43 protein-coding genes and 2 pseudogenes are annotated in these 44,946 nt (G+C 68.7%); 23 read left to right on the forward strand and 22 right to left on the reverse strand.

Going from position 1 to position 44,946, the window contains the following annotated elements; translation table 11 throughout:
- The 3 genes and pseudogenes from ADBZ5N_RS03590 to ADBZ5N_RS03600 all read right to left on the reverse strand — a co-directional run.
- A pseudogene (locus ADBZ5N_RS03590) lies at window positions 1-335 on the reverse strand (TobH protein); the annotation flags it as partial.
- Window positions 332-1,717: a phosphomannomutase/phosphoglucomutase gene (locus tag ADBZ5N_RS03595; protein WP_526256118.1), complete on the reverse strand. Its 1,386-nt coding sequence runs from the start codon at window positions 1,715-1,717 to the stop codon at window positions 332-334. The gene ADBZ5N_RS03595 and the pseudogene ADBZ5N_RS03590, both read right to left, overlap by 4 nt.
- A gap of 85 nt (window positions 1,718-1,802) precedes the next feature.
- On the reverse strand, window positions 1,803-2,228 hold the full coding sequence (locus tag ADBZ5N_RS03600; protein ID WP_526256119.1) for a DUF3499 family protein: 426 nt from the start codon (window positions 2,226-2,228) through the stop codon (window positions 1,803-1,805).
- A 157-nt stretch (window positions 2,229-2,385) separates the two neighbouring features.
- Here ADBZ5N_RS03600 and ADBZ5N_RS03605 point away from each other — a divergent pair, with 157 nt between their 5' ends.
- A complete protein-coding gene (locus ADBZ5N_RS03605; RefSeq protein WP_526256156.1) occupies window positions 2,386-2,811 on the forward strand; it encodes a metallopeptidase family protein in 426 nt (141 codons plus the stop codon).
- Window positions 2,812-2,821: 10 nt separating this feature from the next.
- Here ADBZ5N_RS03605 and ADBZ5N_RS03610 read toward each other — a convergent pair whose 3' ends face one another.
- Entirely contained in the window at window positions 2,822-3,079 is a 258-nt protein-coding gene (locus tag ADBZ5N_RS03610) for a WhiB family transcriptional regulator (RefSeq protein WP_526256157.1), read from the reverse strand.
- 369 nt (window positions 3,080-3,448) lie between these two features.
- Here ADBZ5N_RS03610 and cofD point away from each other — a divergent pair, with 369 nt between their 5' ends.
- From cofD to ADBZ5N_RS03625, 3 genes are read left to right on the forward strand one after another with little or no spacing between them, the layout of a single operon-like run.
- On the forward strand, window positions 3,449-4,507 hold the full coding sequence (gene cofD / locus ADBZ5N_RS03615; protein ID WP_526256120.1) for a 2-phospho-L-lactate transferase: 1,059 nt from the start codon (window positions 3,449-3,451) through the stop codon (window positions 4,505-4,507).
- Window positions 4,504-5,850: a coenzyme F420-0:L-glutamate ligase gene (locus ADBZ5N_RS03620; protein ID WP_526256121.1), complete on the forward strand. Its 1,347-nt coding sequence runs from the start codon at window positions 4,504-4,506 to the stop codon at window positions 5,848-5,850. The genes cofD and ADBZ5N_RS03620 overlap by 4 nt, the downstream gene beginning before the upstream one ends.
- Complete coding sequence (locus ADBZ5N_RS03625; protein WP_526256122.1) at window positions 5,847-6,401, forward strand: NUDIX hydrolase; 555 nt, start codon at window positions 5,847-5,849, stop codon at window positions 6,399-6,401. The genes ADBZ5N_RS03620 and ADBZ5N_RS03625 overlap by 4 nt, the downstream gene beginning before the upstream one ends.
- Here ADBZ5N_RS03625 and manB read toward each other — a convergent pair.
- The 3 genes and pseudogenes from manB to rfbD all read right to left on the reverse strand — a co-directional run bounded on the left by manB (window position 6,387) and on the right by rfbD (window position 9,211).
- Window positions 6,387-7,470: pseudogene (gene manB, locus ADBZ5N_RS03630) on the reverse strand (mannose-1-phosphate guanylyltransferase ManB). The gene ADBZ5N_RS03625 and the pseudogene manB overlap by 15 nt on opposite strands.
- Complete coding sequence (locus ADBZ5N_RS03635; protein ID WP_526256123.1) at window positions 7,467-8,348, reverse strand: glycosyltransferase family 2 protein; 882 nt, start codon at window positions 8,346-8,348, stop codon at window positions 7,467-7,469. Before ADBZ5N_RS03635 ends, manB begins: the two are co-directional and overlap by 4 nt.
- On the reverse strand, window positions 8,345-9,211 hold the full coding sequence (rfbD, locus tag ADBZ5N_RS03640) for a dTDP-4-dehydrorhamnose reductase (protein WP_526256158.1): 867 nt from the start codon (window positions 9,209-9,211) through the stop codon (window positions 8,345-8,347). Before rfbD ends, ADBZ5N_RS03635 begins: the two co-directional genes overlap by 4 nt.
- 130 nt (window positions 9,212-9,341) lie before the next feature.
- Between rfbD and ADBZ5N_RS03645 the strand changes: the two genes are divergently transcribed.
- Both ADBZ5N_RS03645 and ADBZ5N_RS03650 read left to right on the forward strand, forming a co-directional pair.
- Entirely contained in the window at window positions 9,342-10,799 is a 1,458-nt protein-coding gene (locus tag ADBZ5N_RS03645; protein ID WP_526256159.1) for an LCP family protein, read from the forward strand.
- 16 nt (window positions 10,800-10,815) lie between these two features.
- Window positions 10,816-11,529, forward strand: coding sequence for a TIGR03089 family protein (locus tag ADBZ5N_RS03650; protein ID WP_526256124.1), 714 nt, complete (start codon window positions 10,816-10,818; stop codon window positions 11,527-11,529).
- Window positions 11,530-11,550: 21 nt separating this feature from the next.
- Here the strand turns inward: ADBZ5N_RS03650 and ADBZ5N_RS03655 are convergent, their stop codons facing one another.
- Window positions 11,551-12,021, reverse strand: coding sequence for a DUF5078 domain-containing protein (locus ADBZ5N_RS03655; RefSeq protein WP_526256125.1), 471 nt, complete (start codon window positions 12,019-12,021; stop codon window positions 11,551-11,553).
- Between the two features lie 5 nt (window positions 12,022-12,026).
- Window positions 12,027-12,542: a DUF5078 domain-containing protein gene (locus tag ADBZ5N_RS03660; RefSeq protein WP_526256126.1), complete on the reverse strand. Its 516-nt coding sequence runs from the start codon at window positions 12,540-12,542 to the stop codon at window positions 12,027-12,029.
- Between the two features lie 63 nt (window positions 12,543-12,605).
- Here ADBZ5N_RS03660 and ADBZ5N_RS03665 point away from each other — a divergent pair, with 63 nt between their 5' ends.
- A complete protein-coding gene (locus ADBZ5N_RS03665; protein ID WP_526256127.1) occupies window positions 12,606-13,424 on the forward strand; it encodes a biotin--[acetyl-CoA-carboxylase] ligase in 819 nt (272 codons plus the stop codon).
- 10 nt (window positions 13,425-13,434) lie between these two features.
- On the opposite strand, the gene ADBZ5N_RS03670 is transcribed toward ADBZ5N_RS03665, so the two are convergent.
- The 3 genes from ADBZ5N_RS03670 to ADBZ5N_RS03680 form a co-directional block, all read right to left on the reverse strand.
- Entirely contained in the window at window positions 13,435-14,592 is a 1,158-nt protein-coding gene (locus ADBZ5N_RS03670; protein ID WP_526256128.1) for an acyl-CoA dehydrogenase, read from the reverse strand.
- A gap of 67 nt (window positions 14,593-14,659) precedes the next feature.
- On the reverse strand, window positions 14,660-15,166 hold the full coding sequence (gene purE / locus ADBZ5N_RS03675) for a 5-(carboxyamino)imidazole ribonucleotide mutase (protein WP_526256129.1): 507 nt from the start codon (window positions 15,164-15,166) through the stop codon (window positions 14,660-14,662).
- The gene (locus ADBZ5N_RS03680) at window positions 15,159-16,397 is read right to left on the reverse strand and encodes a 5-(carboxyamino)imidazole ribonucleotide synthase (RefSeq protein ID WP_526256130.1); all 1,239 of its coding nucleotides are present in this window, start codon (window positions 16,395-16,397) and stop codon (window positions 15,159-15,161) included. Before ADBZ5N_RS03680 ends, purE begins: the two co-directional genes overlap by 8 nt.
- 96 nt (window positions 16,398-16,493) lie before the next feature.
- Here ADBZ5N_RS03680 and ADBZ5N_RS03685 point away from each other — a divergent pair, with 96 nt between their 5' ends.
- Window positions 16,494-17,120, forward strand: a complete 627-nt coding sequence (locus ADBZ5N_RS03685; RefSeq protein ID WP_526256131.1) for a GtrA family protein — start codon at window positions 16,494-16,496, stop codon at window positions 17,118-17,120.
- Here the strand turns inward: ADBZ5N_RS03685 and ADBZ5N_RS03690 are convergent.
- Window positions 17,117-17,638 carry a PH domain-containing protein gene (locus ADBZ5N_RS03690; protein ID WP_526256132.1) on the reverse strand — a complete coding sequence of 174 codons (522 nt, stop codon included), beginning with the start codon at window positions 17,636-17,638 and terminating at the stop codon, window positions 17,117-17,119. The genes ADBZ5N_RS03685 and ADBZ5N_RS03690 overlap by 4 nt on opposite strands.
- A gap of 17 nt (window positions 17,639-17,655) precedes the next feature.
- Here ADBZ5N_RS03690 and ADBZ5N_RS03695 point away from each other — a divergent pair, with 17 nt between their 5' ends.
- From ADBZ5N_RS03695 to ADBZ5N_RS03735, 9 genes are read left to right on the forward strand one after another with little or no spacing between them, the layout of a single operon-like run.
- Window positions 17,656-19,080 carry an aminotransferase class I/II-fold pyridoxal phosphate-dependent enzyme gene (locus ADBZ5N_RS03695; RefSeq protein ID WP_526256133.1) on the forward strand — a complete coding sequence of 475 codons (1,425 nt, stop codon included), beginning with the start codon at window positions 17,656-17,658 and terminating at the stop codon, window positions 19,078-19,080.
- Window positions 19,081-19,116: 36 nt separating this feature from the next.
- Window positions 19,117-20,727: an acyl-CoA carboxylase subunit beta gene (locus ADBZ5N_RS03700; RefSeq protein ID WP_526256134.1), complete on the forward strand. Its 1,611-nt coding sequence runs from the start codon at window positions 19,117-19,119 to the stop codon at window positions 20,725-20,727.
- Between the two features lie 17 nt (window positions 20,728-20,744).
- A complete protein-coding gene (locus tag ADBZ5N_RS03705; RefSeq protein ID WP_526256135.1) occupies window positions 20,745-21,032 on the forward strand; it encodes an acyl-CoA carboxylase epsilon subunit in 288 nt (95 codons plus the stop codon).
- Window positions 21,029-21,685: a Maf family protein gene (locus ADBZ5N_RS03710; protein WP_526256136.1), complete on the forward strand. Its 657-nt coding sequence runs from the start codon at window positions 21,029-21,031 to the stop codon at window positions 21,683-21,685. Before ADBZ5N_RS03705 ends, ADBZ5N_RS03710 begins: the two co-directional genes overlap by 4 nt.
- A 1-nt stretch (window position 21,686) precedes the next feature.
- Window positions 21,687-22,604 carry a sulfurtransferase gene (locus tag ADBZ5N_RS03715; RefSeq protein WP_526256137.1) on the forward strand — a complete coding sequence of 306 codons (918 nt, stop codon included), beginning with the start codon at window positions 21,687-21,689 and terminating at the stop codon, window positions 22,602-22,604.
- Complete coding sequence (locus ADBZ5N_RS03720) at window positions 22,601-23,032, forward strand: SufE family protein (RefSeq protein WP_526256138.1); 432 nt, start codon at window positions 22,601-22,603, stop codon at window positions 23,030-23,032. The genes ADBZ5N_RS03715 and ADBZ5N_RS03720 overlap by 4 nt, the downstream gene beginning before the upstream one ends.
- Window positions 23,033-23,051: 19 nt before the next feature.
- Entirely contained in the window at window positions 23,052-24,749 is a 1,698-nt protein-coding gene (locus ADBZ5N_RS03725) for an O-linked N-acetylglucosamine transferase, SPINDLY family protein (RefSeq protein ID WP_526256139.1), read from the forward strand.
- Window positions 24,750-24,808: 59 nt separating this feature from the next.
- Window positions 24,809-26,593 (forward strand): acetyl/propionyl/methylcrotonyl-CoA carboxylase subunit alpha, encoded by a 1,785-nt coding sequence (locus ADBZ5N_RS03730; RefSeq protein WP_526256140.1) that lies wholly within the window; start codon window positions 24,809-24,811, stop codon window positions 26,591-26,593.
- A 3-nt stretch (window positions 26,594-26,596) separates the two neighbouring features.
- Window positions 26,597-26,809 (forward strand): hypothetical protein, encoded by a 213-nt coding sequence (locus tag ADBZ5N_RS03735; RefSeq protein ID WP_526256141.1) that lies wholly within the window; start codon window positions 26,597-26,599, stop codon window positions 26,807-26,809.
- Here the strand turns inward: ADBZ5N_RS03735 and ADBZ5N_RS03740 are convergent.
- From ADBZ5N_RS03740 to ADBZ5N_RS03750, 3 genes are all read right to left on the reverse strand, one after another.
- Complete coding sequence (locus tag ADBZ5N_RS03740) at window positions 26,765-27,565, reverse strand: RNA polymerase sigma factor SigF (protein ID WP_526256142.1); 801 nt, start codon at window positions 27,563-27,565, stop codon at window positions 26,765-26,767. The two genes, ADBZ5N_RS03735 and ADBZ5N_RS03740, sit on opposite strands and share 45 nt — an antisense overlap.
- Window positions 27,562-28,005, reverse strand: a complete 444-nt coding sequence (locus ADBZ5N_RS03745) for an ATP-binding protein (RefSeq protein WP_526256143.1) — start codon at window positions 28,003-28,005, stop codon at window positions 27,562-27,564. Before ADBZ5N_RS03745 ends, ADBZ5N_RS03740 begins: the two co-directional genes overlap by 4 nt.
- Before the next feature lie 620 nt (window positions 28,006-28,625).
- A complete protein-coding gene (locus ADBZ5N_RS03750; RefSeq protein ID WP_526256144.1) occupies window positions 28,626-29,735 on the reverse strand; it encodes an alpha/beta fold hydrolase in 1,110 nt (369 codons plus the stop codon).
- A gap of 42 nt (window positions 29,736-29,777) precedes the next feature.
- On the opposite strand from ADBZ5N_RS03750, the gene ADBZ5N_RS03755 reads away from it, so the two are divergent.
- From ADBZ5N_RS03755 to nei2, 5 genes are all read left to right on the forward strand, one after another.
- Window positions 29,778-29,993 (forward strand): ferredoxin, encoded by a 216-nt coding sequence (locus tag ADBZ5N_RS03755; RefSeq protein WP_526256145.1) that lies wholly within the window; start codon window positions 29,778-29,780, stop codon window positions 29,991-29,993.
- A gap of 17 nt (window positions 29,994-30,010) precedes the next feature.
- Window positions 30,011-31,405, forward strand: coding sequence for an NAD(P)/FAD-dependent oxidoreductase (locus tag ADBZ5N_RS03760; protein WP_526256160.1), 1,395 nt, complete (start codon window positions 30,011-30,013; stop codon window positions 31,403-31,405).
- Between the two features lie 19 nt (window positions 31,406-31,424).
- The gene (locus ADBZ5N_RS03765; RefSeq protein ID WP_526256146.1) at window positions 31,425-32,684 is read left to right on the forward strand and encodes a cytochrome P450; all 1,260 of its coding nucleotides are present in this window, start codon (window positions 31,425-31,427) and stop codon (window positions 32,682-32,684) included.
- A 125-nt stretch (window positions 32,685-32,809) separates the two neighbouring features.
- The gene (locus ADBZ5N_RS03770) at window positions 32,810-37,330 is read left to right on the forward strand and encodes an ATP-dependent helicase (RefSeq protein WP_526256147.1); all 4,521 of its coding nucleotides are present in this window, start codon (window positions 32,810-32,812) and stop codon (window positions 37,328-37,330) included.
- A gap of 5 nt (window positions 37,331-37,335) precedes the next feature.
- Window positions 37,336-38,106, forward strand: a complete 771-nt coding sequence (gene nei2, locus ADBZ5N_RS03775) for an endonuclease VIII Nei2 (RefSeq protein WP_526256148.1) — start codon at window positions 37,336-37,338, stop codon at window positions 38,104-38,106.
- Here the strand turns inward: nei2 and ADBZ5N_RS03780 are convergent.
- From ADBZ5N_RS03780 to ADBZ5N_RS03800, 5 genes are read right to left on the reverse strand one after another with little or no spacing between them, the layout of a single operon-like run.
- Window positions 38,075-38,623, reverse strand: coding sequence for a DUF1269 domain-containing protein (locus ADBZ5N_RS03780; RefSeq protein WP_526256149.1), 549 nt, complete (start codon window positions 38,621-38,623; stop codon window positions 38,075-38,077). The genes nei2 and ADBZ5N_RS03780 overlap by 32 nt on opposite strands.
- Window positions 38,623-39,501, reverse strand: a complete 879-nt coding sequence (locus ADBZ5N_RS03785) for an alpha/beta fold hydrolase (RefSeq protein ID WP_526256150.1) — start codon at window positions 39,499-39,501, stop codon at window positions 38,623-38,625. Before ADBZ5N_RS03785 ends, ADBZ5N_RS03780 begins: the two co-directional genes overlap by 1 nt.
- 58 nt (window positions 39,502-39,559) lie before the next feature.
- Entirely contained in the window at window positions 39,560-40,399 is an 840-nt protein-coding gene (locus tag ADBZ5N_RS03790) for a pseudouridine synthase (protein ID WP_526256151.1), read from the reverse strand.
- Window positions 40,400-40,431: 32 nt separating this feature from the next.
- A complete protein-coding gene (locus ADBZ5N_RS03795) occupies window positions 40,432-42,177 on the reverse strand; it encodes a glycerol-3-phosphate dehydrogenase/oxidase (RefSeq protein ID WP_526256152.1) in 1,746 nt (581 codons plus the stop codon).
- A gap of 38 nt (window positions 42,178-42,215) precedes the next feature.
- Window positions 42,216-43,646: an NAD(P)H-quinone dehydrogenase gene (locus ADBZ5N_RS03800; protein ID WP_526256153.1), complete on the reverse strand. Its 1,431-nt coding sequence runs from the start codon at window positions 43,644-43,646 to the stop codon at window positions 42,216-42,218.
- Between the two features lie 66 nt (window positions 43,647-43,712).
- Between ADBZ5N_RS03800 and ADBZ5N_RS03805 the strand changes: the two genes are divergently transcribed.
- Window positions 43,713-44,183 (forward strand): gamma-glutamylcyclotransferase family protein, encoded by a 471-nt coding sequence (locus ADBZ5N_RS03805; RefSeq protein ID WP_526256154.1) that lies wholly within the window; start codon window positions 43,713-43,715, stop codon window positions 44,181-44,183.
- 10 nt (window positions 44,184-44,193) lie between these two features.
- Here the strand turns inward: ADBZ5N_RS03805 and galE are convergent.
- Window positions 44,194-44,946 (reverse strand): UDP-glucose 4-epimerase GalE (gene galE / locus ADBZ5N_RS03810; RefSeq protein WP_526256155.1); only part of this gene is annotated, 753 nt, incomplete at its 5' end.

The raw sequence follows: 44,946 nt of genomic DNA on the forward strand, positions 1-44,946 counted from the left end.
TCGCCGGGATCGTCCCCGGCGACGATCAAGACATCCCGGGGGCCGATCCACGGCAGCGCTTCGGCGGCCTGCACCAGCGGCGAACCGGCGGTGGCACCGAGAGCGGCGGCGAGCATCGCCCCCGCGGAGGCTGCCGACCCCCGCCCGGCGAGCCAGATCACCGTTCTGGGCCGCTGCCCGCCGGTGATCTGCTGCAGGGCACCCTCCTGGACCGCGGCGGCCGTCGCGCGCACCTGGGCGCCGGCCATCGCCGCGGCGCGCAACAGTCCGTCGCGGTCGGCCTCCAGCAGTCCTTCGGTGTCGTCGAGATCGACTGTGGCGTGGGCGGCGCTCATGTCGCCGAGATCCGTTCGGCCGCCTGGGTGACTATTGCGTCAACCGCCGCCGCGGTGCGGGCCTCGACATTGAGCCGCAGCAGCGGCTCGGTGTTGGAGGTGCGCAGGTTGAACCACGCGCCGTCACCGAGGTCGACGGTGACACCATCGAGTCCGTCGGTTGCAACGGTCCGATCTGCAAACGAATCGAGCACCGCTGCAACGCATTTCGGTGCATCGTCAACCCGGAAGTTGATCTCCCCGGAAGCAGCGTAGCGCTGGTAGTCGGCCATCAATTGCGACAGCGACCGGTCTTGCCCGCCGAGGGCGGCCAGCACATGCAGGGCGGCAAGCATGCCGGAGTCGGCGCCCCAGAAGTCCCGGAAGTAGTAGTGCGCGGAGTGTTCACCGCCGAAGATCGCCCCGCTGTCGGCCATCAGGGCCTTGATGTAGGAGTGCCCGACCCGGGAGCGCATCGGAGTTCCGCCACTCTCGGTGATCACCTCCGGGACCACCCGGGAGGTGATCAGGTTGTGGATCACCGTGGCGCCGGGCTCACGGGCCAACTCCCGAGCCGCCACCAGGGCGGTGACCGCCGATGGCGTGACCGGTTGACCGAGTTCGTCGACGACGAAGCAGCGGTCGGCGTCACCGTCGAAGGCCAGGCCGATGTCGGCCCCGGTTCGGCGGACGAAGTCCTGCAGGTCCACCAGGTTGGCCGGTTCCAGTGGGTTTGCTTCGTGATTCGGGAATGAGCCGTCGAGTTCGAAGTACAACGGCAACAGCGTGACCGACCCGATGGCGCCCAGAACCGCCGGAGCGGTGTGCCCGGCCATTCCGTTGCCGGCATCGACGGCGACCCGCAACGGCCGCAGCGCACTGACGTCGACCAGCGACCGCAGGAACGCGCCGTAGTCACCCAGCACATCGGTGTCCTGCACGCTGCCGGTCGGTCCGTCCCACCCGTGGCCGACCGGCGTTCCGGCGATGACGTCGTCGCGGATCTCCGCCAGGCCGGTGTCCTCACCGACCGGCTTGGCCCGGGCCCGACACAGTTTGATGCCGTTGTAGGCCGCCGGGTTGTGGCTGGCGGTGAACATCGCGCCGGGGCAGTTCAACAGTCCGGAGGCGAAATACAGCTCATCGGTGGACGCCAGGCCGATGCGGATGACGTCGAGACCCTCGGTGGTGACCCCGTCGGCGAAAGCCGCCGCCAGGGCCGGCGAACTCTCCCGCATGTCATAGCCGATCACCACCTGCGAGCCGGCGCCCTCGCGGCGCATCAGCCGGGCGAACGCCCCCCCGACGTCGCGCACGAACGCCTCGTCGAGTTCACTGCCGACAAGGCCGCGCACGTCGTAGGCCTTGATCACGCGGCGCACGTCGGCGGCGGATCGTGGCATCGCGGGACTCCTCGGGGCTTCAGAAGTAATCTGGGAACCAACCTGGCCGTCCAGCCTAGCCGCAGGGCACTCGCCGATTGAGCGGTCAGTCCGCCGGATCGGGCAGCACCCGCAAGTGCCCTCGGCGGCGACCGGCCGAGCCGCTGCGTTGGACATGCGATGCGCCCGACGACGGCGGCACGGCGCTGAAACCACCGCCGACCGGGTCGGAGAACCCGGGCATCGGGGAACCGCCGGTGCCCTCCCGGACGCCTTCGCGGACCGCCTCGGCGAGCGCGATGAGGTCGTCCTCGTCGGGGTTGGTCGGCAATGGCGCGGCATGCCGGACGAGTTCCCAGCCGCGGGGCGCGGTGATCCGGCTGGCGTGCCCGAGACATAGATCCCAGGAGTGCGGCTCGCGGACGGTCGCCAGCGGACCCACGACAGCGGTGGAGTCGGAGTAGACGTAGGTCAGCGTCGCCACGGCGTAATGCGCGCACCCGGGCCTGCTGCAGCGACGGGGAACATTCACGCCGGTGAGGCTATCGCGGCGGAATGCGACGTGATGCCGGACACGCGCAGCGCCGGACCTGCCGATGTACAACCGTTACGATCTGCAGTCCATGGCCGACGCCCGCAGTTCCCGACGCGGCGGCGGATCCGGGGGCGGCTCCCGGCGCGGCCGCGAGATGCGCGGACCGCTCCTGCCCCCGACGGTTCCCGGGTGGCGCAGCCGCGCCGAACGTTTCGATATGGCGGTACTGGAGGCCTACGAACCGATAGAGCGACGCTGGCGCGACCGGCTGGCCGAACTAGATGTGGCCGTCGATGAGATTCCGCGGATCGCACCGCGGGATCCAGACAGCGTGCAATGGCCCCCGGAAGTGGTGGCCGACGGGCCGATTGCGCTAGCCCGGCTGATTCCGGCGGGGGTGGATGTCCGCGGCGACCCGACGCGGGCCCGAATTGTGTTGTTCCGCAAGCCGGTTGAGCGGCGAGCGAAGGACACGGTCGATCTGACCGACCTACTGCATGAGATTCTGGTGGCGCAGGTCGCCACGTATCTGGGCGTCGAACCCTCCGTCATCGACCCCAGCATGGACAGCGACGACTAGTTCGGACCGATCAGATGATGCCGCGCTTGAGTCGCCGGCGTTCACGCTCGGACAAACCCCCCCAGATACCGAAGCGCTCATCATTGGCCAGGGCGTAGTCAAGGCAGGCGTCGCGCACCTCGCAGCCCAGGCAGATCCGCTTGGCTTCGCGTGTGGAGCCACCCTTCTCCGGGAAGAAGGCTTCCGGATCGGTCTGCGCGCACAGTGCCTTCTCCTGCCACAGCGGATCATCCGGTGTCAGGGGTGCGTCGATCAGATCCGGGACCACACTGAGGTGTAACCGCGCCATCGAACCCATCGCCGTCGATCCGGTAGCGGTGTGCGGTTCGCCGAGCGCTCCCAGGAAAGTCTCGTAGGACATGTCCGCTCTCCTTAACCTGAATCCGTCATTCCAGCATCACTTCTATTCGAACATGTGGTCGAATCACGGTCTGCGACACTGAAACCGGCAGGTCGAGCGTGAAATGACACTGTTGTGATTAGACAGTGCCGATGATGCTGCGGTCAAGCCGTTGACCGGATTTCACTACCACTCTCGTGACCGAAACCGGCGTGTCGACACCTTGGCGTGTCTAGCGAGTTACGTCACTGTGACCGCGTGCAGTCCTCGAACGACAGCAGAATAGTGTCGGTCGGTGTGAAGATCACCGTTCTGGTCGGCGGCATCGGGGGCGCCCGTTTCCTGCTTGGGGTGCAGCGGCTTTTGGGCATGGGCCAGTTCGCCGGCCAGTTCGCCGGCCAGTTCGCCGGCCAGTTCGCCGGCCAGTTCGCCGGCCAGTCCGCCGGCCAGTCCGCCGGCCAGTCTGACAGCGCGCACGACTTGACCGCGGTGGTCAATATCGGCGATGACGCCTGGATGTTCGGCGTGCGTATCTGCCCGGACCTCGACACCTGCATGTACACCCTGGGCGGTGGCATTGACCCCGAGCGTGGCTGGGGGCATCGCGACGAAACCTGGCATGCCAAAGAGGAACTCGCCGCCTACGGAATTCAACCGGACTGGTTCGGACTCGGCGACCGGGACCTGGCCACCCATCTGGTGCGCAGCCAGATGCTGCGCGCGGGCTACCCACTCGGACAGGTGACCGAGGCGCTGTGCCACCGTTGGTCGCCGGGCGCCACCCTGCTACCCGCCAGCGATGATCGCTGCGAAACCCATGTTGTGGTCACCGATCCCGACACCGGCGAGAACAAGGCGATCCATTTCCAGGAATGGTGGGTCCGGTACCGGGCCTGCATCCGGACCCACAGCTTCGCCTTCGTCGGCGCCGACACCGCCACCGCCGCACCGGGTGTGGTGGAGGCGATCACCGGGGCCGACGTGGTGATGCTCGCCCCGTCCAACCCGGTGGTCAGCGTCGGGGCCATCCTGGCGATCGGCGGTATTCGGGGTGCGCTGCGGTCCACTCCGGCGCCGGTGATCGGCTACTCCCCCATCGTCAGCGGAAAACCGCTGCGCGGCATGGCCGACGAGTGTCTGAAAGTGATCGGCGTGCCGACCACCTCAGAGGCCGTCGGCCGGCACTACGGCGCCCGGTCGGCCACCGGACTGCTGGACTACTGGCTTGTGCACGACAGCGATGAGGCGGACGTACCGGGTGTGACGGTGAAGTCCTTCCCACTGCTGATGTCCGATCCGGCGGCCACCGCACAGATGGTGCGCGCCGGCCTGGATCTGGCCGGGGTGCGGCTGTGACCGGGCCGGACCACGGCACCGCCGCACCGGTGCAGATCCTTCCCGTCACCGGCCTTCCGGAGTTCCGGCCCGGCGACGACCTCGCTGCGGCGATCTGTACCGCGGCGCCGTGGCTGCGGGATGGTGATGTCGTCGTCGTGACCAGCAAGGTGGTGTCCAAATGCGAGGGTCGCATCGTGCCCGCGCCCCAAGACGCCGAGGAGCGAGACGCTCTGCGCCGCAGACTGATCGACGACGAGGCGGTGCGGGTGCTGGCCCGCAAGGGCCGCACACTGATCACCGCGAACCGGTACGGTCTGGTTCAGGCGGCCGCCGGGGTGGACGGATCAAACGTCGCCACAACGGAATTGGCGCTGCTGCCCGAGGATCCCGACGCCAGCGCCGCCCGGTTACGCACCGCGCTGCAGCAGCGCTGCGGAGCCGATGTCGCGGTGATCCTCACCGACACCATGGGCCGGGCCTGGCGCAACGGACAGACCGACGCGGCGATCGGTTCGGCGGGAATCCCGGTGCTGCACAGCTACGCCGGGTCACATGACCGCCACGGCAACGAACTGCTGGTGACCGAGGTCGCCGTCGCCGACGAGGTGGCCGCGGCCGCCGATCTGGTCAAGGGCAAGCTGACCGGAGTGCCGGTCGCGGTGGTGCGCGGACTGGCGATGCCCGACGACGGCTCGACCGCCGCGCGACTGCTGCGCGGCGGTGCGGATGACCTGTTCTGGCTCGGCACCGCCGAAGCGATCGAACTCGGGCGCCGGCAGGCTCAGCTGGTGCGCCGCTCGGTCCGCCGATTCGACGACCGGCCGGTGGAAGGCGGGCTCATCGAGGCCGCGGTCGCCGAAGCACTCACCGCCCCCGCCCCGCACCACACCCGGCCGGCCCGGTTCGTCTGGCTCACCGATCGGGTACGCCGGCTGGAGTTACTGGAGGCGATGCGCGAGGCCTGGCGCACCGATCTGGCCGGCGACGGCAGGCCGGCCGCTCAGATCGAACGGCGGCTGGCCCGCGGGCAGATTCTCTACGACGCCCCCGAGGTGGTGATCCCGTTCATGGTGCCCGATGGTGCACACCACTACCCCGATCCTGCCCGCACGGCCGCCGAACACACCATGTTCACCGTCGCGGTGGGTGCAGCCGTTCAGGGCCTGCTGGTCGGACTTGCGGTGCGCGGGGTGGGAAGCTGCTGGATCGGCTCGACCATCTTCGCCCCGGCGGTGGTGCGCAACATTCTGCAACTGCCGCAGGATTGGGAGCCGTTGGGCGCCATTGCGATCGGCTACCCCACCGAGGAGGTCGCGGCCCGCGAGCCCACGCCCGTCGATGACAGGCTGCTGCGCCGGTGAGCACCCCGGTGCATGAGTCGGCGATCACCACACTGACCGACTGGGCGACCACCAACCCCGGCCAGGACGCGCTGCGGCACGCGGTACTGGCCTTCCTGCTGGCCCGTCCGGATGGCTGCGATCGAGCCTGCGTACCAGGACACATCACCGCCTCCGCCCTCGTCGTCGACGACACCGGCACCCAGGCGTTGCTGACCCTGCATCCCCGGCTGGGCCGCTGGGTTCAGTTAGGCGGCCACTGCGAACCCGGCGACAGCGGAATCCTGGCCGCCGCACTGCGCGAGGCCACCGAAGAGTCGGGCATCACCGGCCTGCGGATCGACCCGCAACTGGCCGCCATCCACGTCCACCCGGTGACCTGCTCGCTGGGCGTACCGACCCGCCACCTCGACCTGCAGTTCCTGGTCCACGCACCGGCCGGGGCGCAACCGGTCATCAGCGAGGAGTCACTGGACCTGCGATGGTGGCCGCTGGACGAGGCGCCGTGCGAGTTCGACAACGGCCTGACTCAACTGATCACCACGGCCAGGAACCGCCTAGATATCGCTTGAGTACCTGATACCGCAGTCCGGGATGAGCACCCCGGGCCACACCCGCGCACCGCGCAGCAGTTCGCACCGGGCCCCGACGTCGGCGCCGTCACCGATCACCCCGTCGCGGATCAGTGCTCGAGGCCCGATCCGGGCGCCGAAGCCGATGATCGACCGTTCAACCACCGCACCGGGTTCGATGCGAGCGCCGTCGAAGATCACCGCACCGTCCAGGCGTACCCCGGCCCCGATCTCGGCACCCCGGCCGACGACGGTGCCGCCGTAGAGCAGGGCACCGGGGGCCACCGAGGCGCCGTCGTGCACCAGGCTCTCCCCGCGTTGGCCGGCCAGCGCCGGCGACGGGGCGATACCACGCACCAGATCAGCTGAGCCGCGGACGAAGTCCTCCGGGGTCCCCATATCCCGCCAGTAGCTGGCGTCGACGTAGCCACACACCTTGGCCCCGTCGGTGAGCAGCGTCGGGAACACCTCGCGCTCCACCGAGACCTCCCGGCCGCGCGGAATGAGGTCGATGATGCTGCGTTTGAAGATGTAGGTCCCGGCGTTGATCTGATCGGTGGGCGGGTCCTCGGTTTTCTCCAGGAACGCCAACACGTTTCCCTTGCCGTCGGTCGGCACCGAACCGAACGCGCGCGGGTCGGCGACCCGCACCAGGTGCAGGGTCAGATCGGCATCGCGCTCGGCGTGCACCGCGAGCATCGCGCCCAGATCCATCCCGGAGAGCACATCGCCGTTGAACACCATCACGGTGTCGTTGCGCAGTTTGGGGGCGACGTTGGCGATACCACCGCCGGTGCCCAGTGGGGTCTGTTCGGTGACGTAGTCGATCTGAAGTCCCAGTTTGGAGCCGTCGCCGAACTCGGCTTCGAAGGTCTCGGCCTTGTAGGACGTGCTCGATCCCGGTGGCGGCGATCCGGGACAGCAGATGGGTCAAAAACGGCACACCGGCGGTCGGCAGCATCGGCTTGGGTGCCGAGAGGGTCAGCGGCCGCAACCGGGTTCCCTTACCACCCACCAGGACCAGGGCATCGACCTTCGCCGGATCGACCGGCGGAACCTGTGAAATCATCGCGTCCCTCTCCGCAATTCCCGGCGCGACTTGCGCACCGCTGCGCCCGCCCGAATCCGGAGAGCCCCCTTCATCGTCCACCGCAACGGAGCCTGCTGCCAACCGGTGTGCCGATCGGCCAGGTAGATGTAGGTGCTGTCGTGATGCGCGCGCAGGTTGCGGGCCGGGTTGCGACCGGTCGAGTGCCCCTTATCGTGCAGAATCTCCGAACCGGGCACGTAGACATTGAGCCAGCCCGACCGGCCGAGTCGATCACCGAGGTCGACGTCCTCCATGTACATGAAATAGCGTTCGTCGAACCCGCCGACGGCATCAAATGCCTTGCGGCGCAAGAGAAGACACGATCCGGACAACCAACCGACGGGCCGCTCGCTGGGTTCTGCGCGTTCCTGGCGGTAGGACTTGGTCCACGGGTTGCCCTTCCAGACGAACCCCACCACCGCATGCATCCCGCCCCGAACCAAGCTCGGCAGGTGCCGGGCGGAGGGATACACCGCGCCATCGGGATCGCGGATCAACGGCCCCAGGGCACCGGCCTGCGGCCAACGCGCGGCGGCGTCGAGCAACGCGTCGATGCTGCCGGGCGACCACACCACGTCGGGGTTGGCGACCAGCACGAACTCCTGGCTGCCAGACACCGTCGCGACCGCACGGTTGGCCGCGGTCCCGTAACCGAGGTTGCCGCCGGTGGGCAGCAGCCGGGTTCCGGGGTAGCGCTGCACTGCCTCCTCGGGCGCACCGTCGACCGAACCGTTGTCGGCGATCACCACCTGCACGGGCAGGTCGGTGGCTACCGTCAGCGAGGACAGGAATCGTTCCAGATGCGAACCCGACGAGTAGGTCACCGTGACCACGGTCAGGGCGGGCTCGTCGCTCACGGCTGCGAGGTTATCTGGCCGTCGGCAACGGGCACCGCAAGCGCGGCGACAAGAGCCTCCCGCCACGGCCGCAGCGCGGTGAGTCCGGCCCGCGCCGACTCAGCCATCCCCAGCGCGGAGTACACCGGGCGGCGGGCCGGACGGGGCACCGCGTCGGTGCTGACCGGCCGCACCCGCTCGGGATCTGCTCTGAGCAGGGAGAAAACCGCCCGGGCCTGATCGAAGCGGCTGGCCGCGCCGGCGTTGGCGGCGTGCAGGGTCGGCGCCTCGATTCCCCCCGCGGCGATCTGCAGCAGCGCCTCGACCAGGTCCGAGACGTAGGTGGGCGATCCGGTCTGATCGGCCACCATGTCCACGGTCTGGTCGGTGGCCGCCAACCGGCGCATCGCCGCGACGAAATCCGTGCCGGATCCGCCGGTGTAGACCCACGACGTGCGCACCACATGCGCCTCCGGCAGTTCGGCGTGCACGGCGAGTTCACCTTCGAGCTTGCTGCGGCCGTACACGCTCAGCGGGCCGCAGGCGTCAGAGATCTCGTACGGCCGGCCCAGTTCGCCGCTGAAGACATAGTCGGTGGAGATGTGGATCAGCCGTGCTCCCAGGGCCGCGCAGGCCCGGGCCAGGTTGCCCGGTCCGATCGCGTTGACGGCGTGGGCGGTGTCCGGATCGGCCTCGGCGGCGTCGACGTTGGTGAGGGCCGCACAGTTGACCACCAGGTCACCGGCACCGATCCGGTGGCGGGCCGCCCGGGGGTCGGTGATATCGAAATCGCGGCGGGTCAGCGACACGACCTCATGGCCCTGCCGGCCGGCCTGGTCAGCCAGGAACCGCCCGACCTGGCCGCCGGCGCCGGTGATCACCATCCGCACACCGTGAGTCTGACATGCGGGCCTGGCACGCCGATGGCGGCTACCACGGATAAGGCGGGTTCACCAGTAGCCTGAGCGAGTGCCAGATGAGACGGAAGTGACGGCAGTGACACGCGTCCGACCGATGGCGCGCACCCTGATGGCGCTGCTCGCGGTAACGGTCCTGCTCGGCACCGGGGTGGCCTGGGGTTCGGTCCGCAACTTCGAGAGCGGGATCTTCCACTTCACCACCGCCCTGCTGGGCGGTCGGGCGGCCGGCGATGACGGCGCCACCGACATCCTGCTGGTCGGCATGGACAGCCGCGCCGACGCGCACGGCAATCCGCTCACCGAGCAGGAGTTGGCCCAGTTGCACGCCGGCGATGAGGCCGCGACCAACACCGACACCATCATCCTGGTCCGCATTCCGCACAACGGCCGCTCGGCCACCGCGATCTCCATCCCGCGCGACTCCTACGTGGCGGCTCCCGGGCTGGACAAGACCAAGATCAACGGCGTCTACGGGCAGGTCAAACTAGACCGGATGAAGGAACTCGTCGAAAACCAGGACGAGGATCCCGCAGTGGCCGAACCACAGGCGGTGGAGGCGGGCCGAAACGCCCTCATCAAGACGGTCACCGACCTGACCGGCGTGACGGTGGATCACTACGCCGAGATCGGCCTGCTCGGCTTCTCGCTCATCACCGACGCCCTCGGAGGCGTCGAGGTGTGCCTGGAAGCCCCTGTTCGCGAACCCCTTTCCGGCGCGGACTTCCCGGCCGGCTGGCAGCGGCTGGACGGACCGCAGGCGCTGAGCTTCGTACGGCAGCGCCACGATCTGCCGCGCGGTGACCTCGACCGGGTCGTCCGCCAGCAGGTTGTGATGGCTTCCCTTGCCCACCAGGTTATTTCGGGCAAGACGCTGAGCAGCCCCGCCACGATGGGCCGGCTTCAGGACGCCATTCAACGCTCGGTGGTGATCTCCTCGGGCTGGGATGTGATGGACTTTCTCAAGCAGTTGCAGCGACTCGCCGCGGGCAACGTCGCCTTCGCCACCATTCCGGTGCTGGCCGAGAACGGTTGGAGCGACGACGGCGCGCAGTCCGTGGTGACGGTCGACCCCGCCGCGGTCGGAGAGTGGGTGAAAGGGCTTCTGCAGGAACAGGATTCCGGCCAGACAGCCAAGGTCACCTACACGCGTGAGCAGACCGTCGTCGACGTCCTCAACGACACCGACATCAACGGCCTCGCCGGTGCGGTATCGGAGCGGCTGACCGCGGCCGGCTTCACCGGCGGCGCGGTCGGCAACAGCGACAAGGTCACCGAAAGTCAGGTTCTGGCCGCAGCCACCGACGACCTGGGCGCCGAGGCGGTGGCCAAGGAACTCGGCGGCCTGCCGGTCAAGGCGGACCCCGCGATCCCGGCAGGCACGGTTCAGGTGGTGCTCGCCGAGGACTACAAGGGCCCCGGTTCAGGTCTGGACGGAACGCTGCCCACCGCCGCCACGGTGCAGGACGCCGCCGCCGACGCCGCTCCCAGCGCCGCACCGCCGCCGTCACCGGTGATCACCGCCGGGCCGGATGACCCGCGGTGCGTTTACTGATACGGCACGTCAATAAATGACGACGCTGACCGACGCCCTGCTTGATCCGCTGCTGGCGCCCGCCGCGGGCCCGATGGGCCCCCGGATCACCTACTACGACGACGCCACCGGTGAACGCATCGAGGTGTCGACCGTGACACTGGCGAACTGGGCGGCCAAAACCGCCAACCTGCTGCGCGACGAACTGGGCGCGGGCCCGGCCAGTCGGGTCGCGGTGCTGCTGCCCGCACACTGGCAGAGCGCGGCGGTGCTGCTGGGGGTCTGGTGGATCGGCGCGGAGGCGGTGCTGAGCGGACCTGCCGACCTCGCGCTGTGCACCGCCGACCGGTTGGCCGAGGCCGACGACGCGGTAGCCGGCGGTGAGGTGGCGGTGCTGTCGCTGGACCCGTTCGGCAAGCCGGCCAAGGATCTGCCAATCGGGGTGACCGACTACGCGACCGCGGTCCCGGTGCACGGCGATCAGGCGATCCCCGAACGCACGCCCGGGCCGGCACTGGCGGGCCGGACCGTCGAGGAGGTACTCGAGGAGGCCCGGCGCAGCGCCGCGCGGCAGGGCCTGACCGCCGGTGACCGGGTGATCTCCGACCGGTCCTGGTCGACCCCGCAGGATCTCGTCGGCAACCTCCTGGCCCTACTCGCCGCGGGGGCCTCACTGGTGCAGGTCGCCAACCCGGACCCCGCCCTGCTGGAGCGGCGCCGGCAAACCGAAAAGGTCACCCGGACACTGTGACTGCGCGCCCCCGTCCCCCGGTTACGGTGCCGGCGGTGCCGGGGCAGCGACCGGAACCGGCGGCGGCGCGGCCGGGTTCCAGATCGCCGGATCCTCGGCCGGGAAGGTCGGGCACGTAGCCGCGATCTTGTTCGCGGCCGGCTCAGCGACGGTGAACAGCGCGACGAACTCGGGGAACCGGCCCGCCAGCTGATTGGCCTCGGCCTGCCGCTGCGGCGGCGGGGTCTGCAGCAGCGTGTTCAGGTGGTAGATGATGCCGCCCTGCACCCACCGTGGCTGCGAGTTGAACCTGCCCACCAGGTTGCCGTAGGCGACCGGGTCCTGCACCCGGGTGGCGGCCATGACCTGGTCCAGTGAGCAGGTGGTGGACACCATGGACGGCGCCAGGTTGGCATCGGCCGCAGCGACGGCCGGGACACCGAGGGCACCGAGGGCACCGACGGCGATCGCGCCGGCCGCAACCAGGCCGGGGAGCACGTGACGAGTAGCCACGACAGCTACGCGGCCGGTGCCGGAGCAGCCGGAGCGGCGGGCGCAGGCGCGGCCACCGGAGCCGGAGCGGCCGGCGCAGGCGCGGCCACCGGAGCCGGAGCAGGGGCGGAGGCGTTCCACACCGCCGGATCTTCAGCCGGGAAGGTGGGGCACTTGGCCGCAATCTCGTTGGCCTTGGGTTCGGCGGCGGTGAAGATCGAGACGTACTGCGGGAAGATCCCGACGAGCTCGTTCACCTCGGCCTGGCGCTCCTGCGGCGGCTTGGCCAGCAGCAGATTCATGTGGTAGACGATGCCGCCCTGCACCCACCGCGGTTCGGAGTTGTACTTGCCGATCAGTTCGCCGTAGGTGATCGGATCAACCACCTTGGTGGCGGCCATGATCTGGTCCAGTGAGCAGGTGGTGTTGAGCATGGACGGCGGAACGGTGTTGTCGGCGGCGGCGACCGCCGCGGTACCCAACGAGCCGAGGACGAAGGCGCCGGTCACTGCAGCGACGCCGAACAAACGGACAGAAGTCATGAAAGGGCAACCTAGCCGAGGTGACAGCGAAGTTAAAAATCGCGCGGTCTTTAAGCTGCCGATATGGCCGACCACCCCCGCCCGCCACTGCACCTCGACGGGATACGCCGCGACCTGGTGGGCCCGGATCGGGCCGTGCGCCGACTCGACGTTGTTCAGAGCACCGGTTCCACCAACGCCGATCTGCTGGCCCGGCACGCCGCCGGAGAGGATATCGACGGTGTGGTCCTGGTCGCCGAACACCAGAGCGCCGGGCGGGGCCGCCAAGGCCGAACCTGGATAACGCCGCCGCGTTCGCAGATCGCACTGTCCCTCGGGGTCGACGCGACCGGTCTGGCGCCCACGGCCTGGGGCTGGCTGCCGTTGCTGACCGGAGTGGCCGTCGTCGACGCGGTCCACGCGACAACCGGTCTGCAGCCGGGGTTGAAGTGGCCGAACGACATTCTCGTGCGGGACGTTCGCAGCGGCGAGGGCAAGCTTGGCGGGATCCTCGCCGAGATGGCCGCCCCGGTGATCGTGATCGGCCTGGGCCTCAACGTCACCCTCACCGCCCAGGAGGCTCCCGACCCGCGCGCCACCTCGCTGCTGATGCTGGGGTCGACGATGCTGGACCGCAGCGCGTTACTGGGCAGCATCCTGGCCGAGTTGACCGCCCGCATCGACCGCTGGAACACCGCCGGGGGCGCCGACCCCGCACTCGTCGAGGACTACCGCCGGCACAGCCTCACCCTCGGCACGCGGGTCCGCGCCCTGATGCCCGGCAACCGTGAGATCCTCGGCGTGGCAACCGATATCGGCGACCTCGGCCAGCTTCACATCGACACCGGCGGCCAGACCGTCGCGGTAACCGCAGGCGACGTCACCCACCTGCGGCCCGAGTAGTCAACCCGAGTCAGCGCAGCAGCGCGCGGGACATCACGACCCGCTGAATCTGGTTGGTGCCCTCGTAGATCTGGGTGATCTTGGCGTCGCGCATCATCCGCTCCACCGGGAAGTCGACGGTGTAACCGGCGCCGCCGAACAACTGGACGGCGTCGGTGGTCACCTCCATCGCGATGTCGGAGGCGAAGCACTTCGACGCCGCGGAGATGAAGCCCAGGTCGGGCTCGCCACGCTCGGCGCGGGCGGCGGCCGAATAGACCATCAGCCGGGCGGCCTCGGTCTTCATCGCCATATCGGCGAGCATGAACTGCACACCCTGGTTGTCGGCGACGGCGCGGCCGAACTGCTTGCGGTCCTTGGTGTATTCGATCGCGGCGTCCAGTGCGCCCTGGGCGATACCGACGGCCTGCGCACCGATGGTGGGCCGGGTGTGATCCAGGGTGGCCAGCGCGGTCTTGAAGCCCGTGCCGGGCGCCCCGATGATCCGGTCGCCGGGGATGCGGCAGTTCTCGAAGTACAACTCGGTGGTGGGTGAGCCCTTGATACCCAGCTTGCGTTCCTTCGGGCCGATGATGAAGCCCTCGTCGTCCTCGTGGACCATGAACGCCGAGATGCCGTTGGCGCCCTTGTCCGGGTCGGACACCGCCATCACGGTGTACCAGGCGGACTTGCCGCCGTTGGTGATCCAGCACTTGGAGCCGTTGAGAATCCAGTCGTCGCCGTCGGCCTTGGCGCGGGTCCGCATGGAGGCGGCGTCACTGCCGGCCTCCCGCTCAGAGAGGGCGTAGGACGCCATCTTCCCGTCGGCGATCTCCGGCAGGACCTTCTTCTTCAGCTCATCGGAGCCACTCAGGATCAGACCCATGGTGCCCAGCTTGTTGACCGCCGGGATCAGCGATGCCGAGGCATCGACGCGGGCCACCTCCTCGATGACGATGCAGGCCGCCACCGAGTCCGCGCCCTGGCCGCCGTACTCCTCGGGCACGTGCACAGCGTTGAATCCGGAGGCATTGAGCGCATCCAGCGCCTCCTGCGGGAAGCGCGCCTCTTCGTCGACCGCTCCGGCGTAGGGGGCGATCTCCTTCTCGCACAGCGCCCGGATCGCGGTCCGGAGTTCCTCATGCTCCTCGGGCAACCGGAACACATCGAACGACGGGTCACCAGCCATGACTGCCTCCTTGGCATTGGGTCGGTACTAGCCGGAACTTTACCGCCGACCTCGCTCTCCGCCGAACTCACTCTCCTAGCAAACGCTCCCTGAGTGCACGGTCCTTGGTCAGAACCTCCGCCTCCAGGTTGGCCTGGAAATCCTCCACCCGCGCGCGCAGCGCAGGGTCGCAGGACGCCAGGATCCGCACCGCCAGCAGGCCGGCATTGCGGGCACCGCCGATGGACACGCAGGCGACCGGAACCCCGGCCGGCATCTGCACGATCGACAGCAGCGAGTCCAGGCCGTCCAGTTTGGCCAGCGGGACAGGGACTCCGATCACCGGAAGCGCAGTGGCCGAGGCCACCATTCCGGGCAGGTGCGCGGCACCCCCGGCACCGGCGACGATCACCTCGATCCCGCGGTCGGCCGCCCCGCGGGCGTAGTCCAGCATCCGGCCGGGCGTCCGGTGCGCCGAGACGACGCCCACCTCGAACGCAACGTCGAACTCGGCGAGCGCCTCGGCAGCGGCCTGCATCACCGGCCAGTCACTGTCACTGCCCATGATCACGCCCACTCGTGGCCGATCAGTCATGGTCTGGCCTCCACCCGTCGCTCCACTGTGCCCGGGACAGCCAGTGCGCCGCCCGCTCGGCGCGCTCCCGCACCGCATCCATATCGTCGCCCACGACGTTGACGTGACCGATCTTGCGTCCGGGACGTTCCTGCTTGCCGTAGAGGTGCACGTGCGCATCGGGGATCCGCCCGAACAGGTGGTGCAGTCGTTCGTCCATCGTCATCACCGGGGCCTGGGGTGCACCGAGCACGTTGGCCATCACCGTGATCGGGGCCACCGCCCGGGTATCGCCGAGCGGATAGTCCAGCACCGCACGCAGATGCTGCTCGAACTGGCTGGTGACCGAACCATTCATGGTCCAGTGCCCGGAGTTGTGCGGCCGCATCGCCAGTTCGTTGACCACCAGGGCACCGTCGTCAGTCTCGAAGAGTTCGACGGCCAGCACTCCGACAACGCCGAGTTCCTGGGCGATCCGCAAGCCCAGTTGTTCGGCCTGTGCGCCCAATTGCCCGGGCAGCCCGGGTGCGGGAGCCAGTACGGTGACGCAGATCCCTTGCCGCTGAACGGTTTCCACCACCGGCCAGGCCGCCCCCTGGCCCAGCGGCGAGCGGGCCACCAGGATCGCGAGCTCGCGGCGCATGGGTACCCGCTCCTCGGCGAGCACCGGAACACCGTCGGCCAGGTAGCCCGCGACCGCCTCGCGGGCCGCGGCGAGATCATCGGCGAGGACCACACCGCGGCCGTCGTAGCCGCCGCGGACGGTTTTGACCACGATCGCCTCGCCCACTTCGGCGGCGAAGTCGTCGACGTCGCCGAGGCAGGTCACCTCGGTGAAGCGCGGGACCGGGGCGCCGAGTTCGGAGAGCCGGCGGCGCATCGCCAGCTTGTCCTGGGCGAACACCAGGGCCTCGGGGGCGGGAAGCACCGCAACCCCCTCGGCGACCAAGGTGTGCAGCAGATCGGTGGGAACGTGCTCGTGGTCGAACGTCAGTGCCTGCATGCCGGCGGCGGCCCGGCGCAGCGCGTCGAGGTCGGTGTGGGAGCCGATCACCACATCGGGGCTCACCTGGGCCGCCGGATCGTCCGGGCTGACCGCCAGCACCCGCAGACTCTGGCCGAGCGGGATCGCCGCCTGATGGGTCATCCTGGCCAGTTGGCCGCCACCCACCATGGCAACGAGCGGTCCGGGGGCAACGAGCGGTCCGGGGGCAACGAGCGGTCCGGGGGCAACGAGAGGTCCGTTCGACACGAGGCCTATGGTGGCATGCCGGTGTAGGCCCCGCTGTACTACCGCTGACCTGGGACGCTACGGCTCGCGCTGGCATTTTCCGTAGAATTCGACCTCATGTCCTTTGCTGACGCAACGATCGCCCGACTCCCCGGCGCGATGCGGCCTTTTGCCGAGCGGCATCACGAGCTGATCAAGTTCGCGATCGTCGGCGCCACCACCTTCGTTATCGACTCAGCGATCTTCTTCACCCTCAAGCTGACAATCCTGGAGCCCAAACCGGTCACGGCCAAGGTGATCGCCGGCATCGTCGCAGTGATCGCCTCCTACATCCTCAACCGCGAGTGGAGTTTCCGGGACCGCGGCGGCCGTGAGCGCCATCATGAGGCTCTGCTGTTCTTCGGCGTCAGCGGGGTGGGCGTGATCCTGGCGATGGTCCCGCTGTGGTTCTCCCGCTACGTGCTGCATCTGCAGACTCCGCACGTGTCGCTGGCGGTCGAGAACATCACCGACTTCCTGGCGGCCTACATCATCGGCAACCTGATGCAGATGGCGTTCCGGTTCTGGGCGTTCCGGCGCTGGGTGTTCCCCGACGAGTTGGGTGACGACCCGGACCGGGCGCTGGGATCCACCCTCACCGCCGGCGGCATCGTCGAGGCACTCGAGGACGAAATCGAAGCCCGCGAGACCCGGCGTGGTGTGGTCACGCCGTTACGCCGTCCCGGGACCCCCCCGGCGGCCTAAGGCTGGTCGTCGCCCCAGCGCTCCGCGCCGTCGAACACCTCGTGATAGAGCAGTGAGTGGACGTACTCGACCTGCGGGATGTCGTCGAACTCCAACGGGTCCTGCGCCGCGGACTCGATGATCAGGGTGCCGGTGCGCACCATCCGGTCGACGAGGCCGTGTCGGAATTCCACACTGTTGATGCGGGCCAACGGGATGTCGATGCCGGCCCGGGTCAGCAGACCGTGCCGGTACATCACCCGCCGGTCGGTGATCACGAAATGCGTTGTCTTCCAGACCAGGAAAGGCCGCAGCGTCAACCAGACGACCAGTATCAGCCAGAGTGCGCCGATCACGCCCGCGACGACCTGCCGGGTGCGCGGATCCCAGTCGGTACGGCTGACCACCGCGGCGGCGAACGAGGCCGCGGCCGTGCACACCAGTAACGCGATCACCGGCCCGACGAGCCGCTTCCAATGCGGGTGCCGGTGAAACACGACCTGCTCATCGGTGGCCAAGACCCCGTCCGGATAGCCCATATGTGTTCTCCTATCACATGGGCAACACTCCGTTGTACGACGCCTACCAGCGTTTCCTCGCCGATCCCGGCACTCCATTCTGCACTCCCGGCCACAAGCGCAACCCGGACCTGATCGACGAATTCCTCGCCCTGGACGTACCGCACTATCTCGGCGTGGAGAACCGACGGGTGTCCACCCGCCGGCTGGCGACCGCCGAGCGACTGGCCGGCGAATTATGGGGCGCGGACTGGTGCGGATTCTCGGTGCAGGGCTCCACGCACGGCAATGAGGCAATCTGCCTGTCGCTGGGCAAGCCCGGCGACAAGGTCATCGTGGCCCGCACGATTCACAAGTCGGTGTTCTTCGGACTGGTGCTGTCCGGACTGGTCCCGGTCTGGGTGCGGCCGAACATCGACGCGCAGACCGGACTCACGGCGGGCATGCCGGTGGACCGGGTCGCCGAGGCGCTCGCCGCTCACCCCGACGCCAAAGCCGTCATGCTGGTGGAACCCAGCTACCTCGGAGGCGTCTCCGATGTCGCCGCGCACGCCGAACTGGCCCACGCCCACGGCATCCCGCTGGCCGTCGACGCCGCCTGGGGTGCCCATCTCGGTTTCCATCCGGACCTGCCGCCGCACGCCATCGCGGCCGGCGCCGACATCATGGTGACCAGCATCCACAAACAGGTCACCGGATTCACCCAGTCCTCGATGGTGCTGGCGCAGGGCGAGCGGATCGACCTCGAACGGCTGGAAGCGGCGTTCGAGGGCCTGCACACCACCAGTCCGTCAGGGGCGATTTTCGCCAGCATCGACCTGACCCGCGATTTGCTCGCCGAACGCGGTGAGGAACTCCTCGGCCGAGCCATCCAGCTGGCACACCAGGCCCGGGGGCGGTTCCGGACCGTTGCGGGCCTGGGCGTCGTCGGCCTCGAGATCGCGCAGCGGGCACCGGCGCTGCTGATGCATGATCCGACCAAGATCGTGCTGTCGCTGGCCGCAACCGGGGCCGACGGGCAAGCCGTCGCTGACGCTCTCGAGCAGCGTGGGCTGCAATTGGAGTTCGCCGACCGCGACACCTTCGCGCCGGTCATCACGATGGGCGACACCGAGGAGACGGTGGATTTCCTGGTCACCGAGATCATCGGCGCCATCGAGGAGCATCGCGGGCAGCCACGGGAGTTGATCCCGATCACCGCCTGGACGCTGGAACCGGACACTGCGATGAGCCCACGGGAGGCGTTCTTCGCCGACCATGAACGGGTTCGGGCCGCAGACGCCGTCGGCCGGATCGCCGCGGAGACCGCCGCGCCGTATCCACCCGGCGTTCCTGCGTTGGCGCCCGGGGAGCGGATCCACGCGACCACCTTGGCGGCGCTGCAGGCCGAAGCCCGCAGCGGAACCCGGATCGCCTACTGCGGCGATCCGATGCTGGAAACCGTGCTCGTCGTCAAGCAGTAGGGGGTCAGGGGGTGAGAGGCGGCTACCATCAGCGCCATGACGAGCGTGACCGAACCGGATATTCACACCACGGCCGGCAAGCTGGCCGATCTGCGCAAGCGCGCCGAGGAGACCCTGCATCCGGTTGGTGAGGCCGCTGTCGAGAAGGCTCACGCCAAGGGCAAGCTGACCGCCCGTGAGCGGATCCTGGCCCTGCTCGACGAGGATTCCTTCGTCGAACTCGATGCGCTGGCCCGCCACCGCGCAACGACGTTCAACCTGCAGGAGAACCGCCCGGTCGGCGACGGTGTCGTCACCGGCTACGGAACCATCGACGGCCGCGAGGTGTGCATCTTCAGTCAGGACGCCACGGTGTTCGGCGGCAGCCTCGGCGAGGTGTACGGCGAGAAGATCGTCAAAGTCCAGGAACTGGCCATCAAAACCGGCCGGCCGCTGATCGGCATCAACGACGGCGCCGGGGCTCGCATCCAGGAGGGGGTGGTCTCCCTCGGCCTGTACAGCCGGATCTTCCACAACAACATCAAGGCCTCCGGGGTGATCCCGCAGATCTCGCTGATCATGGGCGCGGCGGCCGGCGGGCATGTTTACTCTCCCGCGCTGACCGACTTCGTGATCATGGTCGATCAGACCAGCCAGATGTTCATCACCGGACCGGACGTCATCAAGACCGTCACCGGCGAGGACGTCACCATGGAGGAACTCGGCGGCGCGCACACCCACATGGGCAAGTCGGGCACCGCGCACTATGTCGCCTCCGGCGAGCAGGACGCCTTCGAGTTCGTCCGCGATCTGCTCAGCTTCCTGCCGCCGAACTCCGCCGCCGAACCGCCGCGCTACCCGGCCCCGCCGCATCCGGGCGCCATCGAGGACAACCTCACCGACGAGGACCTCGAACTCGACACGTTGATCCCGGACTCGCCCAACCAGCCCTATGACATGCACGAGGTGATCACCCGGATCCTCGACGACGACGAATTCCTGGAAATCCAAGCCGGCTACGCCCAGAACATCATCGTCGGCTTCGGACGCATCGACGGGCGGGCGGTGGGTATCGTCGCCAACCAGCCGACCCAGTTCGCCGGCTGCCTGGATATCAACGCCTCGGAGAAGGCCGCGCGGTTCATCCGGACCTGCGACTGCTTCAACATCCCGATCGTCATGCTCGTCGACGTGCCCGGTTTTCTGCCCGGCACCGAGCAGGAGTACAACGGCATCATCCGGCGCGGGGCCAAACTGCTCTACGCCTACGGCGAGGCCACCGTCGCCAAGATCACCGTCATCACCCGCAAGGCCTACGGGGGGGCGTACTGCGTGATGGGTTCCAAGGACATGGGCTGCGACGTCAACGTCGCCTGGCCGACCGCCCAGATCGCGGTGATGGGTGCCTCCGGCGCGGTGGGATTCGTCTACCGCCGGCAACTCAACGATGCGGCGGGCAACGGCGAGGACGTCGAGGCGCTGCGACTGGAGTTACAGCGCGACTATGAGGACACCCTGGTCAACCCCTACATCGCCGCCGAGCGCGGGTTCGTCGACGCCGTGATCCCGCCGTCGCACACCCGCGGTTACATCGCCACCTCGTTGCGGCTGCTGGAACGCAAAATCGTCCAGACCCCGCCCAAGAAACACGGGAACATCCCACTCTAGGAGATCAGGAGACACCCGTGAGGCACGAAGCCATCACCGAGGTCAGCGATCCGCATCAGCTGACCATCGACTCACCCGGGAAACCCGGTGGGCACGCCGTCCCGGAGATCCGGGTGCTCAAAGGCGAGCCCACCGACGCCGAGTTGGCGGCGGTGGTGACGGTGCTGGCGGCCGCGGCGGGCGGAGCGCCGGCGCCCGGTCCGCAGGAACTCAATCTGTGGGGTCACCCCGTCGATAAGCTGCGTTACCCGGTCACCAGTTGGCAACGGGTCACGCTGCAGGAGCGGACCCACGTGCGTCGATGACGCGGGTGGTCCTGGCCTCGGCGTCGACCGGTCGACTGCGGGTATTGCGCAGCGCAGGGATAGACCCCTTGGTCGTGGTGTCCGGGGTCGACGAGGACGCCGTCATCGAACGACTGGGGCCCGACGCCGACCCGGCCGTCGTCGTCAACGCACTCGCCGAGGCCAAGGCCGACGCGGTGCGGCGGACCCTGCAGCGGCCGGTCACCGCCGACTGCGTGGTGATCGGCTGCGACTCCATGCTTCACATCGACGGCCGGTTGTGCGGTAAGCCCGGCACACCGGAGGAGGCGGGCCGACGGTGGCGGACGATGGCCGGCCGCGACGGCCGGTTGTTCACCGGACATTGCGTGGTGCGGGTGCTCGACGGCGACGTGGTCGCCGAGGCAACCGCTGCGGAGGTGACCACGGTGCGGTTCGGGAAGCCCGGCCGCGAGGAACTGCAGGCCTACATCGACAGCGGCGAACCGCTCGGTGTGGCAGGGGCTTTCACCCTCGACGGGCTGGGTGGCTGGTTCATCGACGGTATCGACGGCGATCCGTCCAACGTGGTGGGGCTGGGCCTGGCCGCCACCCGGCGGCTGCTGGAATCGGTGGGGTGCGCGATCAGCCAGCTTTGGCGGGCCAATCCCCTCGGATCATCGGTAGGCTCTTGACGTGCCCTTACCTCCTGATCCCAGCCCCGCCCTGCAGGACTACGCCCACCCGGAGAGGCTCGTCACCGGCGACTGGCTCTCCCAACATCTGGGCTCCCCCGGCCTGGTCGTCGTCGAGTCCGATGAGGACGTCCTGCTCTACGACGTCGGCCACATCCCCGGCGCGGTCAAGATCGACTGGCACACCGACCTCAACGACCCGCAGGTGCGGGACTACATCGACGGTGCGCAGTTCGCCGAATTGATGAACCGCAAAGGCATCTCCCGCGACGACACCGTGGTGATCTACGGCGACAAGAGCAACTGGTGGGCGGCCTATGCGCTGTGGGTGTTCACGCTGTTCGGGCACCCGGATGTGCGCCTGCTCAACGGTGGGCGCGACTTGTGGCTGGCCGAGGGCCGCGACACCACCCTGGCCGTTCCATCCCGGACGACCACCGGCTATCCGGTGGTGACGCGCGACGACACCGTGTCCGAGGCTCTCCGCCCGAGCGGCTCATCGCCGATCCGCGCCTTCCGCGACGACGTGCGGGCGGCGCTGGGAAAAGCCACCCTCATCGACGTGCGCTCCCCGCAGGAGTACACCGGCGAGCGCACCCACATGCCGGACTACCCGGAGGAGGGGGCACTGCGCGGCGGGCACATCCCCACCGCGGTGTCGGTGCCGTGGGCCAAGGCCGCCGACGAGGCCGGCCGGTTCCGCAGTCGCGCGGAACTCGATGAGATCTACTCCTTCGTCAAGCCAGACGGGAACACCATCGCCTACTGCCGCATCGGCGAGCGATCCAGCCACACCTGGTTCGTGCTGACCCACCTGCTGGGCATTCCCGGGGTGCGCAACTACGACGGTTCCTGGACCGAGTGGGGCAATACCGTGCGGGTGCCCGTGGCGACCGGGGAGGAACCGGGCGCGTTATGACGGCGTCCTCCACCTCCCCCCTGCCCGCGCCATTGGCCGAGGTGGTCTCGGAGTTCGCCGAGGTCAACGGTCAGGACAAGCTGACGTTGCTGCTGGAGTTCGCCGGCGAACTGCCCGGCCTGCCCGCCGAACTCGAAGAGGCGGCCATGGAGCCGGTGCCGGAGTGCCAGTCACCGTTGTTCCTGCATGTCGACGCCGAGGATCGCGACCGGGTGCGGCTGTATTTCAGCGCTCCGGCCGAGGCTCCGACCACGCGCGGGTTCGCCTCGATCCTGGCCACCGGCCTGGACGGGCAGTCCGCGGACACCATTCTGGCGGTGCCCGACGACTTCTACGCTGAACTCGGGCTGGCGACGCTGATCAGCCCGCTGCGGTTGCGCGGGATGTCGGCGATGCTGACCCGGATCAAGCGGCGGTTGCGCGGCTAGTCCGTGACACACTGCCCTGGTGAATCCGGATCCGCGGCAGGTCTACCAGACGGCGATGCACTGTCTGAGATCCGGGGATCTGGTCCACGCCGAGCACCTGCTGGCGGGGCTGCTGGGTGCGTTCCCGAATGACATGAACGTGCTCTACGGCCTCGCGGAGATCGGGTTCATCACCGGGCGAGCGGACCTCGTCATCACGACCATGCGGCGCTGCATCGAACTGGACCCCGACGAGGGCGGGTCCCACCACAACCTCGGCAATGCGCTGCGCTCCAAGGGACACCACGACGAGGCCATCGCCGCACTCAAGACAGCCATCCGCCTGATGCCCAATCCAGCCGACGCGCACAACACCCTCGGTCTGACCTTGAAGGATCTCGGGCGGATGGACGAGGCTGTCGCGGCATTCCGCACGGCAATCGGGCTCAACCTCTCCTTCGCGACCGCCCACAGCAACCTGCTGCTGTTCTTGAATTACCAGCCGGAGATCGAGCCCCGGGAACTCATGGACGAACATCGCAGGTGGTCGCGCAGATACGAAATGCCCCTCAAGCGCCGATTCGTTCGGCACGCCAATGACCGTGATCCGGAGCGGAAACTCCGGGTGGGCTACGTCTCGCCGGATCTGCGACAGCATTCAGTGGCGTATTTCCTGCTGCCACTGCTTGAACACCATGACCGCGATCGGATTCACGTCACCGCCTACTCCAACAGTGCGGTGGTCGACGAAACCACAAGGCGCATGCAGCAATCCGTCGATAGCTGGTGTTCCATCGCCGGGGTGCCAGACGAGCAGGTGGAGGCACGCGTCCGCGCCGACCGCATCGACATCCTCGTCGATCTCGCCGGCCACACCGCCAGCCATCGGTTGCAGGTCTTCGCGCGCAAACCGGCGCCGGTTCAACTCACCTGGCTGGGTTACCCCGGCTCCACGGGCCTAGATGCCATGGATTACCGCTGCAGCGATCCGCTGGCTGACCCGCCGGACGACACCACCCGCTTATCCAGTGAGCAGGTATTGCTACTCCCCCGGACGAGCTGGTGTTTCGCCTCGCTCTCCGGCGCACCGGAAGTGGCCCCGCTGCCTGCGCTGACCACACCGGGGATCACCTTCGGCAGTTTCAACAATTTCGGCAAGATCTCCGAGGCCACTGTGGACATGTGGGCCGAGGTCCTGCGGCGCACACCCGGTTCGCGCCTCGTCCTGAAGAACGTGGCGATGAACAGCACCGCGGCGGCCGAGAGGGCGCGGCGGCTCCTGATCAGCCGCGGTATCGCCGCGGAGCGGTTGGAACTGCTGGGCCAGGATCAGTCCCTGCTTGATCACCTCAACCAGTACAACCGCATCGACATATCGCTGGACACATTCCCCTACCACGGCACGACAACCACCTGTGAGGCGTTGTGGATGGGCGTGCCGACCATCACCCTCGCCGGTCCCAACCATGCCTCCCGGCCCGGGGTCAGCCTGCTGACCAATGTCGGTCTTGGCGACCTGGTGGCCACAACCCCGGCGGAGTATGTCGACATCGCCGTGCGATTGGCGGGCGACCGGCCACAACTCGCCGAGATCCGCGCGGGATTGCGTCAACGGATGCTCGAGTCACCGCTGATGGACGGCCCCGCATTTGCTCGAGATATGGAGGACGGCTACCGGCAGGTGTGGCGAGCGTGGTGCGGGGCAGGGGACGGAAACACCGCGACCATCACGCTCTAGACTCCGAGCCAGCTTGTATTTTTAAACCCGGTTCTTAGAGTCCCCAAGCAGGAGGCGCAGTGCCCACCATCTCCAAGGTCCTCGTCGCCAACCGCGGTGAGATCGCGGTCCGTGTGATCCGAGCGGCCAAGGACGCCGGTCTGGCCAGCGTCGCCGTCTACGCCGAACCCGACGCCGACGCCCCGCACGTGCGGTTGGCCGACGAGGCCTTCGCCCTCGGCGGGCAGACCTCGGCGGAGTCCTATCTGGACTTCGGCAAACTCCTCGACGCCGCAGCGAAATCAGGCGCCAACGCCATCCACCCCGGCTACGGATTCCTCAGTGAGAATGCCGACTTCGCGCAAGCCGTCATCGACGCCGGCCTGATCTGGATCGGCCCGAGCCCGCAGGCCATCCGCGACCTCGGCGACAAGGTCACCGCCCGCCACATCGCCGCGCGCGCCAACGCCCCACTGGTCCCCGGCACCCCGGACCCGGTCAAGGACGCCGACGAGGTGGTGGCCTTCGCCCGCGAGTACGGCGTGCCGATCGCCATCAAGGCGGCCTTCGGCGGCGGTGGCCGCGGCATGAAGGTGGCGCGCACCATCGAGGAGATTCCCGAACTGTTCGACTCGGCGACCCGCGAGGCCATCGCCGCCTTCGGCCGCGGCGAGTGCTTCGTCGAGCGCTACCTGGACAAGCCGCGCCACGTCGAGGCCCAGGTGATCGCCGACCAGCACGGCAATGTCGTCGTCGCCGGAACCCGCGACTGCTCGCTGCAGCGCCGGTTCCAGAAACTGGTCGAGGAGGCGCCGGCGCCGTTCCTCACCGACGCCCAGCGCTCCGAGATCCACGAGTCGGCCAAACGCATCTGCAAGGAAGCCGGCTACTACGGCGCCGGCACCGTCGAGTACCTGGTGGGCCAGGACGGGCTGATCTCGTTCCTGGAGGTGAACACCCGCCTACAGGTGGAGCATCCGGTTACTGAAGAGACCTCCGGCCTGGACCTGGTACGCGAGCAGTTCCGCATCGCCAACGGCGAGCGACTCGCCATCGCGTGCGACCCCGCGCCGCGCGGACATTCGATCGAGTTCCGGATCAACGGGGAGGACGCGGGCCGCGGATTCCTGCCCGCCCCCGGCCCGGTCAACCGCTACGACACCCCCACCGGACCCGGCGTGCGGCTGGACTCCGGCGTGGCAGCCGGTTCGGTGATCGGCGGCCAGTTCGACTCGATGCTGGCCAAGCTGATCGTCACCGGCGCCAACCGCGGCCAGGCCATCGAACGGGCCCGCAGGGCACTCGACGAGTTCCACGTCGAGGGTCTGGCCACCGTGATCCCGTTCCACCGCGCCGTCCTGCGCGATCCCGCCTTCGTCGGTGACGAGAACGGCTTCACCGTGCACACCCGCTGGATCGAGACCGAGTGGGACAACACCGTCGAGCCCTTCACCGGCGGCGGCGCGGTCGATGAGGAGCAACCCCAACCGCGCCAGACGGTCGTGGTGGAAGTGGGCGGCCGCCGGCTGGAGGTGTCACTGCCCGGCGATCTGGCACTGGGCAATGGCGGCGCGGAACCGGGTGTCGTCGGTGCCATCAGAAAGAAGCCCAAGCCCCGCAAGCGCGGCGCGCAGACCGGCGCCGCCGCGTCCGGCGACGCGGTCACCGCACCCATGCAGGGCACCGTGGTGAAAGTCGCCGTCGAAGAAGGCCAGACGGTGGCCGTGGGCGAATTGGTGGTGGTGCTCGAGGCCATGAAGATGGAGAACCCGGTCACCGCGCACAAGGACGGCGTGATCACCGGTCTGGCGGTCGCGGCCGGCGCTGCGATCACCCAGGGCACTGTGCTGGCTGAGATCAAATAGCAGGTGAGCCCCGACAGCCCGGATATCAACGCCGGTGCCTGGTATCTGCGGGCCACCGGAGACCGGACATGGGATGTCTGCGAACCGGTCAGCGGGGATGTTCGGGCGACGGTGGCGGTGACCGGCGATGCCGACGCCGCCGCGGCCGGCGCCGAAGCGGTCGGACGGTTTCTACTGCAGTTGGTCGCGGAGCCGGGCCAGCGACTTGGCCAGTAGCCGCGAGACGTGCATCTGGGAGATCCCGACCCGCTCGGCGATCTGGGTCTGAGTCAGCGACTCGAAAAAGCGCAACACCAGCACGGTGCGTTCGCGCTCCGGTAGGGCGGCGAGAAGGGGCCGCAGCGCCTCCCGGTTCTCGATCTGATCGAGGCTGAGGTCACGATCGCCCAGGGTGTCGACGATCGCCGGCGCGTCCTCGTCGCCGCCGCCCCCGCTGTCGATGGACAGGGTGTTGTAGGAGCTGCCCGCCACCAGGCCCTCGACGACCTCCTGGCGATCCATGTCGAGTTCGGCGGCCAGTTCGGAGGCAGTCGGCGCGCGACCGAGCTGCTGGGACAGCTCCGAAGTGGCCGTCCCGAGCCGCAGGTGCAGTTCCTTGAGCCGGCGAGGCACCTTGACCGACCAGCTGTTGTCCCGGAAGTGCCGGCGGACCTCTCCCATGATGGTGGGCACCGCGAAGGCGACGAAGTCCGAGCCGGTGTCGACGTCGTAGCGGATCACCGCATTGACCAGTCCGACCCGGGCTACCTGCACCAGGTCGTCACGGGCCTCCCCGCGGCCACCGAAGCGCCGCGCGATGTGGGCGGCCAGCGGCAGGCATCGTTCGACGATCCGGTCGCGGTGGCGACGGAACTCCGGGGAGTCCGGCTCGAGTTTGGCCAGTTCCCGAAACATGTCTGGGACGTCGGCGTACTCGGAATTCGACCTCGAGGACTGCCCCCCCGGGCTCTCACGGGCCGCGCGAAACGTCACTGCGAAGCGCCCGCCCGCCTGGTGGTCAGGGTGATCCCGAACACCCGGCCGTCCGGGCTGGCGCCCTCGGACGAACCGTTGTGGAACATCTGCAGGTCATCGGTCAGTGAACTGAGCACATGCCAGCTGAAACTGCCCTCCGTCACGACATCGTCGGTCTCGCAGCTGGTGGAGGCCTCGACCACCACCACGTCCTCGCGGGGATCCACGACGACCACCAGGGTCGCCCCGGGCGTTGCCGAGCGGATCAGCCTGGTACAGGCCTCGTCCACCGCCAGCCGCAGGTCGGCGACCGCGTCGAAATCCAGATCGGAGAAGGTGCCGACGGCGCCGACGACGGTGCGTAGCACCGCCAGGTTCTCCAACTGCGCTGCGATCCTCAGTTCCACGGCGGCGGGGCTGCGCTGCCCCCCGCTGCGGCGGCTTGCGCCGTCGGTCATCTGGCCTCCATTCTCGTCACCGCACGGATTCCTTCCCATGGTGTCGCACCACCCGCGGATGGGTACAACCGGATGGTGGACGCAGCCTGGCGCAGGTCGTCGCACTGGTGATCTGTACCCACCGGCAGGTCCGTCTTAAACATCTCGTCAGTAACTTCGGGGGACACCGGGCTACCGGCGCCAACGATGCCGGCGCGCTGACCAGCTTTTCCTAGATCCGCAGGGTATCCGCCGGCCGGCCGATCAATACTGGTTCAGTAACTGCGGATCAGGGAGATCAACTTCTCCTTGTTAAGACCTGAGTAGCCCGAGATGCCAAGCTGGCGTGCCCGTTTCTTCAGCTCTGCCACCGTCCAACCTTCGTAGGCGCAGGACCGGCTGGGCCGGAAGCGCCGTGCATCGTCGTGACGCGCTCGCGTGGTCTGAGGCATGTCGACGAAGTACCCCTACCTGCGGTGCGACCAAACCTCTACCGGAACTGCTACCGGTGCTTCTCCTCGCCGAAGCCCTCGACGTGGCCTGATAGGCACTCGCCCAAAACAGGTGGGTGCCGGTCTCACCGGGTTGGTGACTGCGGTGCTGCCGGCTCGCGGCGGTAAGCGTCCGCCACCGGCGTTCTCCTAATCGCGCTCAGGCGCGCAGGATCCGAAGAACTTCCGCACGTCGTCGACGAAGAGCTCCGGCTGCTCGAACGCGGCGAAGTGGCCACCACGCGGCATGTCGGTCCAATGGGTGACGTGGTAGCGGGCCTCGCACCAGTTGCGGGGAGCCTTGATGATCTCCTTCGGGAAGGCTGCCACGCCGGTGGGCACGTCGACTTTTCCGGGCGTCATTTTCCCGAAGCTTTCCCAGTACAGCCGCGCCGAGGACGCCCCCGAGTTCGTCACCCAGTACACCATCACGTCGTCGAGCATCTCATCGCGAGTCAGCGCGTTCTCCGGGTGGCCGTCGCAGTCGGTCCACGCCCAGAATTTCTCCACGATCCAGGCCATCTGACCGGCCGGGGAGTCGGCAAGCCCGTATCCCAGCGTCTGGGGGCGGGTGGACTGCTGTTTGGAGTAGCCGGAATCCCACTTCTCGTAGTGGGTGAAGGCGGCCAGTGCGGCCAGCTCGGCCGGTGTCGGATCCTCAAGCGGTCCGGGCGGCACCGCGATCGGCATGTTGAGGTGAATCGCGATGCAGCCCAGGCCGTTCCGGCCGATCTGGGTCGTCACCGCCGCGCCCCAGTCCCCGCCCTGCGCGCCGTAGCGGTCATAGCCCAGCCGCGCCATCAGGCTGTCCCAGGCCAGTGCGATGCGTTCGATCGTCCAACCCTTGGACGTCGGCTTGCCGGAGAAACCGTATCCGGGCAGCGTCGGACACACCACGTGGAAATCCGCCGTCAACGGTTCGATGACCTTGCTGAATTCGGCGAGCGACCCCGGCCAGCCGTGGGTCATCACCAGCGGTAGCGCATCGGGATTGGGGCTGCGCTGGTGGATGAAGTGGATGTCCAGGCCGTCGATCTCGGTAATGAACTGGTCGAAGCGGTTCAGTCGCTCCTCACGGGACCGCCAGTCGTAGTCGTCTGCCCAATAGGCCGCCAGTTCACGGGTGTAGTCCAGTGGGATGCCCTGACTCCAGTCGTCGACACATTCGCGATCCGGCCAGCGGGTGCGGTGCAGGCGCTCGCGCAGGTCGGCGAGTTCTGGCTCGGGCACGGCGATACGGAAGGGACGGAGTTCAGCCATGGTCGGTAATTATTGCCGCGGGCACCACTACTGTCGGAGGCCATGCGGATTGTGGTCGATCTGAACAAGTGCCAGGGCTACGCCCAGTGCGTGCCGTTGGCCCCCGATGTGCTCAGGATGAACGGCGAGGAAGCCTTGGTGTATGACCCGAATCCCGACGATTCGCAACGCCAGCAGGTGCTGCGGGCGGTGGCCTCCTGCCCGGTGCAGGCGATCGTCCTCGAACTCGACCCGCCGGCCGATCGGGACACCCAGTGACCTCGGGGGTGCGCGGCATCTACTCGTTCGACGACATCCTCAACAAGTTCCGCGCCGAGGGACGCATCGTCATCGTCGGTGCCTCTCTGGCCGGGCTGCGGGCCGCAGAAGCGTTGCGGGAGAAGGGCTTCGAGGGCTCGCTGACCATCATCGGCGACGAGCCGCACGAACCCTACGACCGCCCGCCGCTGTCCAAGCAGGTACTCAAGGGCTGGGTGCCGGCCGACCACACCAAGCTGCCGCGGCTGCGCCGGGTTGACGCCGACTGGAAGCTCGGCGTGGCCGCGGTGAGCCTGGACCGGATCAACCACCTAGTGAAGCTGGGCAACGGCGCGGAGGTGGGCTATGACCGGCTGCTGATCGCCACCGGCACCCGAGCGCGACCCTGGCCGAACCCGGAGGAGGCCGCCCTGCAGGGCGTGTTCACCGTGCGCACGGTGGAGGACGCCGCCGGCCTGTCGGCCGCCCTGAAGGCGCGGCCGAAGCGGGTGCTGATCATCGGCTCCGGTTTCGTCGGCTCCGAGATCGCCTCGGTGTGCCGGGATCTGGACCTGCCGGTGACGGTGACCGAACGGGGCAGCGGCCCGCTGAAAGGCGCCCTCGGCGGGGTGATCAGCGACATCGCCGCGCAGATGATGCGCGACGCGGGGGTGGACCTGCGCACCGGCACATCCGTCTCGGCGCTGCACGGCGACGACTCCGGTCACGTCCGCTCGGCGACACTGTCCGACGGCACCGTGCTCGACGTCGACGTGGTGATCCCCTCGCTGGGCTCGATCCGCAATGTGGAGTGGCTGCAGGGGGCCGGCCTGGCGGCCGGGCAGTGGGGCGTGGGGTGTGACGCCGGGTGCCGCGCGTTCGACATCAACGGTGTGGTGACCGACCACATCTTCGTCGCCGGCGACGTCGCGCGCGCGCCGCATGTGCTCTACGGCTACGAGTTCCTGGCCCTGGAGCATTGGGACAACGCGGTTCTGGGCGCGGAGGTGGCGGCCAACAACATGCTGCACCTCGAGGTGGGCCGTCGCCCGCACCTTCCGCTGCCGTCGTTCTGGTCCGGACAGTTCGGGGTCAACATCAAAAGCGTCGGGGTGTGCTCCTTCGGTGATGAGATCGTCTTCACCCAGGGTTCCCCACAGGATCGGCGGTTCGCCGCGGCCTACGGCCGCAACGGCCGCATCGTCGGCGCGGTCACCTTCAACCACGGCAAATGGCTGCCCTACTACGCCGAACTCATCGAGCGCTCGGGCCCGTTTCCGCCGCCGCCCCCGGGCTACGACCAGCCGGCCGATCACGAGGTGATGCCGGCCCGTTTCCCCGACCCGCGCGAACCCTCGGGCAACCCTGACGTCGTGCTCACCGGACACGACCCGACCGACCGCCACGCCGAGTTCCGGCCGCGCAGCCACTAACAACGCCAGGAGTACGACGATGGATGCCGCAACCGCGTGGGCCGAGGCGATGAAGTTCGAGAACCGCCCGAACCCCTACCCCTTTTTCGAGGAACTACGCAAGACGCCGGTGGCCAAGGTCTCCGAGCACACCTATGTCGTGACCGGATATCCCGAAGTGCTTGCGCTGGCCCACGATCCGAGGATCAGCTCCGACATCGGCCGAAGCCCGTCGGGGCTGTTCGGCGAGAGTGATGCCAAGCTCGAGGCTGCGGAGGCAGGGCAGGCCCGCGATGGCAGCATGCTGGTCGCCGACCCGCCCGAGCACGACACGATGCGCCGGCAGTTCATGCGGCACTTCGGCCCGCCGCACACCCCCGACCTGATTCCCAGCATGGCCGGATACGTGGTCGATCTGGCCGACGGCATGCTCGACAAGGTGAAAGCTCGCGGCGGCACCCGGATGGACGTCGTCGAGGACTTCTCCTATCCCATCCCCGTCTCGGTGATCTTCCGGGTGCTGGGGGCGCCGATCGAGGACGAGCCGAAGTTCCACGCCTGGGTGACCGATTTCATGCAGGGCGCCGACGTCGGCCCGGAGCGCGACACCCCCGAAGGTCAGGCGGCTCTGAAGAAGGCCGCCGAGAGCATGGCCGAACTGGGCGCCTACGCCCGTGCCCTGGTCGAGCGTTTCGCCCGCGAGCCCGGGCCCGGCCTGATCTCGGCGGCGCTGCACGACGACGGGCCGGACGGCCCGGTCTCGATCGACGTGGCGACGAACAACACCCTGCTGCTGCTGATCGCCGGCCACGACTCCACGGTCAACACCATCAGCAACTGCATCATGACGCTGCTGCGCAATCCGGGATCGTGGGATCTGGTGCGCGACAACCCCGACCTGATCCCGCGCACCGTCGAGGAGGTACAGCGGCTGCAGGGCTCCGTACAGTTCTTCCCCAGCCGGTGGGCCACCGCCGACATCGAGATCGGCGGCACCCGAATCCCGGCCGGGTCCGCGGTGTTCCTGGTGTGGGCGGCCGCCAACCGGGACCCCCGGCGTTTTCCGGATCCGGACCGCTTCGACCCGACGCGGGAGGACAACGAGCACCTCGGGTTCGGCAGCGGGATCCACACCTGCTTCGGCGGGCCGCTGGCCAGGCTCGAGGTGAACCTGGCGCTGGAGGTGTTCCTGCGCCGGGTGCGCTCGCCTCGGCTGGTCGTCGACCCCCCGCCGTACCGGCACAACCAGGTGTTCCGCGGCCCGCGGCACCTGTGGGTGGACTTCGCGGGGATCGACTAGGCCAGGCGGGCCCGCCCCCCCCTGCGGGCCACGAGCGTGCACACAACGCCCGCCCGGGCGGCGTGTCACCGTACCGACATGCACGCTCGCGGTGATGGCCGCCAAGACGATGGCAGGCTGGTGCGGTGAGCTTGGACCGCTTCTCGCCGCTGACCCGGCGCTGGTTCGCGGGCACCTTCCCCGCGCCGACGCCGGCGCAGGCGCAGGCCTGGGAGGCCATCGCCGATGGGGAGCACACCCTGGTGATCGCCCCGACCGGTTCGGGCAAGACCCTGGCCGCGTTCCTGTGGGCCATCGACCGGCTTGCTCATGACCAGTCCCGTGACGGCACCCGGGTGCTTTACATCTCCCCGCTCAAGGCGCTGGCCATCGACGTGGAACGCAATTTGCGCACACCGCTGGCCGGGATCTCCCGGATCGCCGACCAGGACGGCCTGCCCGCCCCGGCGATCAGCGTCGGCGTGCGCTCCGGGGACACCCCGCCGGCGCGGCGCCGTGAACTCATCGCCAGACCGCCGGACATCCTGATCACCACACCGGAGTCGCTGTTCTTGATGCTGACCTCAGCAGCCCGCGAGACGCTGGCCGGGGTTCAGACGGTGATCGTCGACGAGGTGCACGCAGTCGCGGGCACCAAACGCGGTGCGCACCTGGCTCTTTCGCTGGAGCGGCTTGACACGCTACTTGCCCGACCGGCCCAGCGGATCGGGTTATCGGCCACGGTTCGGCCGGCCGAGGAGGTGGCGCGGTTCCTGACCGGCGGCCGCATTGCCAATCCCCGGGTCGCTTCGCTCCTGCCCGCCGGAGCCCGGATCGTCAGCCCGCCGGCGGCCAAGACCTTCGATCTGGCCGTGCAGGTTCCGGTTCCGGACATGGCCAACCTGGAGAACAACACCATCTGGCCCGATGTGGAGGCCCGGATCGTCGACCTGATCGAGACGCACAACTCGACCATCGTGTTCGCCAACTCCCGGCGGCTCGCCGAGCGACTCACCGCGCGGATCAACGAGATTCACGCCGCACGCTCAGGCATCGAACTGCCCACCCCGCCGGCACACATCATGGCGTCGAACCAGATCCAGGGTGCCGAGCCACTGCTGGCCCGCGCCCACCACGGCTCGGTGTCCAAGGAGCAGCGCGCCGCCGTCGAGGATGACCTGAAAAGCGGTCGACTGAAGGCCGTCGTCGCCACCTCCAGCCTGGAACTGGGCATCGACATGGGGTCGGTGGACCTGGTGATCCAGGTGGAGTCCCCGCCGTCGGTGGCCAGCGGACTGCAGCGGGTGGGCCGAGCCGGCCACCAGGTCGGCGAGATCTCCCGCGGGGTGCTGCTGCCCAAACACCGCACCGACCTGATCGGCTGCGCGGTCAGTGTGCAACGGATGCTCGCCGGCGAGATCGAGACGATGAAGGTACCGGCCAATCCGCTGGACGTACTCGCTCAGCACACGGTGGCCGCCTGCGCCCTGGAACCGCTGGGTGCCGACGAGTGGTTCGACACCGTTCGGCGCAGCGCGCCGTTCGCCGCGCTGCCGCGCAGTGCGTTCGAGGCGACGCTGGACCTGCTGTCCGGGAAGTACCCGTCCACCGAATTCGCCGAACTGCGGCCGCGGCTGGTCTATGACCGCGACACCGGCGTCCTGACTGCCCGGCCCGGCGCGCAGCGACTGGCGGTCACCTCCGGCGGCGCCATCCCCGACCGCGGCCTGTTCACCGTCTACCTGGCCAGTGAGGCCGACAAGCCCTCCCGGGTGGGGGAACTCGATGAGGAAATGGTCTACGAGTCACGGCCCGGCGACGTCATCTCACTGGGCGCGACCAGTTGGCGGATCACCGAGATCACCCACGACCGGGTGCTGGTCATCCCGGCCCCGGGCCAGCCGGCCCGGTTACCGTTCTGGCGCGGCGACGACGCCGGCCGGCCCGCCGAACTCGGCGCGGCGATCGGCCGGCTCACCGGCGAATTGGCCGGCCTAGACCGTCCCGCGTTCGAGAAGCGCTGCGCCGACAACGGTTTGGACGGCTATGCGACCGACAACCTGTGGCGGCTGCTCGACGATCAGCGCACCGCCACCAAGGCCGTTCCCAGCGACACCACGTGGGTGGTGGAGCGGTTCCGCGACGAACTCGGTGACTGGCGGGTGGTCCTGCATTCGCCCTACGGGCTGAAGGTGCACGGCCCGCTGGCGCTGGCGGTGAGCCGTCGGCTGTTGGAGCGCTACGGCATCGACGAGAAGCCGACCGCCAGCGACGACGGGATCGTGGTCCGGCTACCCGACACCGACGACACCCCCCCAGGTGCGGAGTTGTTCGTCTTCGAACCCGAGGAGATCGAACCGCTGGTCACCACCGAGGTCGGCGGATCAGCGCTGTTCGCCTCCCGGTTCCGGGAGTGCGCGGCCCGGGCGCTGCTGCTGCCCCGCCGTCACCCGGGCAAGCGCTCCCCGCTGTGGCATCAGCGGCAGCGGGCCGCCCAGTTGCTCGACGTGGCACGCAAATATCCCGACTTCCCGGTCATCCTTGAGACAGTGCGGGAATGCCTCCAAGACGTCTACGACGTGCCGACCCTGACCGATCTCATGGCCCGGATCGCCCAGCGCCGGGTGCGCCTGTTGGAGGTTGAGACGCCCACCCCGTCACCCTTCGCCGCGTCGCTGCTGTTCGGCTACGTCGGCGCGTTCATGTACGAGGGTGACAGCCCACTGGCTGAGCGGCGTGCGGCAGCACTGTCCCTGGACACCGCGTTATTGGCCGAGTTGCTCGGCCGAGTGGAGATGCACGAACTGCTCGACGAGGGTGTCATGGCCGCCACCGAACAGCAGTTGCAGCACCTCGCCGAGGATCGGCGGGCCCGCGACGCCGAAGCGGTGGCCGATCTGCTGCGACTACTCGGTCCGATGACCGAAGACGAAATCGCCGAACGCTCAACAGCATCCGACGCGGCCCCCTGGCTGGACGGTTTACGAGCCGCCAAACGCGCGCTGACCGTTTCCTACGCCAACCACACCTGGTGGGTCGCGGTGGAGGACATCGGCCGGTTGCGCGACGCACTCGGTGTCCCCGTGCCGGTCGGGGTGCCGGCCGAGTTCACCGATTCGGTGCCCGATCCGCTCGCCGACCTGCTGGGCCGCTACGCCCGAACCCGTGGACCGTTCAGCACCGCGGCCGCGGCGGCCCGGTTCGGCCTGGGCGTCCGGGTGGCCGGTGATGCGCTGAGCCGGATGGCGTTGGAGGGCAAGCTGGTTCGCGGCGAGTTCAGGCTCGACCCGAACGACACCAGTGGGCAGTGGTGCGACACGCAGGTGCTGCGGATTCTGCGCCGCCGATCGCTCGCCGCGTTGCGCGCCCAGGTGGAGCCGGTGACCCCGGCGGCCTACGGCCGATTCCTGCCGGCCTGGCAGCAGATCGGCACCGGCGGTGCCGGCGTGGACGCCCTGGCCGCGGTGATCGAGCAACTGGCCGGTGCGCCGGTGCCGGCTTCTGCGGTCGAGCCGCTGATCTTCGCCCCGCGAGTCCGCGACTATCAGCCGGCGATGCTCGATGAACTGCTGGCCTCCGGCGAGGTGGTGTGGTCCGGCGCCGGGGCGATCTCGGGCAGCGATGGGTGGGTGGCGTTCCACACCGCCGACACCACGCCGCTGACCCTGCCCGAACCGGCCACCATCGAACTCGGGGCGGCCCACCGCGCCGTCCTCGACCTGCTCGGCGACCCGGGTGAGGCCCGCGGCGCCTTCTTCTTCCGGCAGTTCGCGGGCGGGCGAACACCTGCCGACCTCCCCGACGACGCTGTGAAGGCCGCTCTGTGGGAGCTGATCTGGGCGGGCTGGGTGAGCGGGGACACCTTCGCTCCGGTGCGCGCGCTGCTGACCGGGGGCCGGCGGCCCGGTACCCGCCGGCCGGCTACGGCGGCACATCGGCACCGCCGCGCGCCCCGGCTCAGCCGGTATTCGGTGGCCCACGCGCAGGCTCTCCCGACCGATCCGACGGTGGCCGGCCGGTGGTCGGCCCTGCCGGCCCGGGAACCCGATTCCACCCTGCGGGCGCACTTCACCGCCGAACTGTTGATGAACCGCTACGGCGTGTTGACCAAGAACTGCGCGGGCGATGCCATTCCCGGGGGGTTCGCGATGCTCTACAAGGTGCTGACCGCCCTCGAGGACGCCGGGCGCTGCCAGCGCGGCTACTTCATCGAATCCCTGGGCGGGGCGCAGTTCGCCACCGCCTCCACCGTCGACCGACTGCGCGGCTACGCCGACTCCGTCGATCGGCAGCGGCCGGACTATCAGGCCGTGGCGCTGGCCGCCGCCGATCCGGCCAACCCGTACGGAGCCGCCCTGCCCTGGCCTCCCGGCGACGGCCACCGGCCGGGCCGCAAGGCCGGTGCGCTGGTGGTGCTCGTCGACGGCGAACTGGTGTGGTTTTTGGAGCGCGGCGGGCGCTCGCTGCTGAATTTCGCGGATGACGCCGAAGCCCAGCAGGCCGCCGCCGGGGCGTTGGCGGATCTGGTGGGCAGCGGCCGGGTCGGGGGCATCCTGGTCGAGAGGATCGACGGGGTGGCGGTGCTGGAAGCCGCCCAGACCGACACCGCCGCGGCGCTGCTGGCAGCCGGATTCGCGCGCACCCCGCGCGGGATGCGGATGCGCTGAGGCCTATGCCCGAGGGCGACACCGTCTTCCGTACCGCCGCGGCACTGCGCGAGGCGCTCGTCGGCCGGACGCTGACCGGATGCGACATCCGGGTTCCGCGATATGCGACCGTCGACTTCAGCGGCCACCTCGTCGACGAGGTGATCAGCCGCGGCAAGCACCTGTTCATCAGGGTGGGACCCGGCAGCATTCACTCCCACCTGAAGATGGACGGAAGCTGGCGGATCGCACTGCGGGGTGCGCCGGCCCGCGCACCGGCCCACAAAGTCCGAATCCTGTTGAAGGCGGCCGACATCACGGCAGCCGGTGTTGATCTGGGTGTCCTGGAGGTGCTGGACCGCGAGCACGACATGGACGCCGTCGAACACCTCGGCCCGGACCTGCTCGGCCCGGACTGGGACGCACCGCGGGCGGCCGCCAACCTGATCGCCGACCCGGATCGGCCGATCGCCGCCGCCCTGCTGGACCAGCGGGTGATGGCCGGTGTGGGCAACGTCTACTGCAATGAGTTGTGCTTCCTGACCGGCCGGCTGCCGACCAGCCCGGTCAGTACAGTGCCCGATCCACTGCGCCTAGTTGGGCGGGCGCGAGAAATGTTGTGGGCCAATAGGTTACGGCAGGCCCGAACCACGACCGGCAACACCCGGCCGGGTCAGCAGCTATGGGTGTACGGCCGTGGCGGGCAACAGTGCCGCCGATGCGCAACGCCCATCGCCCGAGCCGGTCAGTCCGACTCCGAACGGGTCAGCTACTGGTGTCCGTGGTGTCAGTCTTGATCGTCGTCATCAACTCGGTGATGGCGTCTTCGATCTGATTGACGGTGGACTTGTCCAGGCGCAGTTCACGGAATCCGCTGGCTTTCTTCAGCGTCATCTCCATCGGCTCGCGGCCGTGCGGATAGACCACCGCGAGGATGACGCCGGTACCGGCTTCCAGTGCGTCACCGACCTCATGTTCGAGTTTCGCCCTGAGTTCGTGTTCGGTGAAGGCCGCCACCAGACCGCCGGCGGCAGCGCCTACCAGCACCGACAGTGCCAGTGGCGGAGCAAACAAACCGAAGATCACCCCCAACCCGGCCCCGACACCGACGGCCACCCGACCGTGCCGGTTGGTGGCCTCCAACACCTCCGGAGCGCCGTCAGCGGTCCTGCCCACCAGCGCAGCGGAACGCATTTCCAGACCGTGCTTCATCCTGCGTTCCACTTCATCGAAGTCTTCGTGCGCAGATTCCAGATCCCGATACCCCGCGATGACTACCAATTGGTGATCGTCGTCCATTTCGCCCCCGCTCATCAGGTCCCCGCCCTTCTGTGTTGATCGGTTTTACCCCCCGAATCACCCAAGCCTATGCCGCGTAGGAATCCGATCAAGGGGGCGGCCACCTCATCGGTGGACTCCAACCAGCACCAGTGCCCCAAACCCGGCAGCACCCGGATGTCGGCGCGCGGAAACGCCCGAACCTGGCGGTGCGCCTGCTCGACGGGGATGTAGGCGTCGGCGGCGCCGAACAGCACCAGGGCGTCGTGGTCATGTTCGCGCAATCGGGCGGCAAGGTTGTCCATGTCCTGACTGCGGGTGGAGCGGTACAGCCGCAGGACAGCGCGGCGGGTCTTGGTCGGCATCAGGTGAGAAACGATGGTGTCCACCCACTGCGCGGGCAGCCCGGGGTTGTCCCGAGCCAGCATCGCGCGCGCCACTGCACGGTTGGTCCTGCGCATCACCAACTCCCCCAGCACGGGGGTTCGCCACAGTCGCGCCATCCGGTGCCACCGGTACTCCAGCAGCACGCCGGTGTTGATGAAGGTCACGCTGGCCACGTTGGCGGGGTGGTCAGCGGCCCACGCCGCGGCGAACGGCCCGCCGAAGTCGTGCGCCACCAGGTGCACCCGGTCGATTCCGAGTTGGCGGATCACCCCGTCGAGGAACCGGGCGTAGGAGCCGACGGTGTAGTCGCGGTTGGGTCGCTCACCGGCCGCGCCGAAGCCCGGCAGGTCGGGAGCGATCACGGTGGCCATCGGGGCGACCCGCGTCATCAAGGGCATCCAGTCCGAACCGCAGTCGGGGTTGCCATGGACGAACACCACCGCCTCACCGGGCCTACCCGCGCCGCCGACCAGCGCGGAGGTGGTGATGCCCTCGACGGTCAGGCGGCGGGTCTCGATCATGGTCATGGCAGATAAAGGTTCCACACGGCGGTCACGGCCGCCCGGCCGGGTGTGACGGCGGATGTCAAGGCTGAAGGGCGCAACCGGACTCGAACCGCAGCTGCGCGCCGCTGATCGGATCGGTGAATTCCAGGGTGCCTGCGATCAGCTGCAGCGGCCGGGAGAAGTCCGACGGTTCCACGGCGATCACGTGTGGGTACAGCGTGTCGTTGTCGATCGGCAGGCCCAACCCCGCCATGTGCACCCGTAACTGATGGGTGCGCCCGGTCCGCGGCATCAGCCGGTACAGGCCGGCGCCCAGCGGCTCGATCAGAGTCTCGGCGTTAGGCTGCCCGGGCTCCACCGTCGCCTGCAGGACCCCGCACCGCTTGACGATTCGATTCGAAATGACCTGCGGTGCAGACAAACCCGGTTTCACCGATGAACGCGCCGAGTAGGTCTTGGTCACCTCGCCGCGGGTGAACAGACTCTGGTAGGCGCCGCGCACCTCCGGCCGGGCGGTGAACAGCAGCACCCCGGCGGTCAGCCGGTCCAGCCGATGCGCGGGGCACAGGTGCGGTAGATCAAGATCGCGCCGCAGTCGCACCAGTGCGGTCTGGGCGACATGGCCGCCACGCGGCGTGGTGGCCAGGAAGTGCGGCTTGTCCACCACCACGATGTTCTCGTCACGGTGGAGAATCGGGATGTCGAAGGGCACCTCGACTTCATCGGGAAGATCCCGGTAGAGGTACACCACGGCACCGGCCGCTAGCACGGTCGAGTCGTCGACGGCCTCGCCGCGGGCACCCACCACCTCCCCGGCGAGCACTTTCGCCCGGCCAGGGGCGCCGAAGCGACGGCCGAACTCATCGGCGACGTTGCCGCCCTGCACCCGCAGTCGCGACGGGCCAAGCCCGTCGCGCACCGGCAACGGCGGTGGACGGCCCCGGCGGGCTCTCAATCCAGCGGGACGGGCTCGAGAATCTCCGCCCGCGCCTCCGGCGCGGCGACCCGCAACGCGTCCGCAGACTCGTCGTCGGGCTGAGTCTGGGAGCGAACCTCGGCCTCCACCCGGGCGATGTAAGTGTCCACCTCGGTGTCGATGTCGCTCTGGCTCCAGCCCAGGATCGGAGCGACGATCTCGGCCACCTCGCGGGCACAGTCCACTCCGCGGTGCGGGTATTCGATGGAGACCCGCATCCGCCGGGTGAGGATGTCCTCGAGATGCAGCGCACCTTCGGCGGCCGCGGCGTACGCCGCCTCCACCCGCAGATAGATCGGGGCGGTGCTGATGGGCTCGAGCAGATCGGGCCTACCGTCGGCAAGGCCGAGGACCTCACCGATGAGCGATCCGTACCGGTCCAGCAGGTGGTGCACCCGATAGGGATGCAGACCGTACTGCTCACCGACGCTGTCGGTCTGGTTGATCAGGGCGTAATAGCCGTCCGCGCCCAAAAGAGGCACCTTCTCGGTGATCGAGGGCGCGACCCGGGACGGTACGAACTCCGCGGCGGCCTCGACGGCGTCGGCACCCATCACCCGATAGGTGGTGTACTTGCCGCCGGCGATCGCCACCAGACCGGGGGTCGGCGAGGCGACCGCATGCTCGCGAGACAGCTTGGAGGTCTCCTCGCTCTCACCGGCCAGCAGGGGCCGCAGTCCGGCGTAGACCCCGTCGATGTCGTTGTGGGTCAACGGTGTCACCAGCACGGTGTTGACGTGGTCGAGGATGTAGTCGATGTCGGCCTTGGTGGCCGCCGGGTGGGCCAGGTCGAGGTTCCAGTCGGTGTCGGTGGTGCCGATGATCCAGTGCGTCCCCCACGGGATGATGAACAGCACCGACTTCTCGGTGCGCAGGATGATCGCCACCTCGCTGACGATGCGGTCGCGGGGGACCACGATGTGTACGCCTTTGGACGCCCGCACCCGGAACCGGCCGCGCTGTTTGGACAACGCCTGGATCTCATCAGTCCACACCCCGGTGGCGTTGATGACGACGTGACCACGAACGTCGGTGATCTGGCCGTTCTCCGAGTCGCGCACCGTCACCCCGACGACGCGGTCGCCCTCGGACAGCAGGGCGGTCACCTGTGTGGAGTTGCGCACCACCGCCCCGTAGTGGGCCGCGGTGCGGGCCACCATCATGGTGTGCCGGGCGTCGTCGACCACCGTGTCGTAGTAGCGGATCCCGCCGACCAGAGAGTTGCGCTTGAGCCCGGGGGCCAGCCGCAGCGCGGCCGATCGGGTCAGATGCTTCTGCGCAGGAACCGATTTCGCGCCGCCGAGTTGGTCGTAGAGGAAGATTCCAGCCGCGATGTAGGGCCGCTCCCAGACCCGGTGGGTCAGCGGGAACAGGAACGGCAGCGGCTTGACCAGATGGGGCGCCAGCGTGCTCAGCGACAGTTCGCGCTCATGCAGCGCCTCGCGAACCAGGCCGAACTCCAACTGCTCGAGGTAGCGCAGGCCACCGTGGAACATCTTGGAACTGCGACTGGAGGTGCCCGAGGCGAAGTCGCGGGCTTCGACCAGGGCGACGCTCAGTCCGCGGGTGGCCGCGTCGAGTGCGGCACCGGCGCCGACCACCCCGCCGCCGATGACGACGACGTCGAACTGTTCACTGCCCAGCCGCTGCCAGGCTTCTTCGCGCTGCGCGGGGCCGAGGAAAGTCTGGCCACTACCCGGCCGGAGGATCGGGTCGTTCATGTCGCTCCCAGGTGAAGTTACTGACGAGAATGGTCAGGTTAGTCCAGATCGTCGTGCGCCATCAGCCTTCTGGCAGCTTCGACGATCGAACCTGACAGGGACGGGTATACCGACAGCGTCTGGGCAAGGTCAGTCACCGAGATGCGGTTCTGCACGGCCAGCGCGATCGGCAGGATCAGCTCCGAGGCGATCGGGGCCACCACCACCCCGCCGATCACCACGCCGGTGGCCGGCCGGCAGAAGATCTTGATGAAACCCCGGCGCAGCAGCGACATCTTCGCCCGGGCGTTGGTGGTCAGCGGCAGCATCAGGGTGCGAGCCGGGACGGCCCCGCTGTCGATGGCGGTCTGCGGCACCCCGACGGCGGCGATCTCCGGCCGGGTGAACGTCGCCGAGGCCACGGTACGCAGCCGGATCGGCGCCACCCCCTCACCCAACGCGTGGTACATCGCGATGCGTCCCTGCATGGCCGCCACCGAGGCCAGGGGCAGCAGTCCGGTGCAGTCGCCGGCGGCATAGATCCCGGCGGCGGATGTGCGCGACACCCGGTCGACCGGGATGTATCCGCCGGGATCCAGTTCGATGCCGACCCGGTCCAAACCCAGACCGGTGGTGTTGGGCACCGAGCCGACCGTCATCAGCGCATGGCTGCCGTCGACGGTGCGGCCGTCGGCCATGCTCACCCGCACGCCGGCCCCGAATTCGTTGTGGGTGCGCACCACTGAGTCGGCGCGGGCGTTCTTCACCAGCGTCACCCCGCGCTCGGCGAAGACCTCCTCGAGCACCGCCGCGGCCTCGCTGTCCTCATGGGGCAGGATCTGATCGCGGCTGGCCACCACGGTGACCGGCACACCGAGTTCGGTGTAGGCGTTGCAGAACTCCGCGCCCGTCACCCCGGATCCGACGATCACCAGGTGCTCCGGCAGACCGGTCAGGTCGTAGAGCTGCCGCCAGGTCAAGATCCGCTCGCCGTCGGGAACCGCGCCCGGCAGCACCCGGGGAGTGGCGCCGGTCGCGATGAGCACCACATCGGCCTTGAGCACCCCGGTCTTGCCGTCCGGGGTGGTGACACGGACCCGATGATGGGCCATGCCCGCCACGTCGTCGATCAGTTCCCCGCGCCCGGACACCACCGAGACCTTCTCTCTCAGGAGTTGGGCGCCGATATCCGCGGACTGGGACCTGGCCAGGGTTTTGACCCGGTTGTTGATCTGGGGGAGCGAGATCTTGGCGTCCTCGATACCGATGTCGAATCCCAGACCGGAGGCGCGGCGCAGTTCGGTGCGCACCCCGGTCGAGGCGATGAAGGTTTTCGAGGGCACACAGTCGTAGAGCACACAGGCCCCGCCGATCCCGTCGGAGTCGACCACCGTGACCGTGCTGTCCCGGGCGGCGGCGACCAGCGCCGCCTCGTACCCGGCCGGCCCGCCCCCGATGATGACGATCCGCGTGGGGGCAGGGGGGGTCACAACCAAGACGGTACCTTTCCCGGGTCGCTTCGCTCCTGCCCTCCGGGGAGCGCTTAGGCTGCTGTCGTGCCCATCTACGCCGCCTACGGATCCAATATGGATCCCGAGCAGATGCTGGAGCGGGCACCGCACTCCCCGATGGCCGGGACCGGCTGGCTGCACGGTTGGCGGCTGACCTTCGCCGGTGAGGACATCGGCTGGGAGGGCGCACTGGCCACCTTGGTCGAGGATGTCGCCTCCAGCGTGTTCGTCGTCCTCTACGACGTCACCCCCGCCGATGAGGACAACATGGACCGGTGGGAGGGCTCGGAACTGGGTCTGCACAAGAAGATCCGGTGCCGGATCGCCCGGGAATCCTCCGACACCTCGACTGATCCGGTGCTGGCGTGGCTGTACGTGGTGGACGCCTGGGAGGGCGGCCTGCCGTCGGCCCGCTATCTCGGGGTGATGGCGGATGCGGCCGAAGTGGCGGGTGCGCCGCCGGAGTACGTGCACGACATCCGCACCCGCCCGGCCCGCAATGTGGGCCCGGGCTGACTGTGTGCCACTAGCGGGAGAATTCCCAAGCGTCGGAGACGATCTCGTCGATGCCGGTGTGCCGGGGCCGCCACCCCAACTCAGTCATCGCGCGCTCGCTCGAGGCGATCAGCACCGCCGGGTCCCCGGCCCGCCGCTGCACATCCCGGGACGGAATGTCCAAGCCGGTCACCCGTCGGCAGGAGTCGACCACCGCCCGGACGCTGAACCCGGTGCCGTTGCCCAGGTTGTAGATCCGGTGCTCGCCGGGCCGGCAATGCTGCAGGGCCAGCAGGTGGGCGTCGGCAAGATCGCGGATGTGGATGTAGTCCCGGATGCAGGTGCCGTCCGGAGTGGGCCAGTCGCTGCCGAAGATCAGGATTTCCGCGCGCCACCCGGCGGCCACCTGCAGCACAAGGGGAATCAGGTGCGTTTCGCATGCGTGCCGTTCCCCCAGACCGCCGTAGGCCCCGGCCACGTTGAAGTAGCGCAGACTGGTCGCGGCCAGGCCGTGCGCCGCGGCATAGGACGTGATCGCGTGGTCGATCGCCAGTTTGGTCGCCCCGTAGGGGTTGGTCGGCCGGGTCGGGGCGTCCTCGGTGATAGGAACCGACTCCGGTTCGCCGTAGGTGGCCGCCGTGGAGGAGAAGACCAGGCGCGGCGTGCGCGCGGTGCGCATCACCTCCAGCAGATCCAGGGTCGCCACCACGTTGCCGTACCAATACTTCTCCGGGACCTCGACCGACTCACCGACCAGGGATTTGGCCGCGAAGTGCAGGACACC

The organism is Mycobacterium sp. (genome assembly GCF_044370595.1).
Classification (GTDB): Bacteria; Actinomycetota; Actinomycetes; order Mycobacteriales; family Mycobacteriaceae; genus Mycobacterium.

Bases quoted from the DNA above. Each gene is read 5' to 3' on its own strand.
- ADBZ5N_RS03595 (WP_526256118.1), bottom strand. From the start codon at position 1,717: ATGCCACGATCCGCCGCCGACGTGCGCCGCGTGATCAAGGCCTACGAC.
- ADBZ5N_RS03605 (WP_526256156.1), top strand. From the start codon at position 2,386: ATGCGCGGACCGCTCCTGCCCCCGACGGTTCCCGGGTGGCGCAGCCGC.
- rfbD (WP_526256158.1), bottom strand. From the start codon at position 9,211: ATGGTGATCACCGGCGCCGGCGGCCAGGTCGGGCGGTTCCTGGCTGAC.
- ADBZ5N_RS03645 (WP_526256159.1), top strand. From the start codon at position 9,342: ATGGCGCGCACCCTGATGGCGCTGCTCGCGGTAACGGTCCTGCTCGGC.
- ADBZ5N_RS03650 (WP_526256124.1), top strand. From the start codon at position 10,816: ATGACGACGCTGACCGACGCCCTGCTTGATCCGCTGCTGGCGCCCGCC.
- ADBZ5N_RS03660 (WP_526256126.1), bottom strand. From the start codon at position 12,542: ATGACTTCTGTCCGTTTGTTCGGCGTCGCTGCAGTGACCGGCGCCTTC.
- ADBZ5N_RS03665 (WP_526256127.1), top strand. From the start codon at position 12,606: ATGGCCGACCACCCCCGCCCGCCACTGCACCTCGACGGGATACGCCGC.
- ADBZ5N_RS03670 (WP_526256128.1), bottom strand. From the start codon at position 14,592: ATGGCTGGTGACCCGTCGTTCGATGTGTTCCGGTTGCCCGAGGAGCAT.
- purE (WP_526256129.1), bottom strand. From the start codon at position 15,166: ATGACTGATCGGCCACGAGTGGGCGTGATCATGGGCAGTGACAGTGAC.
- ADBZ5N_RS03685 (WP_526256131.1), top strand. From the start codon at position 16,494: ATGTCCTTTGCTGACGCAACGATCGCCCGACTCCCCGGCGCGATGCGG.
- ADBZ5N_RS03690 (WP_526256132.1), bottom strand. From the start codon at position 17,638: ATGGGCTATCCGGACGGGGTCTTGGCCACCGATGAGCAGGTCGTGTTT.
- ADBZ5N_RS03695 (WP_526256133.1), top strand. From the start codon at position 17,656: ATGGGCAACACTCCGTTGTACGACGCCTACCAGCGTTTCCTCGCCGAT.
- ADBZ5N_RS03700 (WP_526256134.1), top strand. From the start codon at position 19,117: ATGACGAGCGTGACCGAACCGGATATTCACACCACGGCCGGCAAGCTG.
- ADBZ5N_RS03710 (WP_526256136.1), top strand. From the start codon at position 21,029: ATGACGCGGGTGGTCCTGGCCTCGGCGTCGACCGGTCGACTGCGGGTA.
- ADBZ5N_RS03720 (WP_526256138.1), top strand. From the start codon at position 22,601: ATGACGGCGTCCTCCACCTCCCCCCTGCCCGCGCCATTGGCCGAGGTG.
- ADBZ5N_RS03745 (WP_526256143.1), bottom strand. From the start codon at position 28,005: ATGACCGACGGCGCAAGCCGCCGCAGCGGGGGGCAGCGCAGCCCCGCC.
- ADBZ5N_RS03750 (WP_526256144.1), bottom strand. From the start codon at position 29,735: ATGGCTGAACTCCGTCCCTTCCGTATCGCCGTGCCCGAGCCAGAACTC.
- ADBZ5N_RS03755 (WP_526256145.1), top strand. From the start codon at position 29,778: ATGCGGATTGTGGTCGATCTGAACAAGTGCCAGGGCTACGCCCAGTGC.
- ADBZ5N_RS03765 (WP_526256146.1), top strand. From the start codon at position 31,425: ATGGATGCCGCAACCGCGTGGGCCGAGGCGATGAAGTTCGAGAACCGC.
- nei2 (WP_526256148.1), top strand. From the start codon at position 37,336: ATGCCCGAGGGCGACACCGTCTTCCGTACCGCCGCGGCACTGCGCGAG.
- ADBZ5N_RS03780 (WP_526256149.1), bottom strand. From the start codon at position 38,623: ATGAGCGGGGGCGAAATGGACGACGATCACCAATTGGTAGTCATCGCG.
- ADBZ5N_RS03785 (WP_526256150.1), bottom strand. From the start codon at position 39,501: ATGACCATGATCGAGACCCGCCGCCTGACCGTCGAGGGCATCACCACC.
- ADBZ5N_RS03795 (WP_526256152.1), bottom strand. From the start codon at position 42,177: ATGAACGACCCGATCCTCCGGCCGGGTAGTGGCCAGACTTTCCTCGGC.